The sequence below is a fragment of the Amycolatopsis tucumanensis genome, from assembly GCF_021654135.1.
Classification (GTDB): domain Bacteria; phylum Actinomycetota; class Actinomycetes; order Mycobacteriales; family Pseudonocardiaceae; genus Amycolatopsis_E; species Amycolatopsis_E tucumanensis.
On the sequence record NZ_JAKGSD010000016.1, the window covers coordinates 112,868 to 157,115 of the forward strand.

At 69.4% G+C, this 44,248-nt stretch carries 43 protein-coding genes and 2 pseudogenes (1 of these 45 only partly in view); 17 read left to right on the top strand and 28 right to left on the bottom strand.

Going from position 1 to position 44,248, the window contains the following annotated elements; translation table 11 throughout:
* From L2C96_RS45335 to L2C96_RS18045, 7 genes are all read left to right on the top strand, one after another.
* Nucleotides 1–93, top strand: the final stretch of a protein-coding gene (locus tag L2C96_RS45335; protein WP_372491233.1) for a TetR family transcriptional regulator C-terminal domain-containing protein. The gene continues 255 nt to the left of window position 1, outside the view; 93 of the gene's 348 nt are visible here — the last part of the coding sequence; its start codon lies beyond the left edge, outside the window; the stop codon is at nucleotides 91–93.
* A 128-nt stretch (nucleotides 94–221) separates the two neighbouring features.
* Complete coding sequence (locus L2C96_RS45340) at nucleotides 222–494, top strand: alcohol dehydrogenase catalytic domain-containing protein (protein ID WP_372491234.1); 273 nt, start codon at nucleotides 222–224, stop codon at nucleotides 492–494.
* Nucleotides 470–652, top strand: a complete 183-nt coding sequence (locus L2C96_RS18025) for an NAD-dependent epimerase/dehydratase family protein (protein ID WP_237337058.1) — start codon at nucleotides 470–472, stop codon at nucleotides 650–652. The genes L2C96_RS45340 and L2C96_RS18025 overlap by 25 nt, the downstream gene beginning before the upstream one ends.
* 148 nt (nucleotides 653–800) lie before the next feature.
* The gene (locus tag L2C96_RS18030) at nucleotides 801–1,043 is read left to right on the top strand and encodes an MDR/zinc-dependent alcohol dehydrogenase-like family protein (RefSeq protein WP_237337059.1); all 243 of its coding nucleotides are present in this window, start codon (nucleotides 801–803) and stop codon (nucleotides 1,041–1,043) included.
* A gap of 517 nt (nucleotides 1,044–1,560) precedes the next feature.
* Nucleotides 1,561–1,836 carry a hypothetical protein gene (locus L2C96_RS18035; protein ID WP_237337060.1) on the top strand — a complete coding sequence of 92 codons (276 nt, stop codon included), beginning with the start codon at nucleotides 1,561–1,563 and terminating at the stop codon, nucleotides 1,834–1,836.
* A gap of 91 nt (nucleotides 1,837–1,927) precedes the next feature.
* Nucleotides 1,928–3,808: a propionyl-CoA synthetase gene (locus L2C96_RS18040; protein ID WP_237337061.1), complete on the top strand. Its 1,881-nt coding sequence runs from the start codon at nucleotides 1,928–1,930 to the stop codon at nucleotides 3,806–3,808.
* Nucleotides 3,809–4,283: 475 nt separating this feature from the next.
* Nucleotides 4,284–6,149 carry a sigma-54-dependent Fis family transcriptional regulator gene (locus tag L2C96_RS18045; protein ID WP_237337062.1) on the top strand — a complete coding sequence of 622 codons (1,866 nt, stop codon included), beginning with the start codon at nucleotides 4,284–4,286 and terminating at the stop codon, nucleotides 6,147–6,149.
* Between the two features lie 201 nt (nucleotides 6,150–6,350).
* Here the strand turns inward: L2C96_RS18045 and L2C96_RS18050 are convergent, their stop codons facing one another.
* The 11 genes from L2C96_RS18050 to L2C96_RS18100 all read right to left on the bottom strand — a co-directional run bounded on the left by L2C96_RS18050 (nucleotide 6,351) and on the right by L2C96_RS18100 (nucleotide 17,972).
* A complete protein-coding gene (locus L2C96_RS18050) occupies nucleotides 6,351–7,196 on the bottom strand; it encodes an alpha/beta fold hydrolase (protein WP_237337063.1) in 846 nt (281 codons plus the stop codon).
* Between the two features lie 43 nt (nucleotides 7,197–7,239).
* Nucleotides 7,240–8,013, bottom strand: coding sequence for a 3-hydroxybutyrate dehydrogenase (locus L2C96_RS18055; protein ID WP_237337064.1), 774 nt, complete (start codon nucleotides 8,011–8,013; stop codon nucleotides 7,240–7,242).
* A 166-nt stretch (nucleotides 8,014–8,179) separates the two neighbouring features.
* Nucleotides 8,180–10,207, bottom strand: coding sequence for an acetoacetate--CoA ligase (locus tag L2C96_RS18060; RefSeq protein ID WP_237337065.1), 2,028 nt, complete (start codon nucleotides 10,205–10,207; stop codon nucleotides 8,180–8,182).
* Nucleotides 10,161–11,345, bottom strand: a complete 1,185-nt coding sequence (locus L2C96_RS18065; RefSeq protein ID WP_237337066.1) for a cytochrome P450 — start codon at nucleotides 11,343–11,345, stop codon at nucleotides 10,161–10,163. Before L2C96_RS18065 ends, L2C96_RS18060 begins: the two co-directional genes overlap by 47 nt.
* 21 nt (nucleotides 11,346–11,366) lie before the next feature.
* Complete coding sequence (locus L2C96_RS18070; protein ID WP_237337067.1) at nucleotides 11,367–12,527, bottom strand: NAD(P)/FAD-dependent oxidoreductase; 1,161 nt, start codon at nucleotides 12,525–12,527, stop codon at nucleotides 11,367–11,369.
* On the bottom strand, nucleotides 12,517–12,714 hold the full coding sequence (locus tag L2C96_RS18075) for a ferredoxin (RefSeq protein ID WP_237337068.1): 198 nt from the start codon (nucleotides 12,712–12,714) through the stop codon (nucleotides 12,517–12,519). Before L2C96_RS18075 ends, L2C96_RS18070 begins: the two co-directional genes overlap by 11 nt.
* Complete coding sequence (locus L2C96_RS18080) at nucleotides 12,711–13,868, bottom strand: alpha/beta hydrolase family protein (protein WP_237337069.1); 1,158 nt, start codon at nucleotides 13,866–13,868, stop codon at nucleotides 12,711–12,713. The genes L2C96_RS18075 and L2C96_RS18080 overlap by 4 nt, the downstream gene beginning before the upstream one ends.
* A gap of 17 nt (nucleotides 13,869–13,885) precedes the next feature.
* The gene (locus L2C96_RS18085; RefSeq protein WP_237337070.1) at nucleotides 13,886–14,857 is read right to left on the bottom strand and encodes a cyclase family protein; all 972 of its coding nucleotides are present in this window, start codon (nucleotides 14,855–14,857) and stop codon (nucleotides 13,886–13,888) included.
* Between the two features lie 14 nt (nucleotides 14,858–14,871).
* Nucleotides 14,872–15,990: an FAD-dependent oxidoreductase gene (locus L2C96_RS18090; RefSeq protein WP_237337071.1), complete on the bottom strand. Its 1,119-nt coding sequence runs from the start codon at nucleotides 15,988–15,990 to the stop codon at nucleotides 14,872–14,874.
* A 20-nt stretch (nucleotides 15,991–16,010) separates the two neighbouring features.
* On the bottom strand, nucleotides 16,011–16,940 hold the full coding sequence (locus tag L2C96_RS18095) for a VOC family protein (protein ID WP_237337072.1): 930 nt from the start codon (nucleotides 16,938–16,940) through the stop codon (nucleotides 16,011–16,013).
* Nucleotides 16,941–17,051: 111 nt separating this feature from the next.
* On the bottom strand, nucleotides 17,052–17,972 hold the full coding sequence (locus L2C96_RS18100; protein ID WP_237337073.1) for a LysR family transcriptional regulator: 921 nt from the start codon (nucleotides 17,970–17,972) through the stop codon (nucleotides 17,052–17,054).
* A 750-nt stretch (nucleotides 17,973–18,722) separates the two neighbouring features.
* Here L2C96_RS18100 and L2C96_RS18105 point away from each other — a divergent pair.
* Together L2C96_RS18105 and L2C96_RS18110 are read left to right on the top strand one after the other, a co-directional pair.
* Nucleotides 18,723–19,139, top strand: a complete 417-nt coding sequence (locus tag L2C96_RS18105; RefSeq protein WP_237337074.1) for a hypothetical protein — start codon at nucleotides 18,723–18,725, stop codon at nucleotides 19,137–19,139.
* On the top strand, nucleotides 19,136–19,540 hold the full coding sequence (locus L2C96_RS18110) for a zinc-binding dehydrogenase (RefSeq protein ID WP_237337075.1): 405 nt from the start codon (nucleotides 19,136–19,138) through the stop codon (nucleotides 19,538–19,540). Before L2C96_RS18105 ends, L2C96_RS18110 begins: the two co-directional genes overlap by 4 nt.
* Before the next feature lie 110 nt (nucleotides 19,541–19,650).
* Here L2C96_RS18110 and L2C96_RS18115 read toward each other — a convergent pair whose 3' ends face one another.
* Entirely contained in the window at nucleotides 19,651–20,568 is a 918-nt protein-coding gene (locus L2C96_RS18115) for an NADP-dependent oxidoreductase (protein ID WP_237337076.1), read from the bottom strand.
* A gap of 124 nt (nucleotides 20,569–20,692) precedes the next feature.
* On the opposite strand from L2C96_RS18115, the gene L2C96_RS18120 reads away from it, so the two are divergent.
* Entirely contained in the window at nucleotides 20,693–21,343 is a 651-nt protein-coding gene (locus L2C96_RS18120) for a TetR/AcrR family transcriptional regulator (protein ID WP_237337077.1), read from the top strand.
* A gap of 679 nt (nucleotides 21,344–22,022) precedes the next feature.
* Here L2C96_RS18120 and L2C96_RS45105 read toward each other — a convergent pair.
* Entirely contained in the window at nucleotides 22,023–22,592 is a 570-nt protein-coding gene (locus tag L2C96_RS45105) for a TetR/AcrR family transcriptional regulator (protein WP_237337078.1), read from the bottom strand.
* A 90-nt stretch (nucleotides 22,593–22,682) separates the two neighbouring features.
* Between L2C96_RS45105 and L2C96_RS18130 the strand changes: the two genes are divergently transcribed.
* Nucleotides 22,683–23,444, top strand: a complete 762-nt coding sequence (locus L2C96_RS18130; RefSeq protein ID WP_020418655.1) for an oxidoreductase — start codon at nucleotides 22,683–22,685, stop codon at nucleotides 23,442–23,444.
* Nucleotides 23,445–23,553: 109 nt separating this feature from the next.
* On the opposite strand, the gene L2C96_RS18135 is transcribed toward L2C96_RS18130, so the two are convergent.
* Nucleotides 23,554–24,063: a winged helix-turn-helix transcriptional regulator gene (locus L2C96_RS18135; RefSeq protein ID WP_237337079.1), complete on the bottom strand. Its 510-nt coding sequence runs from the start codon at nucleotides 24,061–24,063 to the stop codon at nucleotides 23,554–23,556.
* 172 nt (nucleotides 24,064–24,235) lie between these two features.
* On the opposite strand from L2C96_RS18135, the gene L2C96_RS18140 reads away from it, so the two are divergent.
* From L2C96_RS18140 to L2C96_RS18150, 3 genes are all read left to right on the top strand, one after another.
* Nucleotides 24,236–25,117 carry an isocitrate lyase/PEP mutase family protein gene (locus L2C96_RS18140; RefSeq protein ID WP_237337080.1) on the top strand — a complete coding sequence of 294 codons (882 nt, stop codon included), beginning with the start codon at nucleotides 24,236–24,238 and terminating at the stop codon, nucleotides 25,115–25,117.
* Nucleotides 25,118–25,167: 50 nt separating this feature from the next.
* Nucleotides 25,168–26,481 carry an amidohydrolase family protein gene (locus L2C96_RS18145; protein WP_237337081.1) on the top strand — a complete coding sequence of 438 codons (1,314 nt, stop codon included), beginning with the start codon at nucleotides 25,168–25,170 and terminating at the stop codon, nucleotides 26,479–26,481.
* Between the two features lie 406 nt (nucleotides 26,482–26,887).
* The gene (locus tag L2C96_RS18150) at nucleotides 26,888–28,168 is read left to right on the top strand and encodes an MFS transporter (protein ID WP_237337082.1); all 1,281 of its coding nucleotides are present in this window, start codon (nucleotides 26,888–26,890) and stop codon (nucleotides 28,166–28,168) included.
* 62 nt (nucleotides 28,169–28,230) lie between these two features.
* On the opposite strand, the gene L2C96_RS18155 is transcribed toward L2C96_RS18150, so the two are convergent.
* Complete coding sequence (locus L2C96_RS18155; RefSeq protein WP_237337083.1) at nucleotides 28,231–30,006, bottom strand: chloride channel protein; 1,776 nt, start codon at nucleotides 30,004–30,006, stop codon at nucleotides 28,231–28,233.
* 165 nt (nucleotides 30,007–30,171) lie between these two features.
* Between L2C96_RS18155 and L2C96_RS18160 the strand changes: the two genes are divergently transcribed.
* The 3 genes and pseudogenes from L2C96_RS18160 to L2C96_RS44535 form a co-directional block, all read left to right on the top strand.
* Nucleotides 30,172–30,318, top strand: coding sequence for a hypothetical protein (locus L2C96_RS18160; RefSeq protein WP_237337084.1), 147 nt, complete (start codon nucleotides 30,172–30,174; stop codon nucleotides 30,316–30,318).
* Nucleotides 30,319–30,333: 15 nt separating this feature from the next.
* Nucleotides 30,334–30,708: pseudogene (locus tag L2C96_RS18165) on the top strand (helix-turn-helix domain-containing protein); the annotation flags it as partial.
* A gap of 25 nt (nucleotides 30,709–30,733) precedes the next feature.
* Nucleotides 30,734–31,051 (top strand): annotated as a pseudogene (locus L2C96_RS44535) (integrase core domain-containing protein); the annotation flags it as partial.
* Between the two features lie 35 nt (nucleotides 31,052–31,086).
* On the opposite strand, the gene L2C96_RS18175 reads toward L2C96_RS44535, so the two are convergent.
* From L2C96_RS18175 to L2C96_RS18230, 13 genes are all read right to left on the bottom strand, one after another.
* A complete protein-coding gene (locus tag L2C96_RS18175; protein ID WP_020418649.1) occupies nucleotides 31,087–31,506 on the bottom strand; it encodes an ester cyclase in 420 nt (139 codons plus the stop codon).
* Nucleotides 31,507–31,644: 138 nt separating this feature from the next.
* Nucleotides 31,645–32,811: an acyl-CoA dehydrogenase family protein gene (locus L2C96_RS18180; protein WP_237337085.1), complete on the bottom strand. Its 1,167-nt coding sequence runs from the start codon at nucleotides 32,809–32,811 to the stop codon at nucleotides 31,645–31,647.
* A gap of 14 nt (nucleotides 32,812–32,825) precedes the next feature.
* Nucleotides 32,826–33,572, bottom strand: coding sequence for an SDR family NAD(P)-dependent oxidoreductase (locus tag L2C96_RS18185; RefSeq protein WP_237337086.1), 747 nt, complete (start codon nucleotides 33,570–33,572; stop codon nucleotides 32,826–32,828).
* A 61-nt stretch (nucleotides 33,573–33,633) separates the two neighbouring features.
* Entirely contained in the window at nucleotides 33,634–34,806 is a 1,173-nt protein-coding gene (locus L2C96_RS18190) for a thiolase family protein (protein WP_237337099.1), read from the bottom strand.
* Between the two features lie 29 nt (nucleotides 34,807–34,835).
* Entirely contained in the window at nucleotides 34,836–35,633 is a 798-nt protein-coding gene (locus L2C96_RS18195; protein ID WP_237337087.1) for an SDR family NAD(P)-dependent oxidoreductase, read from the bottom strand.
* 106 nt (nucleotides 35,634–35,739) lie between these two features.
* A complete protein-coding gene (locus L2C96_RS18200) occupies nucleotides 35,740–36,498 on the bottom strand; it encodes an SDR family NAD(P)-dependent oxidoreductase (protein ID WP_237337088.1) in 759 nt (252 codons plus the stop codon).
* Nucleotides 36,499–36,741: 243 nt separating this feature from the next.
* On the bottom strand, nucleotides 36,742–37,320 hold the full coding sequence (locus L2C96_RS18205) for a TetR/AcrR family transcriptional regulator (protein WP_237337089.1): 579 nt from the start codon (nucleotides 37,318–37,320) through the stop codon (nucleotides 36,742–36,744).
* Between the two features lie 85 nt (nucleotides 37,321–37,405).
* Entirely contained in the window at nucleotides 37,406–38,944 is a 1,539-nt protein-coding gene (locus tag L2C96_RS18210) for a class I adenylate-forming enzyme family protein (RefSeq protein WP_237337090.1), read from the bottom strand.
* A gap of 12 nt (nucleotides 38,945–38,956) precedes the next feature.
* Entirely contained in the window at nucleotides 38,957–40,501 is a 1,545-nt protein-coding gene (locus tag L2C96_RS18215) for a sugar ABC transporter ATP-binding protein (RefSeq protein WP_237337091.1), read from the bottom strand.
* A complete protein-coding gene (locus L2C96_RS44540; RefSeq protein WP_272882802.1) occupies nucleotides 40,501–40,635 on the bottom strand; it encodes a hypothetical protein in 135 nt (44 codons plus the stop codon). Before L2C96_RS44540 ends, L2C96_RS18215 begins: the two co-directional genes overlap by 1 nt.
* A gap of 9 nt (nucleotides 40,636–40,644) precedes the next feature.
* On the bottom strand, nucleotides 40,645–41,610 hold the full coding sequence (locus L2C96_RS18220) for an SMP-30/gluconolactonase/LRE family protein (RefSeq protein WP_237337092.1): 966 nt from the start codon (nucleotides 41,608–41,610) through the stop codon (nucleotides 40,645–40,647).
* 12 nt (nucleotides 41,611–41,622) lie between these two features.
* Complete coding sequence (locus L2C96_RS18225) at nucleotides 41,623–43,824, bottom strand: ABC transporter permease (RefSeq protein WP_237337093.1); 2,202 nt, start codon at nucleotides 43,822–43,824, stop codon at nucleotides 41,623–41,625.
* A 69-nt stretch (nucleotides 43,825–43,893) separates the two neighbouring features.
* The coding region (locus L2C96_RS18230) for a sugar ABC transporter substrate-binding protein (protein WP_372491235.1) at nucleotides 43,894–44,248 on the bottom strand (355 nt) is incomplete at its 5' end.

A 44,248-nucleotide genomic window follows, 5' to 3' on the forward strand; every position in this document is an offset into this window, starting at 1 on the left:
GAGGGCGCGGTGCTGCGGGCGCGACTGGTGCGCAGCACCCGGCCGCTCGACGTCTCCATCGCCGGCTTCCTGGCCCGCGCGGCCAGCGATTAGGCACCGACCCCGCTGACCCACAGCCCGAGGAGCAGCACGACCTGCCCGAGGGTGACCTGAGTGTCCGCGTCGCCTACAGCACCCTCAACTAGAAGGACGGCCTGGCCATCACCGGCAAGGGGCCCGTCGTGCGGCGGTTCCCCATGGTGCCCGGCATCGACCTCGCCGGGGTCGTCGAGTCGAGCGGCCACCCGTCGCACTCTGCCGGTGACCGCGTCGTGCTCAACGGCTGGGGTGTCGGGGAGAGACCCACTGGGGCGGGCTCGCGCAGCGCGCCCGACTGCGAGGCGACTGGCTGGTGCCGTCGCCGGACGGCGTCAGGGAGCAGCAGGCGATGGCGAGCGGCACGGCTAGCTATACGGCGATGCTCTGCCTCATGGCGCTGGAGCGGCACGGCGTGACGCCCGGCGACGGCGACGTGCTGGTGACGGGCGCCAACGGAGGGGTGGGCAGCTTCGCGATCTCGCTGCTGAACCGCCACGGCTACTCGGTGATCGCCGCGACCGGCGCCCGGAGCAGGGCGACCACCTGCGGAAATCGGGCGCGACCAGCATCCTGACCGCGCCGAACGATCCGAGCCGGGACGTCCGCTCGCCAAGGAGCGGTGGGTCGCAGCCATCGACTCCCTCGGCAGCCACACCCTCGCCAACGTCTGCGCTGGCACCAGGACCGAGGGCGCCGTGGCGGCCTGCGGCATGGCGCACGGCATGGACCTGCCGGCCACCGTGGCACCGTTCATCCTGCGCGGCGTGAGCCTGCTCGGCATCAACAGCGTCAACCAGCCCTACGACACGCGCGTCACGACCTGGCAGCGACTGAGCCGGGAGCTCGACCGCGCTCATCTCGAGGAGATCAGCCACGACATCGGACTCAGCGAGGCGATCGCGACCGCCGACGAACTGCTCGCCGGCCGGATCCGCGGCCGGGTGATCGCCGACGCGACCCGCTGACGAGCGGGGTCGCCTGACCTACCCCCGGATCCGCGACTCCAGCTCGGGTCACACCTAGTCGCGGAGGCGAACTCCTGGTCACGGCCCGCCGAGGTCATGGGGAGCATGGCGATCACCTCGACGTCCCGCGGTGCCTTGTACTGCACTGGTGAACGGCGAGGAGGTAGGTTCCGCGAGGTCGATCAGCAGCTGGCCTGTGTCAGTGACACTGTTCGGGTTCACCCTGGCTGGGCTTGGCTTCTGATGACGGTTGCAACCTTCGCTGGCGCAGCAGCCAGCTCACGGCCTCATCATGAGGTGACGCGTCCGGTCCAGGCGCTTGCAACGACTTCTTGGGGAACGCAGCTGATGCGATGAAGGAGCGGTCTCTCCGCTCCCGCCGAACGCTGCAGCCGTATCCCGCTCAGATAAATGACCCTGTCGCGATTTGCGACAGCAGCAGCCGTCACAAGCAGCGTCTACTTACAGCAGCGGCCCCGTCCGAGAGAGGACCGCCTCCGGTACCCAAGGAACAACGATGTCCAAGAAGCAGCCGGTTCCGCCACTTGCGGCCACCTGTCGAGCACAGGCAATCCTGCGAGCAGTCGCCGCAGGGCGGGTGCGGATGGTGCTCGGGTGTGAACCCGACCTCTTCATCGATGGTCTCGCCTGCTGCGATCAAGCCATGGCGCATTCGCTCCACCACCTCGGCTTGATCCGCCCTGCCAGGCCCGGAGGCGTCGGCGATCTGGTCACGGCGACGCTTACCGCCGATGGCGTGGACATGATTCGGATGGGCCCATCAGCGGCTTGAGACCGTTGCAGCGGCGGCCACTCGGCCCTGCGGCTGCGCAGCTTCCAGATGGGGTTGAAGTATCCATCGAATTGTCGAACGGAGACGATGCATGGGTGAGTATCAGGCGGTCCTTGAGCGCAGCCGGCGCGACCCCAGCGGCTTCTGGCTTGAGGCCGCGGAGGCCATCAGCTGGCACCGTCCGCCCACAACCGCGCTGGATGCGGAGCGGGCGCCATTCTATGGCTGGTTCCCCGACGGGGAGCTCAACACCTCTTACAACGCGCTGGACCGGCACGTGGAGGCTGGCCGGGGCGGCCTGGCCGCGCTCGTTTACGACTCACCGGTGACGGGGTCGAGCCGTACCTACACCTATGCCGATCTGCGGGACGAGGTCGCCCGGTGCGCCGGTGCCTTGGCCGGCCTCGGCGTGGTCAAGGGCGACCGTGTCGTCATCTACATGCCGATGGTGCCGGAGGCAGTGATCGCCATGCTCGCCTGTGCCCGGCTCGGCGCGGTCCACTCCGTGGTGTTCGGCGGGTTCGCGCCCAAGGAGCTGGCCATCCGGATCGACGACTCCGAACCGAAGATCGTTGTCACCGCGTCCTGCGGCATCGAGCCGCACCGGCTCGTGGAATACAAACCAATCATCGACGAGGCGCTACGCACGACCCGTCACCAGCCGCATAGCGTCGTGGTGCTGCAGCGCGAGCAGTCCCGCGCGCAGCTCACGCCCCGCGACCGCGACTGGCTGGAGCTGATGGCCGCAGCCGAGCCGGCAGACCCCGTGCCGGTGGCCTCCTGTGACCCGCTCTACATCCTCTACACCTCCGGCACGACCGGGCAGCCCAAGGGCGTGGTCCGCGACAACGGCGGTCACGCGGTCGCCCTGGCCTGGTCGATGCGCCACGTCTACGACATCCGTGCGGGGGACGTGTGGTGGGCCGCCTCCGACATCGGTTGGGTCGTCGGCCACTCCTACATCGTGTACGCACCGCTACTGGTCGGGGCCACCACAGTGCTCTACGAGGGTAAACCGGTCGGGACGCCCGACGCTGGTGCGTTCTGGCGCGTGATCGCCGAGCACCGGGTGGAGGCGCTCTTCACCGCGCCGACGGCGCTACGCGTGATCAAGCGGGAGGACCCGTACGGTGAGCTACTGGCGGGCCACGACCTCTCGCGCTTCACCACGCTGTTCGTGGCTGGAGAGCGGCTCGACCCCGAGACCCTGCGCTGGGCCAACGACCTGCTGGACGTGCCCGTGCTCGACCACTGGTGGCAGACCGAGACCGGATGGGCCATCGCGGCGAACCTGCGCGGAATCGAGCCGATGCCGGTGAAGGCCGGCTCCGCGACGGTGCCGGTGCCGGGCTTCGACGTCCACATCGTCGACGAGGGCGGTGAGCCCGTCCCGACCGGAACCGAGGGCGCGATCGTGATCCGCCTGCCGCTGCCGCCGGGCGCGCTGCTGACGCTGTGGAACGACGACGAACGCTACATCGACTCGTACCTGAGCACTTACCCAGGCAGCTACATCACCGGGGACTCGGGCTACCTTGACGAGGACGGCTACCTGTTCGTCATGGGGCGGATGGACGACGTCATCAACGTCGCCGGTCACCGGCTCTCTACCGGCGCCATGGAGGAGGTGCTCGCCGCCCACCATGCGGTAGCCGAGTGCGCCGTGATCGGCGTGCCCGATAGCCTCAAGGGACAGGTCCCGCGCGGCTTGGTCGTGCTCAAAGCCGGTGTTCGGATCGAGGAGGGCGTGCTGCGCGACGAGCTGGTCGCCTCCGTGCGCCGTGAGATCGGACCGGTTGCGGCGTTCCGCGACGTAGCCGTCGTTGAGGCCCTGCCCAAGACCCGCTCGGGCAAGATCCTGCGCCGCACGATGCGGGGCATCGCTGCCGGGAACGACGAGGCACTGCCGGCGACAATCGACGACCCTTCGGCGCTGGACGCCGTGGCCGCCGTCCTGCGGGCGACGCCCTGAGCCGGGGTGCTCGACGGTGGGCGTCCTAGCCGGGAGAGCCCTGCACGGGCCGTTGCTGGAGCACGAGGAGAAGCGCAGCTCCCTGGCCGAGACACCGACCCAGATGCACGTCCACCCCAAATACCATCGGCTCGACCAAGCCGGTCGGCTGCTCGGCGCCACCTGACGGAACCCCGAACGCAGAGCGGAGGTGCAGATCGGTCTGAGACTTCCACGTCCTGCGCCAGGACGGGATTGTCGCCGCCTGGTCACCTCATCCGCATCGCCCCAAGCGGCGCGAGCGACCCGGAGGGACCCCGAGGGTGTCCTCGGGAGCCGCTCGGCCGCCGCGAAGTGTCTCGTTACGCGACAATCCGATGCGCAGTGACGTAGGTAACATCGCGTAAGCGCGGGTGGCACCCGGCGGCCGAGCCGTCGACCGCACTACCGCACTCCCCCGACTGGACACTGGAGTCTGGAGGCTGGAGGCCGAGGGATGAATGACTGGCTGCGCACCGCCAGCAGGGCGCGCGACGACGTCTTCTCCAACGCGCTGGATGCACAGGTCGGCGCGGCGGTGGACCTGCGGCCCACTGTGTACGAGTCATGGCGCCGCTCGCGCTTGCAGGGCCTGGCGCCCGAGGCCGTCTCTCCGATGCCGCTGGCCGAGGTGGAGTTCGACGGCTATCTGGCGCGTACGGTCACCCGGATCGTCGAGAAGCGCGCCGCCGCGCTCGACCAGAGTGCCTGTGCACTGGTGCTCACCGACCGTGAGGGCCGACTGCTGCGGCGCTGGGTGCGCGACGCCGAGATGGCCGCCGGCCTGGATGCCAAGGGCGTGGCGGCCGGGTTCATGATGGACGAGTCCACGGTTGGCACGACCGGGCTGGTCACGTTGCTCACCGGCAGCCCGGAACTGATTCGGGGTCCAGAGCACTTCTCGGAGTTGTTCAAGCAGTACAGCTGCGCCAGCGCCCCGATCTTCCACCCGGTGCGCCGGGTCCTGCTGGGCAGTGTCTCGCTCATCTGCCGCGTCGCCGACACCACCCCGCTCATGCTCTCGTGGGTCACGGAGCTGGTGATGGCCGTCCAGGAGGCGCTCTTGCTCCGCGCCTCGCAGCGCGAGCAACGGCTCTTCGACGCCTACACGACCTTCAACCGCGACGTACGCCACCCGATCATCGCCATCGACGTCACGACCATCATCACCAACGCGGCGGCGGCCCGCCTGCTCGGCGGCGTCGACCAGACCCTGCTGTGGGAGCACGCACGACGCAGCCTGCGCGAAGGCGACCGCGGCCCGAGCAGCCTGAGCCTGCCCGACGGTCAGGTGCTCAAGGTGGACTGCCGCCCACTGGCCCATGACGACGCCGATGCCGGCGCCATCCTGATCCTGCGCAGGGACCCGACAGCCCGTGCGCACCGGCCTGCGACCGAGCTCGCGCAGGGCTCCTCCGGATTCGCCGCTGAGGCCTCCGCGGCCGCGGGGAGACTTGGGCCTGCCCCCGTCGGTCTGCCCGTTGCCGACGCCCCGGCCGCGTTGCCGGGTCTGGTCGGGCGCAGCGAGAAGTGGCGTGCGCTGTGCCGCCGGGCGGCGTCCTTGCGCAACGGTCCCGAGGCTGTGCTCGTGCTGGGCGAGCCCGGCACGGGCCGACTGGCGGTGGCTCGGGCGCTGCAGGACCTGCCGGATGTCCGCGTCGTCGACGCCGTCGAGGCCGTCGCACTCGGCGACGACGGCTGGTGCGGCCTGTTGGCCTCCCAGCTCGGGGACCCCGACACCGCTCTGGTCGTACGCCACGCCGACTTGCTCTCGCCCTCGGCTGCGCTTGCGACCCTGGCTGCGGTACGGCGCACGCCGCCGACCCGAGTGCTGGCGACCGCCCGCAGCGGTGCCGGTGAGCAGGCCGTCCACAACCCGCTGCTCGACTCCTTCGAGTCGGTCCTCGAGGTGCCGCCGCTGCGCGAGCGCCTCGACGACTTCCCTGTTCTGCTGGCCCGCTTCTCCGCGGAGGCGGCGCGCGGCGGACTGCCCGCCACGTGGTCCCCGGAGGCGGTGCAGGCACTGACCCGGCTCGACTGGCCGGGCAACCTGGCCTCACTGCGGGCGTTGGTGCGCCGTACGGTCACTGGCCGCTCCGCCGGCCGGATCGGCACCGCCGACCTCCCACCGGAGTACGTCGCGCGCGCCGCGCGACGCCAACTGGCCGCGCTGGAACAGATCGAGGCGCAGACGATCGTTCGGGCCGTGCGAGAGGCGGGGGGCAACAAGCACCAGGCGGCATTGACGCTCGGCATCGCGCGCTCCACGTTGTACCGCAAGATCCGCGCGCTGGGTCTGGATCTCTCGGCCAGCACCTACTGATCCGACAAGTGCAGTTGTCCGCCGGCCAACTGCGCGGCTGCGGCAGCGGATTCCTGTGCCATAGCTGCCCGGTCGCGTGTCAAGCCGGCAGCAGGCGGCCCGTTCGATTGACGCTGTGCCCACTATTCAACGGGGGGATATCCGGCCAAGCCGGAATATCCCAATGCGACTGTTCTCCGATATCGCCGGATCGCGCGCTGACTAGCGATTCAAGAAGGCCGAGAGCACAGTGTTGAAGCGCTCGGGGTGCTCGAACTGCGTCCAGTGGCCGCACTGGCCGAAGACGTGCAGTTCGGCGCGCCCGATGAGCTCCAGGAGTCGGACAGCCGAGCTCAGCGGGATTACGCCGTCCTCGCGACCATGAATCACGAGCGTCTCATGTGGCAGCGTGGCGATGCGTTCCTCCGGCACCGCCAGGCGATCCAGCACCTCCTGGTGGGGGTGTGGGAACATCTGCTCGTACGCCTCCTGCCGACCCGGACGGGTGGACGCCTCGAATCGCAGCCGCACCAGGTCGTCGGTGACGAGTGAGGTGTCGTAGGCGAGCAGGTCGACCAGGTCGCGCATGGCCTCGAAGGATGGCCGGTAGCCCCACACTTTCCTCAGGCTCGGCGTGACGGGGAGCGATAGTCCGGCACTGCCCATGAGGGCGAGCCTGTCGACACGGTCGGGGTGCTCGGTGGCCAGGCGGAGGGCCAGCGCGCCGCCGAAGCTGTTTCCCACGACGCTGACCCGGTCCAGCCCGAGGGCGTCGAGCAGCGCGACGAGGTGCTCGACCCAGCGCGACGGGGTGTAGACCCCGTCGGCGGGACGTTGCGTGTCACCGAAGCCCGGGATGTCGGGGGCCACGACGCGCAGGCTGCTCGCCAGGGCGGAGATCGTGGGGCGCCAGGTGCCCCACGCCGTGGCCCCGGGCCCAGACCCGTGCAGCAGCAGGACGGTGCCCGCCACCGGCCGAACGTGCGCGACGTCGTGCACGTTCGTCGCTATCCCGCCGGCGTCGACCGTTGTTCCGATCTCAGGGTTGCTGGCGTCGCTGCCGGTCATCGGGTTCCTCTCGTGCGGCTCGCGCGGTTGGCGGACGGAGCCCTCAGGTCGCGGTCCAGCCGCCGTCGAGGACATAGGAGGCGCCGTTTATCGAGTCGGTGCCAGGGCCGCACAGGAAGCCAACGAGACCGGCGACCTCTTCGGGTTCGATCAGCCGCTTTACGGGTGTCCGAGCCAGCAGCACGTCGGATACGACCTGGTCCTCGGCCACCCCGTGGCGCGATGCCTGATCGGCGATCTGGCCCTCGACCAGGGGCGTACGCACGTACCCCGGTGCGACAGTATTGCTGGTGACCCCGCGCTCGGCACCCTCGACCGCGAGGACTTTCGACAGACCCTCGAGGCCGTGCTTAGCGCTGACGTATGCCGACTTGAAGGCGGACGCTCGATGGCCGTGGGCGGACGTCACGTGCACCAGCCGGCCCCAGCGCCGCTCGTACATCCCCGGTAGGACGGCGCGTGCGAGCAGGAAGGGGGCGTGCAGCATGAGCCGGTGGATCAGCTCGAAGCGCGCGGGTTCGAACTCCTCCACCGGAGCAACGTGCTGAATGCCGGCGCAGTTGATCAGGATGTCGACAGCGCGGTCCCGCAGGCCGAGCGCCTCGATCGCTGCGGGATCGCTGAGGTCGACGGCAAGCGCTTCGCCGCCGACCTCTTCGGCCGCGCGCTCGGCGCCCGCCCGGTCGAGGTCCAGCGCGATGACATGGGCTCCGTCAGCGGCCAGCCGCTCGGCGATGGCCCGGCCAAGGCCGCTGGCCGCGCCCGTGACGGCGGCGACGCGGCCCTCGAGTGCGGGGGTGTCCTGGAGCGTTGCCATGGCCGAAAGCGTATGGAGAAAGTCAGAGATCGGTTGTCGCACTTCGCTACAGCTGCCGTGGCGGCTCCCACTGCCGTCTCGGAATGCGGCAACCGGCAGCGCGATCATCGTGGCAGGCCTGCCCGGGTCGTGTGCCGGATACCTGACGCCGCGAATCGCGCGACCGCTACTCGTGGATCCCGTCCAAGTGTGCTCTACGCCGGCCGGCGAACTGGGCGTACCAGGCGACGAGCCCGGGGTCGTCGACACTGGCCGGGTCCAGAACGGATTCCGCGTCCTCTCCCCGGAACATCCGCTTGAGCGGCACTTCCAGCTTCTTCCCCGTTCGCGTGTGCGGGATGCCCGGAACAGCGATGATCTCGTCCGGCACGTGGCGCGGCGAGGTCCGGGTGCGGATGGTGGCCCGAATCTCGTCGATCAGCTGCTGGTCGAGCCGGCAGCCCTCGGCGAGCCGGACGAACATGGGCATGTAGTAGCCACCGTTGCCCTCCTCGATCCCGATGACGAGCGCCTCGGCCACCTGCGGAAGGGACTCGACCGGATCTGTGATGTCCGCGCTGCCCATGCGGATGCCGTGACGGTTGAGGGTCGCGTCCGACCGCCCGTGGATCACGACAGAACCGCGGCCGGTGATCGTCACCCAGTCACCGTGCCGCCAGACTCCCGGGAAGTGCTCGAAATAGGTGGCGCGAAAGCGGCGCTTGCCGTGGTCGTCCCAGAAACCGAGCGGCATCGACGGCATCGGAGCACGCACCACGAGCTCGCCGACCTCGTCCCGGACCGGCCGGCCCCGGTCGTCGTAGCAGTCGAGCGCCACGCCCAGGCATGGCGCGGAAAGCTCGCCTGCCCGCGCCGGGACGTTGGGGGCGGGGCCGGCGAAGGCGGTGCACACATCGGTTCCCCCGCTCATCGAGGCGATCTGCACGTGCGGCCCCAACTGGGAGGACAGCCAGCTCTGCAAGTCCGCGGGGAACGTCGAGCCAGTGACGCCGACCGTGGTGAGCGAACCGAATCGCCTGCCGGCTGGTCCGGTGTCGTTCCTCCGGCAGGCGGCCAGGTACGCAGGGCTGGTGCCGAGCAGGGTGAGGTCGAGTTGTTCGGCCAGCCGCCACAGCGTCCCGGTGTCCGGGTGGCCGGGATTGCCTTCGAAACACACGATGGTCGTGCCGAGCAGCAACGTGCCGACGAGGAAGTTCCACATCATCCAGCTCGGCGTGGTGTGCCAGAAGACCCGGTCCCCCGCACGCAGGTTCAGGTGCAGGCCACCGATCTTGCACGACTCGATGGTCACCCCGCCGTGGCCGTGGACGATCCCCTTGGGGCGCCCGGTCGTCCCGGACGAGAACAGCACCCACAGCGGATGGTCGAACGACACGGGGACGGGTTCGAAGGGCGCGTCTTCCGTTCGGGCAGCGGAGTCCCACGCGAGCGTGCCCACCTGCCCGTCGAGCGTGATCGTCGCCCGCAGCGATGGCAACGAGGCACGCAGCTTTTCGACGTCGGCATTGCGGTCGATCAACCGGCCCGCGTTCACGTATGTCGTGCCCGCGATCAGCACAGCCGGATCGAGCTGGCCCAGCCGGGCCACGGCCGCGTCGGCAGCGTAGTCGAGACCGCACAGACTCCACACGGCGCCGAGGCTGGCGGTCGCCAGTAGAGCGACGACCGCCTCCACGCCGTTGGGCAGATAACCCACGACGCGATCACCGCGCGTGACGCCGAGCTCCCGTAGCGTCGCGGCAACCGACGCCACCTGCCGCCTCAGCTCTCCCCACGTCAGCTCGACGGGAACGAACCGCTCGTCGACTGTCACGACCGCGACGGCGTCGGCCTCTCGCCGCTGGAGAACCTCGGACGCGAAATTGAGCTCCACGCCAGGGAACCAGGCGACGTCCGGCATGCGATCCCCGACGAGAACCGGCCCGTCGACAGGCCGCTCCGGCAGGCCGAAGTAGTCCCACACGAGCGCCCAGAACTCCTGTGGGGCCTCGACCGACCACTTCCACAGGCTCCGGTAGTCCTCGTCGAGCGGCAGACCGGTCCGTGACCCGGCCGCCCGCGCGAACTCGGTGATGCGCGCCTTGTCGGCTCCGCTCGTGGTCGGGACCCAGCCGGGTTCTTTGATCGCCACTGACGCCTTGCTCCTTCTAGTCATCTGTCTCGAGGTGGACCACGGGCAGTGATTCCAAGCCACGAATCACGTTGTTCAGGTGCCGTGTCGCCTCCCCGACGTGGATGCGTCGTACCCGCGCGGCGAGCGCACGCAGTATTGCGTGTGCTTCGATCTTCGCGAGCGCCTGTCCCGCACAGGTGTGCGTGCCGTAGCCGAACGCCAGGTGGTCAACGGGATTGCGCTGGATGTCGAAACTGTCGGGGTCCGGGTACTGGCGTTCATCGCGGTTTCCGGATCCGTAGAGCAGCACGACCTGTGCGCCGGACGGGATGTGCGTGTCGTCGACGGTCACGTCCCGCGTGATCTTCCGGGCGAACGCTTGGACGGGTGCATCATAGCGAAGGACTTCGTTGAATGCGCTGGGAATGAAGTCGGGATTCGCGCGGAGGGCGTCCCATTGATCCGGGTGGGTCGCGAAGAGCTGTATCGAATTGGCGATGGCGTTGATCGTGGTGTCCATGCCGGCCGTGGTGTATGCGGCGAGCAACGGAACGCACGAGTCGTGGCCGATCTGTCCGGCGTCGGCCGCGTCGAAGATCGCACGGCCCATGCTGCCGGGTTTCAGGTCCTCGGCGCGCAACGTGCCGAGCCACGCGAACATCTCCTGGATGACTCCGAGGCCCTTCTCGGTGCGCTCGTTCATGGGACCGAAGACCGTGAACGTGCCGTCCGCCCAGCGGAGCATGTCGTCACGCGCCCGCTCGGGGAGTCCGATGAGATCGAACACCACCGACAGCGGCAACGCCGCCGCGAGGTCGGTCACGGCGTCGAACTCGCCACGCGTGACCAGTGCGTCCACGAGTTTGCCGGCGCTCGCTTCGATGTCGTCCTTGACCTTCCGCAGGGCGCGGGGCGCCAGCTGCTCGGAGAGCACAGAACGGAGCGTGTCGTGCTGCGGCGGGTCGGTACCGAGCACCGTGCCGACGAGGAAGCCGTTCACCACGTCGTTCAGTCCGACGGCGGCGTCCGAGGAGAACGTTTCCCAGTCACGCAGCGCGGCGCGGATGTGTTCGTACCGCGGCAATGCCCACGCGTCGATCTTGTCGAGGTACACGGCGGCGCCCGACGCACGCAACGTGGCGTAGGCGGGGTAGGGATCCGTGAGGATCGTGTCCGAGAACAGATCGATTTCGGTGTGCGGGACGGGAGCGATCGTCATTGGTCTCTCCAAGGTTGGTTGTCAGGACGCGCGGGACAGGGCCCGTAATTTGCCGATGGGGACTCGGGTGTTCACCGCGGCGGCCGTTGTGGCGGAGCGCTCGTCCCGCCACTGCAGGAGCAGCTCCGAAGTGCCGGGTGTGCCGTCGAGAATGTCCGGTGTGCCCGCCGCCGGCAGCTTCCCGCAGACCTTGATGGTCAGACCGAACTGTTCGGTCCAGAAATATCCTGCGGGATTCAACGGCGGTGCCGCGTCTCGGTGCAGGAGGGCGGCCGCCGCGGTACGCGCTTGCTCGAGGGCACTGTTCCACAGTGGAGTGCGCCGGTATCCATCGTCGGCGGGGAAAGCGGCGACATCACCCGCGGCGACGATGTTCTCGCGGACACGTCCCCGCGCATCCACCTGAACGCCACCTCTGGCGGGGAGGCCGGTACCGGCGAGCCACTCGACGTTCGGTGTGCAGCCGACAGCGCTGAGAATGATGTCACCTTCGAACTGACGCCCGTCGCCGAGTTCGACGATCGGTGACGTCACGCCCCGGAGCCGGATCGAGGGGTGACACACGAACCGGACGCCGGCTCGCCGGGCGGCCGCCGCGACGAGGTCGGCGAGGTACTCCCCCAGCTGTGCGAGCAGTGGCGGCTGCCGGTCGACGATCGTTACCTCGGCACCGTGATCGACACACGCGGACGCGAGCTCCATTCCGAGTATGCCCGCGCCGACGATCACGACCCGGCAGTGTCCCCGCAGCTCGCGGGCCAGCCACAGCGCGTCATCGAGGTCGCGGAAGGTCGTTTCCCGGGCGCCGGGTTCGGCGGCACCGAGATCGGCGAGCCGCCGAGCGCGCGCGCCGGTCGTGATCGCGAGCCCATCGAACGCGAGGTCGTCGCCGTCGTCGAGCACCAGCCGGCGCGCCTGCAGATCCGCCGCGACCACCCGGGTGTTCAGGCGCTGGTCGATGTCACCGCCCAACGGTTGCAGCGCGATGTCGCCGGGTTCCTCGGTGCCCGCGAGAACACCTTTCGACAGGGCGGGACGGCTGTATGCGGCATGCGGCTCGGCCCCGAGCAGGGTGATGCGCCCGTCGTAACCGTTGCGGCGCAGGGTGTCGGCGACGACCGCGCCGGCCAGCGACGCACCGACGACCGCGATGTGGCGTAGCCGGGTCGCACTAGCTGTCATCGCGGATGCTGAGTGCGGCGACGGGGCAGACACGCGCGGCGGAGGAAGCATCCGGCGCGTGCTCCGGCCGTAGCTCTTCGACATCCAGGACGAGTTCTCCTTCGTCGTCGAGGTGCATCAGCTGCGGGGCCGTTTCGGCGCAGATGCCGTAACCTTCGCAGCGTCGCCGATCCACGCTGATCTTCATCGTTGCCCTCTCAGTTCCGTCACCGTCTCGCCGATCCAGTCGCAGATGTAGTCCCGGACCACGGGCAGGTTGTCGATGCTGCAGTGCTCGACGCCTCCCTCGCGGTCGGTGAAGATCTTCAGCTCGCGCTTGGGAGAGTTGACGAGGTCGTGGAAAAGGTCGTTGGCGTAGTGGACCGGGATCTGCCGGTCGTTTTCGCCGTGGACGACGAGGAAGGGCACGGTGACCCGGTCCATGATGCCGCGCAGCGTGATCTTCGGTGCCAGAGCGAGAAACTCGTCCAAGTCGTGACAGCCCCACACCCACTTCACGTGTTCCCAGTAGTGCGGGACCGGCCGGTCGCCCTGGTTTTCCAGTCGCCGCAGCTGCACCTGACCCCAGTCGTAGTTGGATCCCCACGCGACACCGAACCGGATACGCGGTTCGAACGCGGTCGCCCGGGGGCCGTAGTAGCCCCCGAGCGACCAGGCGAGCATGCCGACCATGTCCTCGTCGACATCCGGGCGGGTGGCGAGGTAGTCGATGCACGCCGCCGCCCACTGCTCGGTCTCGGGAACGGCCGTCAGGCCGCGCAAGCGCAGCGCCTCGCCGGCTCCGGGCGTGTCGACCATGAGGGTGGCGATGCCACGGCGACGCAACTCCTCCGCGGTGCCGCTGCCGTACAGCTGTTCCTTCGTGCTGTCCAGGCCGTTGAAGAACAGCACGCACGGAACCGGGTCCGGGGTGTCCGGGCGGACCAGGATGCCCGGCAGGCTGGCGCCACCGTAGGGGATCTCGACCCGTTCGGCGGGCTGTTCGGTCAGCTCCAGGTAGCGGGCGAAGGAGTCCAATGCGTTGCGGTAGGCGACCTTGCGGGGCTCGAAGGAATGCGCCTGCATGCGTTCGGCTGTCTGGTAGTACACGGCGGCTCGTCCGTACTTCTGTCCCGCGCTGCGCCGCCTGCCGCGTTTTTCATCCTCTTCGGCCAATTCGACGAGGTTGTCGGCCACAGCGGACCAGGAACGGAAGAACGCCTGTGTCGCCTCGTCGTCGTCAGTGGCCAGGTCGTGCAGCGGGCGGCAGGCGCGGTCCACCTCACCGATCAGACCGCCGACGGCCAGAGCGATCCCGACGGAGAGGTTCCACACGTACTTGTCCGGGAACGGTTCGAACACTGCGTGCCTTTCATCTGTCACTTGATCGCCACCGCGCTCACCGGGGCACCGGAGCCACCGGTGATCGGCAAGGGCGAGGCCACGAACATGAACTCGTACACGCCGTCCTCGGCGCAGTCCGCGGCGAGCTCGTCGAGGTCGAACATCTCCCCGAAAGCGATGCCGCCGTGCACGAGCGAAACGATGTGCAGGGGTTGGAAGTACCCGACCTCGTTGGGCCGTACCTCCACGCCCCAGGTGTCGGTGGCGACGGCCGCGATGTCGTGCTCACGCAGCCAGGGCGCCGTGTGCAGTGACAGCCCTGGCGCCGGGCCACCGGCGTAGTCACCCCAGTGGCCCCGGCGCGCGGCCATGAACCCGGTGCGCACGAGGAGGGCGTCTCCCGGGCGCACGGTGAGGTCGTGCGCCGCGAACACCTCCTCGATCGCATCGGGTGTGATCGCCTCGCCCGGCTCCAGCGATTCGACTCCCCGGTGGGCAGGCAGATCCACCAGCACCCCGCGCATCACGACGCGGCCGGTGTAGTTCTCGATGCCGTTGGCCGCGGCGCCGCCGCTGGTGACCTGTCCGGCCGAGCGCCCGTTCCACATCTTGCCTTCCCAGAAGATGTGCGACAGCGAGTCCCATTGGGTGCCGCACTGCGTCGGCATGACGAGCACGTCGTCGGAGAACCCGAAGCCCTTCGCCGGGCCGAACCCGCCCGGCAGCTGATCCTGCGCTCCCGACACATGATCGGTACCGGTAGCGGTGACCAGCAGCTGCGGGTTGTTGCGGAAACCGCCGGGTTGTGGCCCGGCCTGGTCGTACGGCAGGGTCAGCGAGATCGGAATCCCCTTGCGCACCAGCGCTGCGGCGCGGCGGACCTCCTCGGGGCCGACCAGGTTGAGCGCACCGAGCTGATCATCAGGTCCCCAGCGACCCCAGTTCGAGCACTTGTCGATGTACTGGTGCAACAGGCGTGTGTCATCGTCGGCATATTCGGTACCCATCGGAATTCCTTCGATCAGAACGGGCCGGCCAGTCGCTCGAACGCCTCGCCCATGACGCGCGAGTGGTCGGCCCCTGGCGTGTCGGGGTGGGTCTGCCAGTGGCTCAGCAGGGACGCGGTCTCGACCACGTACTTGCAGCGGTCGAAGCGGCGCGTGCAGTAGTCGCGCAAAGCGTCGTCGACCGTCGCCGCGGCGGCCAGTTCCTCACCGAGCACGACCGCGTCCTCCAGGCACATCGCCGCTCCAGCGGCGAGGTGCGGTGTCGTGCAGTGCGCCGAATCGCCGAGGAGAACCGTGCGGCCCCGGAACCACGGGTCAGGCACGAGGACGGTCTCGAACCTCGTGTAGTGGATCTGGTCCGCGTCTTTGATGGCGTCCCGGATTTCCGCCACCACACCACCGAACGGCGCGATCCGTGCCCGGACGACGTCGACCATCTCCTCCTTCTCCGGCCGGTAGCCGTCGTCGATCGGGAACAGGCAGTACATGTACATCCGGTCCGGCGCGGTGGGCGTGAATCCCACCGCGACATCGCCGGCCGGGTGGAACTGCACTTCCGCGGTCACCTCGGCCGGCCGGGGCAGCACCACCCGGAAGATGCCTTGCCCCAGGGGTTGCGGGGTCAGCGGCTCGAAGAGCAGCTCGCGGATGGTGGACCTGATGCCATCGGCACCGATGACCAGGTCGTAGTGGCCGCGCTCGCCGTTGTCGAAGGTGACGTCGGCCGCGGTCCGGTGCTGTTCGATGTGGACCGGCGCGACGCCGGTGCGCACGACTGTGCCTTCTTTCGTCGCGTGGTCGATCAGGATCGTGTGCAGGGTCGGGCGCATCATGCCCAGCAGACCCGGCTGGTCGGTGCCGACCGGCGACGGCAGCGGGAACCGTTCGGCCAAGGTGCCGTCGACCTCGTAGATCTCGAAGTCGGTGACGCCGTACCCCTGGTCGACGCAGTCCGCGTAGACACCGAGCCGGTCGAGTGCGCGCAGCGCTGGTGCGATCAACGTGATACCGCTGCCGAGCGCTTCGACCCGGGGCTGCCGTTCGACCAGATCGACCTCGATGCCCTGGCGCGACAACACCATTGCCGTCGCCAGCCCGCTGATTCCACCGCCGACGATGAGAGCTTTCGTCATGACAGTCATCCGTTCCTGTTTTACAGCGGTGCTGGGGTCCACAGCCCCTGGTCGGGGGAGTTGTGCATGGCCGGGATCATCGGTTCGAAGGGGCCACCGGTGCCCCACTGGTCGGCGACCTCCGGGGCCGCGGAGAACGTGCGCGGTTCCCAGGCCTCGTCGTCGTCGATCCGCTCGAGCTCGGTGGTGTATTCCACGACATTGCCGACGGGGTCGGTGAAATAGGAGAAGGTGTTGTCTCCCGCACTGTGCCTGCCCGGTCCCCAGACGGGATCGCGGCCCTGACGGATGAGCCGCCCTGTCCCGCGCATGAACTCGTCGAGACCGCGCATCTCGAAGGACACGTGGTTCAACGAGGTGTGCGGGCCCTGAGCGATCGCGAGAATGTGGTGATCGGACCGGACTCGCATGAAACACATCTTGTCTTCCAGCCAGTCCGACAAGCGGAAACCCAGATGCGTCTCGTAGAACCGCTTGGTCGCCGCGACATCGGGCGAGTTGACGACCACGTGACTGAGCTTCTGCGGGACCGATTCCCGAGGCTCCAGCGCCCGCCACGGACGTTGTGCGACGTCGCTGGAGACCTCGATGAGGCGGCCGTCCGGGTCGAAGAACCGGAACCCGTAACCGCCACCGGGCGTGCCGAGCTTGTCGGGCTCCCACACCAGGGTGATGCCGGCCGACCCCAGCCGCTGCGCCAACTCGTCCACAGCGGACGCGCTCTCCGCGGCGAACGCGATCAGGTCCACGCGCTTCGCGGAGTCCTTGCGGACGCGCACGATGTAGGCCTCGGGATTGGCAGGGGTTCCGAAGAACACCACATCGGAGTCCTCGTCGACGATCTCCAGACCCCATGCGGAACGGTAAAATTCGACTGTTTCCCGGAAATCCGGGACGCCGAGCCCCACGTGGCGAACGTGGGTCAGCGGTGACTTCGCTGCCTGAGTCATTGATGTTCTCACTTCATTGTGCGGTCAGCCTCCGCACACGCTAACCGCGCCAACCCCCGCACTGATAGCGATGGATATCGATGTGAACCATCATTGGAATCGATGGATGGCTCAGGGCTGCAGCGCGGCGGCCGCCCGTGCGACTCGGTTGCGCAGCCACCGGTGGGCGGGGTCCGTCTCGGCGCGCGGCGACCAGAACATCGACTCGCTCATCGTGTCGATCGTGAACGGCGGATCGAGCAACCGGATCCCGGCCCGCTCGGCGAAGTACCGGCCGAGCCGCTCGTGCAGCAGCGCCATGAGCCGGGTGCCGCGGAGCATGAACGGCTGGATGACGAAACTCTGCGTGCCGATCTCGACCGGACGATCGATGCCCAGCTCGCGGAACCGGAGTTCGCTGATCGTGCGCAACGAGGTCCCGGCGAAGGACACGTAGGGCAATGTCCGGAACTGCTCCTCGGTGATCCGACCCCCGATCTCCGGATGGTCGCGGTCGACAGCGCACACCAACCGATCGGTGAACAGCTTCTCCGAGCTCGCCTGGAGGTCCTCAGGCATCAGTTCGTCCGGAAAGATCAGCAGATCCAGCTGCGAGCGGCTGACCTGCTCGGCGAAATCCGGCGCGATCGGGCGGACGGTGAAGCGCAGGTTCGGCGCCTCGACCTCGAGCTCGGCCAACAGCGGTCCGAGCAGGATCAACAAGACGTAGTCGCTGGCCATCAGCGTGAACTGGCGATGATCGGCCCCAGGATCGAACCGCCGACCGGACCGGATCGTCGACTCGACCAAGTCCAGCGCCTCACGGAGAGGCTCGATCAGCTGCAGCGCCCGGGTGGTCGGCACGAGCGACCGGCCCTCCCGGACCAGGAGCGGGTCGTCGAAGAACTTCCGCAGCCGGGACAACGACGCGCTCATCGCCGGCTGCCCGACCGACATCCGCTCGGCCGCCCTCGTGACACTGCACTCGGCCATCAACGCGTCGAACGCCAGCAGCAGGTTGAGGTCGAGCCGATACAGCTGCTCACGATCCACGATGTCACCGTCCCGGCCGGCTCATGAGGTCGCACGACCCTAACCCCAGGGCCCGGTGACCATCAACGCGGCCGATGCGCGACACCGGCAGTCATCACCACAACACAATGGCGGTTCGTCAGACGCCGACATTTGACGAACCGGAGCCACCGCTGCATGACTCCCACAAGACGGTTACGAGAATCACCGGGGTTACGGACCATCAGCGGTACTAGCGGAGCCCCGTTAGCCACAAAGGAACTGATAAAGGTCTGGCACTGTACTCCAGGCGCGGAGGCCAACACATCAGCGGACTGCGGGTGCGAGGAACCAACTGTGACGATTAGGGGATTCGAACCCCTGACCCCCGCACTGCCAGTGTGGTGCGCTACCTCTTCCAGCCTGCACTTTCAGAGAATCCGCTGGCCAGTTGGGACAGTTTGGCGTTGAGTCGGACGCGGGACCCGTTCGGGGTCGGCCAGCTTGACGTCGTGCGCGCGGACCGCGAGCCGGCCGCGGATGCCTTGGCCGCTGCGTTCGCCGGCCATGCCGGCGTAGACGATGGCGCCGTGGGAGCGAGGCAAATACACGCCCGGCTCGCGCGGGTCTTGGGTGACGGCCTGGTCGAAGGTCAGCCACGGGGACCATGCGGCCAGGCGGCAGGTGTGATGCCGGCGGCGCGGTCCCGGCCGGGTTGTCGTCGTTGCCGCTGCTTAGCGATCTTGATGACGACGAGCTCCGGGTCCGAGGGCCGGGGGGTGGGGCGCACCAGTGGATCACCTCGCCGACCTTCTTGATGATGTTGCCGCGGGGCCGGTTGAGCGCGGCGGGCTTGCAGTGGTGCTGGAGAACATCGACTGGAAGCCGGGTGTGGTGGCCGGGCTGGGGTGGAGCGGAGGCGGCGCTGGCCGGCATCGCTGCCGCAGCCGGTCGGCAACAGCGGCCCGGCCACGCTCGCGGTGGCCAGCATCCCCATCTGGTGCGCAGGGCTGGCGTGGTAAGGAAGCAGCGGAGCTCGAGCAGGCAGGCCCGGCGGTGGTGGCCGAACTGTGGGCGCCGGGCAGCGCGGTGGTGACCGCCGGCTGCGACGAGGCCGCCCGGGACGCGGTCGCGGTGTGGACGTCAGCCCGCTGGGTGCCCGACCGGGGCTCGATCGCGGTGCAACTGGCGAAGCTGGCGCCACCGTGATCGGCGCGGGCCGCGCCCACAATCGCGAAGCCGCCCTCGACCTGGGGCCCGACGTGTTCGTCGACCTGGAGGACGACCGGCAGGAAGACATCGGCGAAGTCGACGTGGTTCTCGACGTGTTCGGCAAGGAGATCGGCGCGCGGTCCGCCGGCCTGGTGCGGGCGGGTGGCACGCTGGTCACCATCACCGCCCTGCCCGAATTCGAGCCGCGGTACGGGCGATCGGTCTTCTTCGTCGTGGAACCGGACCGCGCCCGGCTCGCTCAACTGGTCGGGCTCGTCCGCGAAGACAGCCTGCGTGTCCTGATCAGGTCACGTGATTCGCCGGCCGAGGTGCCGCAGGCCGTCAGCGCCGGACGGCAAGTTGGCGGGAGACCGATCGTCATGGTCGACGAGCCCTAAGCGTCGCAGCCAACCGACCGGGTCGCCGCAGCTCGCGACCCGGTCCCCCGCTGGCCCCGCGACGCTCCCGGGCACCGGCGGAAGGACGGGAGCGCAGCTGCCCCAGAAATTCAAGGGCGCACGCGGACGACGGTCTTGCCCTTGCGCCGCTCGGTCGGATTGAGCGCGGGGAGGGCGTCGTCGAGGGATACGACCGTGCCGATGTGCGTGCGGAGGCGTCCATCCCGCACCCGGTCGACGATCTCCACCAGCTGACCCGGAACGGACTCGACGACGAAGTCGATCGCGAGGCCGTCGACCGGGCGCGCCTCGACGGGCCCGACCACCGACACCAGTGTCCCGCCCGGCCGGAGGATGCTCGCCGAGCGCCGCTGGACGTCGCCGCCGACTACGTCGAAGACCAGGTCGACCCCGCCGATGTCGCCGAGGTCGTCGTGCTCGAGGTCGAGGAATTCGTTCGCGCCGAACTCGAGCGCCGCCTGGCGGTCCGCCGCCCGCCCGGTGCCGATGACATAACCACCGAACTCCCGGGCCAGCTGCGTCACCACCGCCCCGACCGCACCGGCCGCGCCGTGCGCCAGGACGCTCTGCCCCGCCCGGAGACGACCGTGCTGGAACAGGCCCTGCCACGCGGTCAACCCGGAAATCGGCAGACTCGCACCCACCGTGAAATCGACGTCCCCCGGCAACGGCGCGAGGTTGCGGGCCTCCACGGCCGCGTACTCGGCAAGGGTTCCGTCGCGGTGCCAGTCCGTGATCCCGAAAACCCGCTGCCCCAGCGAGAGTCCCGTCGTGCCGTAGCCCAGGGCGGTGACCACTCCGGCGAACTCGTGGCCGATGATGGCGTGCGTCCGACCACGACCCGAACGATCGGCCCACGTCGAGGGCCACTCCCACTCAGCGGGCACGAAGCCCGACGCGTGCACTTCCACGACGACGTCATTGATCGCGGGTGTCGGCTCGGGCCGCTGGGCGAGGGTGATCCCGGCTGCTTCCGCGGCTTGGTCCGTCGCGACGATGGCCTTCATCGGTGCCTCCTGTCTCCTGCTCGCCATTCCCGGGCGAGCGATTTTGGGCTGAACAGCCCACTAACGGGAGTGAACACGACCACGGAGTGGGCTGTCAAGCCCAATCTGGGATATCGTGTGAAGCATGGAAGCCAGAACGGAAGCTCGAGCGCCGCAGAAGCTGACGGGCAAGGGGCAGGCCACGCGCGCCCGCATCCTCGAGCACGCCGCGGAGCTGATCTACGCCAAGGGCGTCCACGCGACGAACAACGAGCAGCTCCGGCGCGCGGCTGGCATCAGCGGATCACAGCTCAACTACTACTTCCCCACCAAGGAAAGCCTCGTCCTCGCGGTCATCCAGTGGCAGGCCGAGCGCGTCCTCACCTTCCACCGCAGCGAACGGTTCACCCGCTTCGAAAGCCTCGACTCGCTGCGAGAATGGGCGCGCTACTACATCGCCTACGAGCGCTCCTGCCAAGAAGGCTGCACCCTCGGCTCGCTCGCCAGCGAGATCATCAAGACCGACCTGGACGTCCGCACCGAACTCGCGAGCGCGTTCCGGCAATGGAGAGACATCTTCCGGGACGGGATCGAAAGGATGCAACAACTCGGCCGCATCAGCGCCGAGGCCGATCCCACCCGCCTGGCCCACCTCCTGCTCTCCGCCTTCCAGGGCGGCATGCTCCTCGCCCAGGTCGCCCGCGACATCGCCCCGCTCGAAGACGCTCTACGAGCAGCCATCGATCACGTTCGCGCATTCGCGATGCCCCCCGCCGAGGAACTCGAAGACCAGTAACAGCGAGTGCTATGCCGGTGGGCAACATCCGGCGGGGCCGAGGCGCGTCTGGCTCGGCAGCATCAGCCGGTGGAGACCGAGCAGGCGCCTGGTCGTGAGCGCTGATCCAGGCGGCAGCCTCGTGACTTCCGTCGTCGCGCTTCCCGACGTCGACGGTGTTGTACGGCCAGGCGTTCGACACTGCGCAGTTGGACACCGATTCCGACTTGGGCTCAGGCGGTCGCCATGTGCGCGAACTGGCTTTCGACCACCTGATGAGGCAGATCCGGCTGGCCGTTGAGCGCTGAAGCGCGGAAGCGCCGCCGCATCGAGCGGCGCGGTCGCCGTCGGACTAAGGGCCGGCCAGTACACGACGCGCTGTAATCCGCGGCGTTATTCTGCTGAACGGCGTGGCGAGGTCGTCCACTGACGTCCTGCCTTCAGCAACCATTGCCAAGCAACCCTCTGATGCCGATTCACGAAAGTAACGGCTCAGTACCACCTCGGCATCATGCCATCCTTCAAGGTCACCAGATTCAACTCGAGCACTTCGCGGGGAGACGAGCCCGACGATGCCCGGCGACGTAGTCATAGTCGTTGGCGGAGCTGCCCTCGACACCACATCATCGTCACTTCGACGGCACGCGACGTCCCGCTGCGCCGCGCGAACCAGGCTTCCGGCGGTGGCCACACCAACGGGTCAGCCGAGCACGCGTAGCGCATGGTCGACCGCCGCGCGCAGCCGTTGCGGGTCGTGGCCCGCGCGGTGGCGTACCCGCAGCCCGGCGAGGGTGGTGAACAGCAGGTCGGCGGTGGCCTCGGCGTCGAGGTCGGCAGCCAGTTCACCGGCGGCGATCCCGCGCCGCAACAACGCGGCGATCGCGGCGATCGTGCCTTCGAATGCCGCATCCACCCGCCGGCTGGTTTCCGGGTCGTCCGTGCCCAGCTCGGTGGCCGTGTGGATGACCAGGCAGCCCGGCACGTCGGCGGGCTCGACCATCGAGTAGAGCCAGTCGCGCAACACGAGGCGGACTGGCCGGTCGTCCTCCAGTGCGGCGATGCAGCGCGCGGACTCCGACGCCTGGTAATGATCCAGAGCGCGCAGGAACAGCGCGTGCTTGTCCCCGAAGGTCCGGTAGAGACTGCTCGGGTTGAGGGCGAGCGCCTCCCCGAGGTCGCGGGTGGACGTGGCGTGGTAGCCGCGCCGATGGAACAGCTCCGTCGCGCGCGCGACGACTTCCCCCTCGTCGAACTGCCGAGACCGTGCCACGCACCCAGACTACCCCAGGTTGTGGAGCGACTGCTCCCGTTGTACTGTCCAGACCATACGGGAGCGATCGCTCCCAAAAAGGAGGCAGTGATGGACAACAAAGTGGCCGTCGTCAGCGGTGGCACGAAGGGCATCGGCGCCGCGGTCGTCGAGCGCCTGCGCAAGGACGGCTACTGGGTCGTCACGGGTTCGCGCTCGGCTACGCCGGAGCAGGGTGACGACCTGACCGTCGTCCGCGCGGATCTCGCGACCGCCGAGGGGGTCGAGGCGCTCGCTGCTGCCGCACTGCGGCTCGGCCGGGTCGACGCGCTGGTCAACAACGTCGGGCAGTTCGAGGCCCGGAGTTCGTTCCTCGACGTCACCGACGCGCAGTGGCAGCAGGGCTTCAACGCGAACGTCCTGTCGGCCGTGCGCCTCACGCGCGCACTGCTGCCGGCGCTGCTGGAGCGCGGCGGAGCGATCGTCAACGTGTCGTCGATCAACGCACGGTTGCCGTTCCCGATGGTGGTGGACTACTCCGCGCACAAAGCGGCGCTGACCAACCTCACCACGGCGCTGTCGGAGGAGTTCGCACCGCGAGGGGTCCGGGTGAACACCGTGTCGCCCGGGCCTGTCCGCACGCCGGGCTGGACCGATGACGGCCGTCTCGGCGACAGCATGGCCAGCGCGTCCGGCACCACCCGCGATCAGGTACTGGACGAGGGCGTGCCCGCGAGCATGGGCATCGCACTCGGCCGGATGGGCGAAGCCGGTGAAATCGCCGACGCGGTCGCGTTCCTCCTCGGGCCCCAGGCCCGGTGGATCACCGGCACCGACCTCGTGATCGACGGCGGGACCATCAAGGCGGCGTGACACTCCCCGGGGCTTCGGGCCTCGAGGTGCGCCCCGAAGCCCGAAACCCGCGGAAAGCCTGCTCTCGCCGAACCTTCGGCGTGATGGACAAGCCCGCGCCCGGCCGCCGTCAGCTCGCCTGGGCAGCCGGCATCCCGTCCCCGGTCCCCGTCATGGCGTCGAGCGCGGCGTCGTCGGTCCTCCGTGCAGTCAGCCGCGCGGGCGGCACACACTGACCGTCCGGCGTGACGAACGCCAGTTGCGCGGCCGTGCCCGTGTCTTCCAGAGTGAACCGTGGCGAGGTGCCGCCGGGACGCGGTCGGTGAGCGCGGCCCCAGCTCGCCAGCGCCGCCATGACCACGTTCAGGCTGCGGCCGGCTTCGGTGAGCAGGTACTCCTCCCTGGCCCGCAGCCCCGGCTCCCGGTAGGTCCGCCGCTCCATGAGCCCTTCGTCCACCAGCTGCGCGAGCCGTTTGGCCAGGATGTTCGGCGCGATCCCCAGCTCCTCCCGGAACTCCTGGAACCGTGTCGAGCCCGCCAGCATCGCCTCCCGGACGATCAGCAGCGTCCAGCTGTCGCCGAGCACCTGCAGCGTCCGGGCGATGGAGCAAGTCGAGTCCTTGCCGAGCGTCTTGGGCACGCCACGATCGTACCCACTTGGGTAGCTCCGAGCTAGCCAGCTGGACCGCAAGCTGGGTTGCACGAAGAAATCCAGCGATGCTAGCTTGCTGAAAGCAAGTCAGCAGCCTTGCAGCACCCCAGCGCGCCACGGGCGCGCGAACCGTCCGCACTTCGCATCAAGGAGGCCCATCGTGCCGTCGACCCCAGCCCAGCGCCGTGCGGCGTTCGCCGAGCTCGTCCGGTCCCCCGCGCCACTCGTACTCCCGGGCGCCTATGACGCCTTCACCGCGAAGCTCGTCGAACGCGCCGGCTTCCCCGCGACCTACCTCGGCAGTTTCGCCGCCGCCGCGAGCACGTTCGGCGAGCCGGACGTCGGGCTGATCACGATGACCGAAATGGTGGACGCGGCGCGCCGGATCGTCGAGGCGACCGAGCTGCCCGTGCTGGTGGACGGCGAGAACGGCTTCTACGAGCCCGAGAACATCTGGCGGACGGTACGGGCCTTCGAGTCCGCCGGCGTGGTGGGCATCCACATCGAGGACAACCTCGGCGGCAAGCACACGTCGCGACCGGCGGGACTGATGTCTCCCGAGCGGATGGCGAAGCGCATCCGGGCGGCGCTGGACGCCCGCACGGATCCGACCTTCCAGATCATCGCGCGGTCGGACGCGGCCTGGGTGCACCGGGACATCGACGACGCCGTCAACCGCCTGCAGAGCTATGTCGCCGCCGGGGCCGACGCGGTTTTCGCTCCCGCGATTCCCGCGGCCAAGCTGAAGGAGGTCCGCTCGCGCATCGACGCCCCCGTCATGGTGGCCGCGGACCTGTTCGACGCTCCGGGCGGCGACCGCCCGGGCAGCACGCTCGCGGAGTACGCCGACGCGGGAGCGGACATCCTCCTGCTGTGGTACAGCCTCATCGGCGCGGCGGCCAAGAGCGTCACAGCGGTTCTCGACGCGCTCGAGGAGGGCCGGGAGGTCGCCGACATCCGCGGCCTGATGCTCGGGCAGCACACGTTCGAGTCCCTTATGGACTACGCCGCCTACGAGCGACGCGCCGCCCGGTACCAGTGACGCCTCCAGCCCCGCATTCCCGGTCCGTTCTGACGAAAGACGGTAGCCCCATGAACAACGACAATTCCACCGGCACTACCGCGTTCACCGACGCGCGGGTGATCGTAGGCGACGGCACCACGGTTCTCGACGACGCCGTGATCACTGTCCAGGATGGACGCATCACCGGCCTCAGCCAGGCCCCGGCCGGGGACCTCACCGGCGCGAGCGTGGTCTCGTTGCGGGGCAAAACGGTCATGCCCGCGCTGGTCAACCCGCACGGGCACATCGGCTACATGCGAGGTGCCGCCTGCGATCCGGGCTTCTATTCGCGCGAGAACATCCTCGACCACCTCCGCCGGTTCGTCTACTACGGCATCAGCACGTTCCAGTGCCTCGGGACCGACCGGAACGGCATCGAGATCGCCATCCGCGACGAGCAACGCTCGGGAATCCTTGACGACCCGGACCTGGCGACCTTCTTCACCGCGGGCTCCGGCCTGGTCGCGGCGCCCGGCCCCGGGCAGGCCAGCGGCGCGCCGTTCTTCGCCGTCGACGCGGTGCACCAGGTGACCGACCCGGCGGACGGGCGGGCCTTCGTGCGCGAGCTCGCGGGGCGGAAGGTCGACGCGGTCAAGTTCTGGATCGACGACCGGGGCGGCGCCGCGGCCAAGCTGTCGCCGGAGGCGTGCCGGGAGATCGTCGACGAAGCCCACGAGCACGGCATCCCGGCCGCGGCGCACATCTACACCGTCGAGGACGCGAAGGTCGCGCTCGACGCCGGTGCCGACATCCTCGCCCACATGCCCCGCAGCCCGGGTCCCGACCAGGAGCTGATCGAACGGCTCGTCGAGCGCGACACCGCGGTCTTCACCTCGATGAGCGTGCAGGGCCCGACGCGCACCGAATGGCTGGACGATCCGGCGGTGCGGGAGACGCTGCCGGCCACCGCCATCGAGGAGCTGCGCGGCCGGATGCGGGCGCGAGGCGGGGAACCACTGTTCGACACCGGCGAGACCTACCGCCGCCTGCAGGAGAACTTCGCCACCCTGCACCAAGCCGGCGTCCGGCTCGTCTACTCGGCCGACACGGGCCTACTCGCGCAGCTCCCCGGGCTCGCCGAGCACCGGGAGCTCGAAGCGCTGGTCGAAGCGGGCCTGTCCCCGATCGAGGCGATCGAGTTCGCCACCCGACGCTCGTCCCACCTGCTGGGGCTGACCGACCGGGGGACCATCGAGGTCGGCAAGCGGGCCGACCTGCTGGTCCTCGACGCCGACCCGCGCGCGGACATCACCAACACCCGCCGCATCGCCGATGTCGTGCTCGAGGGGCGGGTCGTGGACCGCGAACGCCTGCGGCGGCAGTGGCGAACCGACGGCGAGTGACCCGTTGCCCGATCGGCGCCCCTGCGGTCATCCGCGGTGGCAACCGCTCGTAAGTGCGACCAGCCGAGTACGGCTCCCTGCCGGGCCATCACACCACTGGGACCCCGCCGTGATGCCGGGACCGCCTCGTCGCGGGCATTAGGCCGCCACCGTCACACCGCGGCCGAAATGCACGGACATCCTTTCCTCCAGCGTCTTGTACCGACCGGTCAATATGCCTATAGTTCAGGCAACGTCGTGCGCCACTGCTCCCCTGGATCGTGGGCGCGTCGTCCGCCTCCTGCCCAAACTTTTGTGTGGGGCAGGCGGCATCCACCCGGCCGGCCCCACCGCCAGGAACGGGTCAGATCGACCGGTACAAAGCGCCGCGTGGTGAAGCGAATCTCCCCCGAAGTCGTTGGAGGTAATGATGGTGGTCGAGCAACAACAGGCGGCGCGGGTCAATCCCGCGCGCGTGGCCTTCGCCAGCTTCGTCGGCACGGCGATCGAGTGGTACGACTTCTTCCTGTTCGGTTCGGCGGCGACCCTGGTGTTCAACACCCAGTTCTTCCCCACCCTGAGCCCGTTGGCCGGGACTCTCGCAGCCTTCGCGACGTTCGGCGTCGCCTTCGTCGCGCGCCCGCTGGGCGGTATCGTGTTCGGGCACTTCGGCGACCGGCTCGGCCGGAAGCGGATGCTGATCCTGTCCCTGCTGTTGATGGGCGGCGGGACGGTCGCCATCGGCGTGTTGCCCACCTACGCCCAGATCGGCCTCGCCGCGCCTCTCCTGCTGGTTCTCGTCCGGCTGATCCAGGGCTTCGCGGTCGGCGGCGAATGGGGTGGCGCCGTGCTGATGGCGGTGGAGCACGCCCCGCCGCGGCGGCGGGCCTTCTACGGCAGCTGGCCGCAGGCCGGCGTCCCGGCCGGGCTCGTGCTGTCGGCCGCGGCGTTCCTCGCGGTGCAGCAGCTGCCGAAGGACCAACTGTTGTCGTGGGGCTGGCGCCTGCCGTTCCTGGCCAGCGCGGTGCTCATCGCGGTCGGCTTCTACGTGCGTTCCCGCCTCAGCGAGTCGCCCGAGTTCGAGCAGGTGTCGCAGGCCCGGGAAGTGTCGAAGTTCCCGCTGAAGGACACCCTGCGACGTTCCCCCCGCTCCGTTCTCGTCGGTCTGTTCGCCCAAGCCGCGTCCAACATCCCCTTCTACGTGGTGACCGTGTTCGTGCTGTCGTACGGCCCCGGCGAGGTCGGCATCTCCCGCAGCACGGTGCTGACCTGCTTGATCGTCGCCTCGTTGCTGGACATCGCCGCGGTGCCGCTGGTGGCCGTCCTCGCCGACCGCATCGGCAGGCGGAACGTCCTGCTGGCCGGGGCGGTCTACTCGGCCCTCGCCGCGTTCCCGTTCTTCTGGCTGATCGACAGCGGCGCCCCCGCCGCGGTGCTCATCGCGATGTTCCTGTTTGCCTGCCTCGGCCACGCGCTGAGCTACAGCGCCATGGCCGGCTTCCTGGCCGAGCTGTTCGACGCCGAGCACCGCTACACCGGCGTCTCGGTCGCGTACCAGGTGGGCGGGCTGATCACCAGCGGCCCGGCGCCGTTCATCGCCGCGGCCCTGTTCGCCGGCTTCGGTGGCTCCTGGGTGATCTCCCTGTACATCGTCCTGGCGTGCGCGATCACGTTCACCGCGCTCCTGTTCACGCCGCGCCGGCCCTGAGCGGCGGGAAACCGCGACACCGCGCTGATCCAGAGCCGGGCCCCGCGGCCGGAACCGCGGGGCTACCGGCCCACGAGCGTGGTGACCAGTGTTTCGGCGATGGCGCGGAGCTCGTCAGGCGTGTGGTCCACCCGTTCCAGCACGGCGATGCCGCGGGTGGTGGTGACGACCAGGCGCGCGACCGCGCGGATGTCTACGGCCAGTTCCACGCCGTCGTCGATGGCGACGAGCGCGTCGTGGACGAGGTCTTCCAGCTTGTCCAGCATCACGCGGACCGCGGCTTCCACCCGGGGAGAGTCCGTCGCGGCCTCGACGGCCGTGCGGGTGGACAGGCAGCCGCGGGACGGGGAGCCGGCCGAGAACACGGCGATGCAGTAGTCGAAGAAGGACAGCAGGGCGGTCCGCTCGTCGGGGCCGTTCAGCGCGTCACGGGCGCCTGCGAGGAAGCGATCGGTGTATTCGCCGAAGGCACGAAGGAAGATCTCCTCCTTGCCCCCGTAGGCGTGGTACAGCGAGCCACGCTGGACTCCGGTGCCCGCGGCGAGGTCGAGCATCGACGTCGCGCGGAACCCCCGCTCGGCGAAGACGTCGAGCGCGCGCTCGAGCGCCACTCGCTCGTCGAACTGCCGAACCCCGGCCATGAAACTCCTTCCTGTCCCGCGCCCGACGACTCTACCGGGATCGAAGATGCTGCCTCCGGACAGCGGCAGTGCCACGGCCCAGCCGATCACCGCAGCGGGCCCGAGTGACGACAGCAGGCCCGGCCCGCTCAGCTCGGTCGCCAGCACGACCGCCGTGGCCGGAGCGCGGGCCCCGGCCGCGAGGCAGGCGGCCATCCCCACGACGGCCGCCCCCGGTACCGGGAACGCGGCGCCTACGGCCGCGCCGACGAACAGCGCCGGACCGATGGTGCCACCCACCCCGCCGACGCCGAGGGTGACGCTCGTCGCGAGGATCTTGGCGGCTGCCAACAGGAGCAGGGCGCCGGTGCTTCCGGATCCCGTGGCCGTTCGGGTGATGACGTCCTGCCCGATCCCGCCGACCTGGGGCACCGCGAGTACCGCCGCGCCCATCAGCACCCCGCCGACGGCCGGGCGCGCCCACTCGGACCACCGCCACACCAGATCGGCCGCCCGCCGCACCACGTGCAGGCTCCAGATCAGCGAGACCCCGGCGAACCCGGCGAGCAGCGCCACCGGCACGGTGGCCAGGTGCGGGCCGAACCCGGCGATGTCCGGCGCGGGCAGCCGCAGCGGTTCCCCCGGCAGGGCCCAGGCGACCGTGGTTCCGGACACGGCCCCGGCCACCGTCGCGGCCAGCTCGAGCGGGCTCACGCCGGTCAGCAGGACTTCCACGACCAGGACGACGCCGGCCATCGGCGCCTGGAAGGACCCGGCGACCCCGCCCGCCACGGCGGACGCCACCGTCGATCGCACCAGCGTGGCCGGTACTCGCGGCAGCCGCACCAGCGCCGAGCCGAGTGCCGCGGAGATGTGGATGATCGGGCCCTCGCTCCCGGCCGATCCCCCGGAGCCGAGGGTGAGACCGGCGGCAATCCCCTTGACGCCCGCGACGCGGGGACGGAGTGGCTCCGCCGTCGCGAGCGCTCGCCGGACCTGCGGAACCCCGCCGCCCCCGGCCTCCGGCGCGCACACCACCAGCAACGGCCCGTAAGCCAGCGCTGCCACTGCCGGGGCGAGAAGAACCACCGGCGCCGGCGCACCGTGCAGCAGCCATCGGCACGCCGCCACGGTCTGGATGAGAGCGACACCGGAAGCGCCGGCCAGGGCACCCGCGAGCACCGCGAGCACCAAGGCCGCGGGCCATCTTCGCGTCATCGTTGAAAGGCCCGTGCCGAAGGCGCCGGCACCCGGCCATCCGGGCCGCCCGCAGTCAGCTCGGATGCGGCCGCCGTGTGTCCGAAAGCGACAGTGGTGGCAGCGCCGAGGTCTAAAACTGACGGAGGTTGTTGACAGTCTGGGCTCCTGATCAAGGGAGGCCTTATGGCTGAGCGAGTGCGGAGTGAGAAGGACCTGGTCAGGCGCGCGAACCGGCACCTGGCCGTTCTTCGTCACGCGGAGTCGATCAGTGGCAATGTCGCGGCGACCTGCCGGTATCACGGCATCAGCCGCACCGTGTTCTACCGGTGAAAACACTGCTACGAAGACGAGGGCATCGACGGTCTGAAGGACCGGTCCAGCGCACCGCTGCACTGCCCGACCAGCACCCACCCGCAGGTGGTCGAGAAGATCATCCACCTACGGCAGCATCACCACTTCGGCCCACTGAAGATCAGCATGTACCTGCGTCGCTACCACGACCAGGAGATCAGCGCCTCCACGATCTATCGCATCCTGAAACGCCTGCGCCTGAGCCGGCTGCCGGCCTCTCAGCGCTACAAGCGCCATCGGCAGCGCTGGAAGCGTTACGAGAAGCAGCGCCCAGGCCACCAGTTGCAGATCGACGTCAAGTTCGTCGAACCGATCACCACCGACGCCGGCCGAAAGAAGCGGTACTACCTCCTACACCGCGATCGATGATTGCACCCGGCTGCGGATCCTGAGGATTTACCCGCGGTCTGACCAGAAGACCGCGATCCAGTTCCTGGACCATGTGCTGTCCAGGCTGCCGGTTCAGGTTGAGAAGATCCAGACCGACAACGGGGCGGAGTTCCAGTCGGCGTTTCACTGGCACCTGCTCGACCAGGGCATCGGTCACGTCTACATCCGTCCCGCCACCCCACGTCTCAACGGCAAGGTCGAGCGCTCACGCCGCATCGACGCTGAGGAGTTCTACCGCCTACTCAACGGCGTCGTCCTCGGCGACATCGCGGTGTTCAACGAGAAGCTCAAGGAATGGGAGGACTACTACAACTATCACCGCCCCCACGGCGGCCCCGGCGGGCCCGCGGCGCACGATCAGGCCGACTGCGGGGTCAGACGCTGGAAGAGTTCCCACGCAGCCCGCTCGACGTGGTTGTGCAGCAGCTTGCCGTCTTCGCGCACCTCCCACACCGCGGTTCCGCTGAACGAGATCGGCCGTCCGTCCGGCTCGGTGCCGAACATTCCCTTGTTGCGGCCGTGCACCCGCCAGCGCGAGGCGACACGGCTGCCGTCGTGGTTCTGGAACGTTTCGACGACCTCCAGCCTGAAGTCGTCGATCTTCTCCCGGAACGCCCGGATCCACGCCTTGAAGTTCTCGCGCCCTTCGATGCGCTCGCCCGCGTTCGTGATGACGAAGTCCTCGACGACGTAGCGGTCCGCGGCGTCCGGATTGCCCGCGTTCCACACGTCGCGCCAGAACGACTCGACCACTTCCACCGAGTTCACCGGCGACATCGGCAACCTCCTCGACCTATGTTTGACAACACTGTCAAACATAGGCGGTCCCGCCTTCGCAGCCCAGCTTTTTGCGAGCACCGCCACACGACAACGGCCGGGCACCCGAAGTGCCCGGCCGAATCCGTCGTACGTCGGTCAGCTCGCGACCGTGAAGGCGTCCTCGAACGTGTAGCCGCCGAGCAGTTCCCGGGCGGCCACCATGTACTGGATGGTGGGCGTGCCCTCCTCCAGCCAGTTCAGGCGCGCGTCGCGGTAGAGGCGTTCGATCGGGTACTTCCGCGTGTAGCCGATCCCGCCGTGCACCAGCAGCGCGCGGTCGGTGACCCGGCCGACGGCCTCCAGGCCGAACTGCTTGACCAGTGACGACTCGGCCGGGATCCGCTTGCCGCTGTCCCATTTGGACGCCGCGTCCGCCAGCATGCCGCGCAACGCGTACACGTCGGCGGCCATCTCGGCCAGGTAGCGCTGGATCGCCTGGCGCTGCGCGATCGGCTTGCCGAACGTGACCCGCTCCTGCGCGTACTTCAGCGACAGCTCCAGCGCCCGCGACGCCGTGCCCAGCGAAGAGGCGGCGATGAACACCCGGCTGATCTCCAGCGCCCGCTCCAGGTGCGCGCCGCCCTCGCCCTCGGCGCCGACCAGAGCCGACACCGGCACCCGCACATCCTCGAACGTCAGCTCGCCGTGCTCGGCACCCTTGCAGCCCATCGTCTCCGGCAGCGGCGCGATGGAGAACCCGGGGGTGTCGCGCGGCACGATGAGCGCCGAGACGTCCTGGTCGGACGTCTTGGCGAACACCAGGAAGTGCGAGGCGATGTCGGAGTTGGTGATGAGCCACTTGCGCCCGTTGAGCACGTACTCGTCACCCTCGCGCCGCGCGGTGGTCGACAGGTCGGCGCCGGTCCCGTTGCCCGGCTCGGTCAGCGCGAAGGCCAGCGACTTCTCGCCGGTCGCCGCGCCCGGCAGGATCTCCTTCTTCTGAGCGTCGTTCCCGATCTCGGACAGGGCGTGCGCGAAGGAGTTGTGCACGTGCACGATGGCCCGGATGCCACCCTGGATCTTCGCGAACTCGGCCAGGATCGGCAGGTACTGCGCCATCGACAGCCCGGCGCCGCCGTACTCCTGGGGCACGATCAGCCCGAACGCGCCACACGAACGCAGCGCGGGCAGGACGATGTCGTACGGAATGGTTTCGGTGTCCTCGATCTGATGTTCCAGCGGGTCGAGCTCGTCCCAGATCGTGGCGAGCACACTGTCGCGCAGCTTCCGGTACTCGTCGGCGGGCAGGCCTGCGTTCATCATTTCCTCCTTGGGATCTAAAGCGTCCAGCCGCCGTCGGCGGCGAGCACCGCACCGGTGCAGAACGTCGCGTCCTCGGCCAGGAAGACCGCGGCGCGGGCGATTTCCTCGACCGTGCCGAACCGCCCGAGCAGCGTGGCATCGGCGATCCTGGCGCGTGCCACGTCCGGGATCGCCGACGTCATGTCGGTGTCGACGAAACCCGGGGCGAGCACGTTGACCCGCACCCCCTTGGGCGCGAGTTCCTTCGCCAGGGAGCGGGCGAAGCCCACGGCCGCCGCCTTGGCGCTCGCGTAGGCCGTGTCGCCGGGGAAACCCACGGAACCGACCGCGGAGCCGACCAGCACGACGCCGGGGCTCGCCCCCCGGGTCAGCCACGGGATCGCGGCCTGGACGAGCGCGGCGGTGCTTCTCAGGTTCGCCTCGACGACCTGCCACCAGTCGTCGAGATCGATCTTGGCGAGTTTGCCGCCCTGCCACACCGCCGCGTTGAGCACGAGCGTGTCGAGCCGGCCCCACTGGCCGGTGACCTGCTCGATCACCGTCCGGGCGCCCTCGGGCGCGGCGAGGTCGAAGGGCACCGGCAGAACTCGGTCCGGGTGGACCGCGGCGAGCTTCTCGACGAGCTCACCGCCGGTCCGGTAGGTACCGGCGACCCGCAGGCCCCGGTCGAGGAGCTGCTGCGCGATGCCGGCTCCGATACCGCGGGAGGCGCCGGTGACCAGGGCCACCCGCTCGCCGGTCATGCTGTCGTCTGCATCCATCACAGTATTGTACCGATCGGTCTATACGAATAGGCGTGTGACATTTAACGGAAAAGAAGGGTCAGATCCGCTCGACGATCGTGGCGTTGGCCATGCCGCCCCACTCGCACATCGTCTGGAGCCCGAAGCGGGCCCCGCGACGCTCCAGCGCGCCGACGAGCGTCGTCATGATCCGGGCGCCGCTGGCGCCCAGCGGGTGGCCGAGCGCGATGGCACCGCCGTGCACGTTGAGCCGGTCGTGCTCCACCTTGAGATCGTTCATCCAGGCCAGCGGAACCGGCGCGAACGCCTCGTTCACCTCGAACAGGTCGATGTCGTCGGCGGTCAGCCGGGCACGCTCGAGCACCGCGCGGGTGGCCGGCACGACGCCCATGAGCATGACGATCGGGTCGTCCCCGACGACGGCCATCGAGTGCACCCGCGCCCGCGGGGTCAGGCCCAGCTGCTCGGCCTTCTCCGCGCTCATCAGCAGGACGCCCGCCGCACCATCGGTCAGCGGCGAGGAGTTGCCCGGCGTGATCTTCCAGTCGATTTCGGGGAACCGCCGCGCAGCCGCTTCGTCCACGAAGGACGGCCGGAGCCCGGCGAGCGCCTGCACCGTGGTCCCCGGCCGGACGGTCTCGTCGACGGTGACCTCGGGCGCGTCGGTCACGGTGATCAGATCGGGCGCGAAGGCATCCCGCGCGGCTGCGGCGCGGTGGTGCGAGGCCGCGGAGAACTCGTCCAGCTCGTCGCGGTCCAGCTGCCAGCGGCCGCAGATCAGCTCGGCGGACAGCCCCTGGCCGATGAGCCCGCCACCGGGAAACCGCTCCGCGATCCGCGAGCCGAGGTGGTCGGCCCCCTGGGCGTCGGAGTGCATCGGCACCCGCGACATCGATTCGACACCGCAGGCGATGACGATGTCGGCCGCGCCGGCCTGGATCGCCTGTGCCGCGAAGTGCACGGCCTGCTGGCTCGAACCGCACTGCCGGTCGATCGTGGTCGCCGGCACCGAGAGCGGGAAGCCCGCGGCCAGCACGGCGCTGCGGGTGGGGTTGATCGCCTGCTCCCCCGCCTTGGTGACGCAACCGCCGATCACGTCGTCGACCAGGGCCGGATCGAGATCGGCGCGCCGGACGAGTGCGGCGAGGACGTCGGCGAGCAGGTGCACGGGGTGGACGTGCGAGAGCGCACCGCCCTTCTTCCCCTTGCCGACGGGCGTGCGCACAACGTCGACGATGACCGCGTCGCGCACTGGTGTCATGGTTCCTCCCTGGGGCGGGTTCAGACCGACCGGCGGGTGCCGATCGGCAGCCGGGACGGCAGAGCGGGCATCGGGCCGCCCGTGCGGCCGCCGGGCACGCCGGCGAACCGATAAGGGACGGGCTCCCGGCCGGGCTGGACGACGACGACCTCGCTCGGGTCGTCGCCGACGGCGCACGAGACCAGCGCACGTGCCACGTCGGGCACGGTGACCAGCGGAAAGCCGAGCCGGTCGAGCTCGGGACGGGCGGCGCCCAGCATCGGCGTGTCGACCAGGCCGGGGCAGACCGCGTGCAGCCCGACCCCCTTGGCGGCGAGCGTGGGCGCGTAGCTCCGCACCAAGCCGATCACCGCGTGTTTCGTCATCGCGTACACCGGATCGAACGGCACCGCGGTCATGCCCGCGAGTGACGCGGTCACGACCGCGCGCCCGCGCGCGGCCAGCAGCCGCGGCACGAGGGCCTGCAAGCCGTGGACCACGCCGTCGACGTTGACCGACCACGCGCGGCGGTAGGCCACGGGATCGACGTCGAGGAGCTCCGCTTCGCCGAGTGCGACGCCCGCGTTCAGCACCAGCGCGGTGAGGGGAAGACCGGCGGCCCCGACGGCTTCGACCGCCACTTCCCAGCCTCCGGGGTCACCCACGTCGAAGGCCACCGCGGAGGCGGCTCCGGCTTCGTCCGCCGCGCGGCCGGCCGCCTCGATGTCGAGGTCGGCGACGATGACGTGCAGTCCGCGTTCGGCGAGTTGCCGGACGACCTCGCGGCCGATTCCGCCCGCCCCGCCGGTGACGAGGGCACACCCCGCGCTGCTGGTCACGATTCCTCCCGGGATCCGACGCTGGACTGGCTCGAACAATACCTGTATAGACCGGTCGGTACAAGACTTTAGGCAGAGTTCCGCCCGTCTTCGCCGCGCGGATTCCCTATCGCGGCGCCATCCGGATCGCTCCGTCCATCCGGATGACTTCGCCGTTGAGGTAATCGTGTTCGACGATGGTGGCGACGAGCCGCGCGTACTCGTCGGACCGCCCGAACCGCGGCGGGAACGGGACGCCGGCCGCGAGCCCGGCTCGGTACTCCTCGGCGACGGTGGCCATCATCGGGGTGTCGACGATGCCGGGCGCGATGGTCATCACCCGGATGCCCGAGGACGCCAGATCCCGGGCCGCGGGCAAGGTCAGCCCGACGACGCCGCCCTTCGACGCGGCGTAGGCGGCCTGCCCGATCTGCCCGTCGAACGCGGCGGCCGACGCGGTGTTGACCACCACCCCGCGCGCGCCGTCCGCCAGCGGCTCGGTCGTGGCGATCGCCTCGGCGGCGACGGCCAGCACGATGAAGGTGCCGGTGAGGTTGATGTCGAGGACCTTCCGGAAGAGGGCCACGTCGTGCCTGCCCGAGCGGGACACGATGCGGGCCGACGGGGCGATCCCCGCGCAGTTCACCGCGATCCGCAGCGGCGCGCCCGCGCCGGCGGCCGTGCCGACGGCCGCCTGCACCTGGTCGGCATCGGTGACGTCGGCCTCGACGTAGGTCACCCCCTCGACCGGGGTGGCCGCCGCGACCGCGGCGGGCAGGTCGAGCGCGAAGACCCGCGCCCCCTTCTCGGCCAGCAGGCGGGCCGTCGCCTGGCCGAGCCCGGACGCACCGCCGGTGACCAGGGCAGCGCTGTCGTCGATTCGCATGTCGTTTCCTTCCACGTCGGCGACACCGGCGCAGGGAAGCCACGGAAGGGCAAGGAGAACGAGCCGGCCGCGAGGGCCCGGCGGCGAGGGAGACCCGGTCCCGAAAACCCGTTGGCGGGCAGCCGATGTCCCCTGTTTGTAGCAGAGCAGGTGAAACAACAACAAGCAGTTTCGTACCGAACGGTACACGTCACATTTTCCGCAAGGCGGGTGGCGCGGAATCGTGGGGCCGCTCGATCCGCGTCAGGCCCGGATGCCGTCGATCAGCGCGTCGAGGAACATGTCCGCGACCTCGTCGGGTTTCAGCTCGCCGTCGGGCTCCATCCACAGGTACGTGTAGTTGAGCATGCCCAGGATCCCTTTCACCAGCAGGCGCGGGGTCTGGCGCAGCACCCCCGCACGCACGCCGTTGTCCAGCGCCTGCCGCCAGTAGCTTTCGTACCGTTCACGGGCCGCGATGACGTGGTCCCGGCGCTCACCGGTCAGTGCGGTGTACTCGCGGAAGAACACGGCCCACTCGGAGCGGTGCTCGGCGATGTTGGCCAGCAGCCCGCGGGCCATCCGCCGGAGCAGCTCCTCCGGAGAGAGATCCTGGTCGAGCAACGCCTCGGCGTAGCTGTTCATCTTGTCGACCTGCTCCTTGCTGATCGCGTAGAGCACGGCCTCCTTGCTGCCGATGTAGTGGTAGAGCGCGCCCCGGCCGAGCCCGACCGCCTGCCCCAGCTCGGCCATCCCGGTGCCGTGGTAGCCGTTCCGGGCGAACAGATCCGCCGCGATGCCGATCACGCGCGCCCTGTTCGCCTCGAAACTCGTGACCGTCATAGCCGACGCCGCCCTCACTCCCGATCGTGGACCGAACGATCCACATGATATCGCCCGGAGGCGCGCTACCGGCGTTCAGGCGTGGTCAGCGCAGACCCAGGAGGTTCCGCACCCGGAACTTCTGCACCTTCCCCGAGGTCGTGCGCGGCAGCGACGTGCCGGTGAAGGTGAACCGGCGCGGGATCTTGTAGGTCGCCAGCTCGCTCTTCAGGTACCGCGTCAGCTCCTCCTCGCCGAGCTCGCACCCGGGCCGCAGGACCACCATGGCCGCGCCGAACTCGCCCCACTCCGGGTCCGGGACACCCACCACCGCGGCCTCGAGGACCGCCGGGTGCTGCGCGACCACGCGTTCCATCTCGGCCGGGTACACGTTCAGCCCGCCGGTGATGATCATGTCCTTCGACCGGCCGGAGATGTAGAGGTAGCCGTCCTCATCGACGTGGGCCAGGTCACCGGTGTGCAGCCAGCCGCCCTCGAGGGTGGCGGCCGTCGCGTCCGGCTTGCCGTAGTAGCCGATCATCGTGGCCGGCGAGCGGCAGATGATCTCGCCGACCTCGCCCGGCGCGGTGTCCTGCCCGCGCTCGTCCACCACCCGCACCTCGGCCGCGCTGCAGGCGCGCCCGGCGGAGCCCGCCTTGCCCACGGCCTCGTCAGGTCGTACGTAGGTCATCATCGTGGGGAACTCGCTCATCCCGTACACCTGCAGCACCGCACAGGACGGGAGCAGGCGGCGGGCGTCGGCGAGCGCGGTCAGCGGCACCGGTTCGCCGCCGCTGCAGATCAGCCGCAGCGAGCTGACGTCGTGGTCGCCGAGGCCGGGATGCCCGAGCACACGCTTGAGCACCGTGGGAACGAGCAGCACGGACGTCACCCGGTGCCGTTCCACCATGGCGAGGAACCGCTCGGGGGTGAAGCCGGTACTGGGCGAGAGCACCACCCGCCCGCCCCGCCACAACGTCGCGAGGGCGAGGTCGTGGAACCCCGCCGCCCAGCACAAGGCGGGCACCACCAGGTACACCTCGTCCGCGGTGATGCCGTAGTCCACGACCTGGTGGAAGGAGTTCCACAGCACCGTGGCGTGGGTGTGCATCGCGCCTTTCGGCGCACCGGTGGTCCCGGAGGTGTACTGCAGCAGGAACAGGTCTCCCGAGCCGACCTCGACCTCCGGCGGCGGGCCGGCCCGCGAGATCAGCTCCTCATACGCGAAATCCCCGTCCACGGTGCCCACGCCGACGTACCGGGCGGCCGACCCGCCGGCGCGCAGCTCCTTCACCACCGGTTCCAGCGCCTGCTCGTACACCACCCAGGACGCCGCGCAGTCGTCCAGGATGTAGCGCAGCTCACCGGCCTTGAGCAGGTAGTTGAGCGGCACCACCACCCCGCCGAGCTTGGCGACGGCGAAGAAGAGCTCCACCCATTCGACCCGGTTGTGCAGCAGCACGCCGACCCGGTCGCCCTTGGCGAAACCCTGGGCGTGCAGGGCGCCCGCGAGCCGGTCCGACCGCTCGTCGAGCTCGTCGAAGGTGACCTCACGGCTTTCGAAGACGACCGCCACGCGGCCTTCGTTGACCCGGCCGGCCAGGCGCGGTTTGCGCAGCAGCTCGGCCACCGTGTAACTGTCCATTTTCGCTCCGCTTCAGAAGATCGCGGCGTACATGATCTTTTCCTGGGTGGCCTCTTCCCGGCTGAACTCGGCCACGGTGCGACCGAACCGGGCGACCAGGATCCGGTCCGACACGGCGAGGATCTCCGGCAGGTAGGACGAGATCACGATGACCGCCTTGCCCTCGTCGGCGAGCTGCCGGATCAACTGGTGGATCTCCTCGATCGCGCCGACGTCCACACCGCGGGTCGGCTCGTCGAAGATGACCACCTCCGGGTCCGCCACCAGCGACTTGCCGACGACCACCTTCTGCTGGTTCCCGCCGGAGAGCTCGACGATCTTCGCGTCGGCGTTGATCGCCTTGATCCGCAGCCGGTCGCTCCACTCCTTCGCCACCCGCTTGCGCCGCGCCGAGGACAACCACCACTGCCGCCGCCCCTTGCGCGAGGCGAGCAGGCCGAGGTAGAGGTTCTCGGCGATGGTCATCGTCTCGAAGAACCCGTCCAGTTTGCGATCCTCGGTGATGTAGACGATCCCGTCGTCGATCGCCTGCTTCGGCACCCGGTAGCGCACCGGTTTGCCGTTGAGCAGCACGCGGCCGCCGTGGATGCGGTTGCGCTTGAGCGCCCCGGCGATGATCTTCGCGGTTTCCGTACGACCGCTGCCGATCAGCCCCGCGATGCCGAGCACCTCCCCCGCGCAGGCGGAGAACGACATGTTCTTCACGACGTTGCCCAGGATGAGGTTCTCGACCTCCAGCACGCGGCGCTTGCGAACGTCCGCGGTGCGACGCGGCTCGACCCGCGTGGTGCTGCCCAGTTCACGCCCCACCATGTGCCGGACGATCTCGTCCCGGTCGGTCTTGGCCGCGTCCAGGCACGCCACCCGCTCCCCGTCACGCAGCACGGTGACCCGGTCGGCGATCTTGAGCGACTCCTCCAGGGCGTGCGACACGTAGATGACGCCCAGGCCCGCCGCGCGGAGATCGTTGATGACGTTGAACAGGTGGAGCGTCTCCTCGGGGGTGAGGCTCGCGGTCGGCTCGTCGAAGATGACGATCCGCGCCCGGGAGCGCAGGGCCCGCGCGATCTCCACCATCTGCTTCTTCGCCGCGCCCAAGGTGGACACGTAGGCCGTCGGATCCACGTGGAAGTTCATCGACTGCAGCAGCTGCTGGGCCCCGATGTTGAGCGAGCGGAAACGGGTCAGCACCTTTTCGTGCCCCAGCTCGATGTTCTGCGCCGCGGTCATCGTCGGCACCAGGCTCGTCTCCTGGTACACCATCGCGATCCCGTGCTCGAGCGCGTCGTGCGGGCGGCGGAAGTTCACCAGCTCGCCACCGATCCGCAGCTCCCCGCTCGAGTGCTGCACCGCGCCGGCGAGGATCTTGCACAGCGTCGACTTGCCCGCGCCGTTCTCGCCGACCAGCGCGTGCACCTCACCGGCGCGCAGGTCGAAGTCGATGTCGTGGATCGCGTGCACGCCGCGGTAGGTCTTGGTCACCTTCGACATCTCGACGAGCAGGGTCTGCCCGGCCGCCGGGTCGATCTCCAGCTGCTCCACGATGGACTGGTTCATCACGCCTCCCCCGCCCCGGTCACCAGCACCTGGTCCCCGCCGTGCACCGCGATGAACAGCCGGCTTCCGCACTGGCGGGCCGAGGTGACACCGTGCCGCCGGCCACCGCCGCGGCTGTGCATGCTCGAGACCACGTAGCCCTCCTAGTCCAGCCGGGCCACCAGGCCGTAGGACCGCGGGGGCGCCCACGGCTTGATCACGCCGAGCTTGCGGATCTGCCCGCCCTGCAACGGTTCCAGGCCGGAGTCGAGGCCGCGCAGCGCGGGCCGGATCCAGTAGTCCGGCTCGATCGTGCGCATCATCTCCTCGACGTAGTCGCGCTGGGTCAGCACGAACTCCACCAGCTGGGTGCGCAGCGCGAACATCGCCAGCCAGTAGCCGCCCGGGGCCGGGTTGATCCGGCCCGGGTAACCGGGCAGGTTCTCGCGCAAGGTGCGACCGGCTCCGCCGGCCAGCGGGTAGCGGCGGACCCGGTGCGCCCACGCCTCGCAGACGACGAGCGCGTCCTGCCCGGGTGTCAGGGAAACTCCGCTGGCGTAGGCCAGTCCGCCGGCCAGCACGGTGGTGCGACCGGACCGGGGGTCGTGGCGCAGCAGCCGTCCGCGGGCGTTCTGCTCCATCAGGTCCCGGACCCAGTCCCGGCCGTGGTGCCGCGTCGACCCGTCGGTGAGGTAGATCGTGCCGTCGCCGGCGAGCGCGACGTCGGTCGGGCAGTGGATCGGCACACCGGACTCGTCGGCCGCGGTCACCAGCTCCGCCGCCCCGTCACGGCCCACCCGCATCAGGCCGGTCCCCGCCACACCCACCAGCAGGCCGTCGGGACCGGGCTCCAGCGCGCCGGCCGGCCCCGGCAGGGTGGCGAGCACCTCGGAGTGCCGGAAGTCCGGACCGGACACCCGCACCACCCGGTCGGCTGTGCTCACGTACAGGTCGCCGCGCTCGTCCAGGCACACGTCCTCGGGCTCGGTCAGACCGCCGATCGCGGTCGCGACGGCGTCGAGCTCGTCGTTCGGCGTGAGCCCGCCGTCCAGCGGCGGGATGGCCCGGTGCTCGGACCTGCCGGGAAAGAGGAACTCCTTGACCAGTTCCCAGGCTTCGACTCGGGGCATCGGTCCTCCTCCTCAGCCGACCGTGGCGGGACGGCCCGCCCGCTCGGTGGTGGCCATTTCGGGTCGACCGGCGCGGAGCTCGACACGGCCGATCCGGTTGTTCTCGAGCCCCCCGATGTAGAGGTAGCCGTTGTGCTCGCGCATCGACGTGATGGTGGAGTGCTTCTCCCCGCCCGGATCCCAGTAGGCTTCCAGCACCTCTCCGGCGTCGGACACCTTGACCACGCAGCCGTGGTTCATGCTCGGGTAGAGCCATTCGTCGCGCGGAATGCGCTTCATCATGCGGCGCCGGAAGGTGGGCATGCGCATAGCGAGGTCGTAGGCGGGTGAACGCATCCCGTTGAGCGCCACCCAGTAGGTGCCGTCGGAGGCCCGGTTGATGTTGTCCAGGTAGCCGGGGAAGTTGTCCATGAAGATCTCCAGCCTGCCCTTCTTCGGCCCGCTGTGCCAGTACCGCAGGATGCGGCACAGCCAGGTCTGCGCGATGAGCAGCGACTCGCCGTCGTGGCAGCTGCAGATCCCGTTGGGGAACACCAGATCCCGGATCACCGTCCGGGTCTTCCCGGTGGCGGGGTCGTAGCAGAGCAGCCGCCCGTTGGGCCTGCCCTCGACGCCGTCGAGGATCCAGTCGGCCATGTCGAAGCGGGTGGTGGCCTCGCTGAACCAGACCTTGCCGTCCGGTGTGATGTCGAGGTCGTCGGCCATGCGCAACCGCGAGTCGTCCCGCAGCTGGACCCACGTCCGGTTGGTCTCGTCGGAGAGCTTGCGGTGCTTTCCGTCCGGGGACACGGAATACAGACCCATGCCGCCGACGCACACGATCAGGTTCTCGTCGGCGTCGAACGCCATGCCGAGCGGGTGCCCGCCGATGCGGGCGAAGACCTCGCGCTCGCTGAAATCGGGTCCGGAGAAGCGGAGGATCCAGCCTTGCCGGGTACCGCAGTAAACGCGTCCCCGCGAGTCCACGATCACGTCCTCGGGACCCTCGACCTCGCCGAGCCCAATCGCTTCCGCGTCGCGCAGCCGGTCGTTGATCTCGAACGGGCTGCCCGAGCCCGGCCGGACGTCCGGCAGCGGGCCGTACTCCACCAGGGTCGGGTTGACGTAGGTCTTCTGGATGGCCTTGCCGCGGTTCTTGCCCCACTTGGTGTCCAGACCCACGGCGACGATCAGCACCACCGCCAGCACGGTCTGCAGGACCTCGCCGCCCACGTCCATCAGCAGCAAACCCTTGCCCAGCAGGCTGATCGTCGCCGCGCCGATGAAGGCACGCCAGACGGTGCCCTTGCCGCCGGTGAGGCTGATGCCGCCCAGGATGACCGCGGTCAGCACGTTCAGCTCGAGACCCTCGCCGACGCGCGCGCTGGCGCTGCTCAGCCGCGCCGCGTAGAAGACCCCCGCCAGCGCGCACAGCGCCCCGGCGAAGACGTAGCTGATCAGCAGGACCCGCTCCACGCGGATGCCCGCGTGGCGGGCGGCCCGACGGCTCGCGCCGACCGCGGTGATGTGCCACCCGAGCCGCGACCTGCTGAGCACGATGTGCCCGGCGACGAGCACGACCAGCAAGGTGACGAAGCTGAACGGCAGGCCGGCGACCTTGCCCGTGCCGAACCAGTCCCACACCGGGTCCATGACGAACACCGAAGCGGTCTTGGCCGAGTAGTGCAGGTCGAGCAGGTTCAGCACGCCACGGAAGATGATCAGTGTGACCAACGTGGTCAGGAACGGCCGCGCCTTGAGGTAGGCGACGATCGTGCCGTTGGTGGCGCCCAGCAGGGCACCGGCCACCAGCGTCAGCAGGATCGCCGGCACGACCGGCACCCCGGCGACGGTGATCAGCAGGATCGCGACCATGTTGCACAGCCCGAACATCGAGCCGACGGACAGATCGATGCCCCCGGAGATCATCACCACGGCCATGCCGAGGCAGATCAACGAGATCTCCGCGAGCTCCGCCGCCGTCGACAGCAGGTTCGCTGAGGTGGCGAAACCCGGGGCCGCGACGGAGAAGAACACGATCACCGCGATCAGGATGGCCAGCGGGATGGCCGGCTCCATCCACCTCTTTTCGAACAGCTCGGCGAAGAACTGTTGCGGCGAGGCGCGGTAACGCAGGTGGCGAAGCCGGTCGCGAACGGTTTCGTGCTCTCGGACGTTGCGCTCAGGTGGGCGGCGCCGCGGTGTCGCGGGCCGCACGTCCGCAGTTGCCGTCATGGTTCTCCCTCTCCGGAGCTGGGGCGCGCCGGGACGCCGCGGGCGGGAGGCGTCCCGGCGGGGATGGGATCAGCGAACGGTCAGCCCGTCGTTCTTGCCGTCGTAGCACATGTTCGGCTGGTTCCAGTTGGACTTGTCGATCTTCACCAGCGGCGTGTAGTCGGCGATCCGGGCCGTGCCGGGGGCCTGCCCGGACTGGACCAGGTACTTCGCGATCGCCACGATGTCCGTGCCCTGCGTGGGCACCGAGTAGCCGTAGGACTGGAAGAACATGCCGTCGCGCACGCCCTCGCAGGCGATGTTGCTGTGGTCGGAGGTGAACACCTTGACCTGGCCGAGCTTGCCCGCCTCCTTGATCGCGGCGGCCGCTCCGTACTGCATCTGGTCCCAGAAACCCCAGCTGGCGCACAGGTTCGGGTGCTGC

What these genes read in the sequence shown, in the direction of transcription:
- L2C96_RS18150 (WP_237337082.1), top strand. Translation starts at nt 26,888, where the DNA reads ATGATGGTGGTCGAGCAACAACAGGCGGCGCGGGTCAATCCCGCGCGC.
- L2C96_RS18035 (WP_237337060.1), top strand. Translation starts at nt 1,561, where the DNA reads ATGTCCAAGAAGCAGCCGGTTCCGCCACTTGCGGCCACCTGTCGAGCA.
- L2C96_RS18130 (WP_020418655.1), top strand. Translation starts at nt 22,683, where the DNA reads ATGGACAACAAAGTGGCCGTCGTCAGCGGTGGCACGAAGGGCATCGGC.
- L2C96_RS18055 (WP_237337064.1), bottom strand. Translation starts at nt 8,013, where the DNA reads ATGGCAACGCTCCAGGACACCCCCGCACTCGAGGGCCGCGTCGCCGCC.
- L2C96_RS18160 (WP_237337084.1), top strand. Translation starts at nt 30,172, where the DNA reads ATGGCTGAGCGAGTGCGGAGTGAGAAGGACCTGGTCAGGCGCGCGAAC.
- L2C96_RS18115 (WP_237337076.1), bottom strand. Translation starts at nt 20,568, where the DNA reads ATGAAGGCCATCGTCGCGACGGACCAAGCCGCGGAAGCAGCCGGGATC.
- L2C96_RS18155 (WP_237337083.1), bottom strand. Translation starts at nt 30,006, where the DNA reads ATGACGCGAAGATGGCCCGCGGCCTTGGTGCTCGCGGTGCTCGCGGGT.
- L2C96_RS18085 (WP_237337070.1), bottom strand. Translation starts at nt 14,857, where the DNA reads ATGGGTACCGAATATGCCGACGATGACACACGCCTGTTGCACCAGTAC.
- L2C96_RS18205 (WP_237337089.1), bottom strand. Translation starts at nt 37,320, where the DNA reads ATGACGGTCACGAGTTTCGAGGCGAACAGGGCGCGCGTGATCGGCATC.
- L2C96_RS18065 (WP_237337066.1), bottom strand. Translation starts at nt 11,345, where the DNA reads ATGACGATCGCTCCCGTCCCGCACACCGAAATCGATCTGTTCTCGGAC.
- L2C96_RS18185 (WP_237337086.1), bottom strand. Translation starts at nt 33,572, where the DNA reads ATGGATGCAGACGACAGCATGACCGGCGAGCGGGTGGCCCTGGTCACC.
- L2C96_RS18175 (WP_020418649.1), bottom strand. Translation starts at nt 31,506, where the DNA reads ATGTCGCCGGTGAACTCGGTGGAAGTGGTCGAGTCGTTCTGGCGCGAC.
- L2C96_RS18070 (WP_237337067.1), bottom strand. Translation starts at nt 12,527, where the DNA reads ATGACAGCTAGTGCGACCCGGCTACGCCACATCGCGGTCGTCGGTGCG.
- L2C96_RS18075 (WP_237337068.1), bottom strand. Translation starts at nt 12,714, where the DNA reads ATGAAGATCAGCGTGGATCGGCGACGCTGCGAAGGTTACGGCATCTGC.
- L2C96_RS18090 (WP_237337071.1), bottom strand. Translation starts at nt 15,990, where the DNA reads ATGACGAAAGCTCTCATCGTCGGCGGTGGAATCAGCGGGCTGGCGACG.
- L2C96_RS18050 (WP_237337063.1), bottom strand. Translation starts at nt 7,196, where the DNA reads ATGACCGGCAGCGACGCCAGCAACCCTGAGATCGGAACAACGGTCGAC.
- L2C96_RS18095 (WP_237337072.1), bottom strand. Translation starts at nt 16,940, where the DNA reads ATGACTCAGGCAGCGAAGTCACCGCTGACCCACGTTCGCCACGTGGGG.
- L2C96_RS18040 (WP_237337061.1), top strand. Translation starts at nt 1,928, where the DNA reads ATGGGTGAGTATCAGGCGGTCCTTGAGCGCAGCCGGCGCGACCCCAGC.
- L2C96_RS18025 (WP_237337058.1), top strand. Translation starts at nt 470, where the DNA reads ATGGCGCTGGAGCGGCACGGCGTGACGCCCGGCGACGGCGACGTGCTG.
- L2C96_RS18145 (WP_237337081.1), top strand. Translation starts at nt 25,168, where the DNA reads ATGAACAACGACAATTCCACCGGCACTACCGCGTTCACCGACGCGCGG.
- L2C96_RS18030 (WP_237337059.1), top strand. Translation starts at nt 801, where the DNA reads ATGGACCTGCCGGCCACCGTGGCACCGTTCATCCTGCGCGGCGTGAGC.
- L2C96_RS18215 (WP_237337091.1), bottom strand. Translation starts at nt 40,501, where the DNA reads ATGAACCAGTCCATCGTGGAGCAGCTGGAGATCGACCCGGCGGCCGGG.
- L2C96_RS18225 (WP_237337093.1), bottom strand. Translation starts at nt 43,824, where the DNA reads ATGACGGCAACTGCGGACGTGCGGCCCGCGACACCGCGGCGCCGCCCA.
- L2C96_RS18180 (WP_237337085.1), bottom strand. Translation starts at nt 32,811, where the DNA reads ATGATGAACGCAGGCCTGCCCGCCGACGAGTACCGGAAGCTGCGCGAC.
- L2C96_RS18120 (WP_237337077.1), top strand. Translation starts at nt 20,693, where the DNA reads ATGGAAGCCAGAACGGAAGCTCGAGCGCCGCAGAAGCTGACGGGCAAG.
- L2C96_RS18045 (WP_237337062.1), top strand. Translation starts at nt 4,284, where the DNA reads ATGAATGACTGGCTGCGCACCGCCAGCAGGGCGCGCGACGACGTCTTC.
- L2C96_RS18210 (WP_237337090.1), bottom strand. Translation starts at nt 38,944, where the DNA reads ATGGACAGTTACACGGTGGCCGAGCTGCTGCGCAAACCGCGCCTGGCC.
- L2C96_RS18220 (WP_237337092.1), bottom strand. Translation starts at nt 41,610, where the DNA reads ATGCCCCGAGTCGAAGCCTGGGAACTGGTCAAGGAGTTCCTCTTTCCC.
- L2C96_RS18200 (WP_237337088.1), bottom strand. Translation starts at nt 36,498, where the DNA reads ATGCGAATCGACGACAGCGCTGCCCTGGTCACCGGCGGTGCGTCCGGG.